Here is a 54898-nt window from a genome sequence, read left to right as displayed (position 1 = left end):
AACCAGCCCTTGTTCATGAGCCAGGCCTGATTTGTGGGGGTCGAGCGGTTCGGCCGACGGCCTTCGAACGGTGCATCGCCATATTGGGTTGACCCCGGCGGTCAATATGGCAGAGAAGGGCGGCGGCCGGGACGGGACGCTGGCGCCTTATCGGGCGCTGTTGGAGCAGGTGCGGATATGGCTGAGCGGATCGCTCTTATCACCGGCATTACAGGACAGGACGGCGCCTATCTCGCCGAATATCTGCTGTCGCTCGGCTATGTCGTGCACGGGATCAAGCGGCGCTCGTCCTCGTTCAACACCGCCCGGGTCGATCATCTCTACCAGGACCCGCATGTCGGCAACGTGCCGTTCCTGATGCACTATGGCGACATGACGGACTCGACCAACCTGATCCGTCTGGTGCAGCAGATCCGGCCGACCGAGATCTACAATCTTGCCGCCCAAAGCCACGTCGCGGTCAGCTTCGAGAGTCCGGAATACACTGCCAACGCCGACGCCATCGGCGTGCTGCGCCTGCTGGAAGCGATCCGCATCCTCGGTATGGAGAAGGAGACGCGGTTCTACCAGGCCTCGACCTCCGAGCTCTACGGCCTCGTGCAGGAGATCCCGCAGAAGGAGACCACGCCGTTCTATCCGCGCTCGCCTTACGGCGTGGCAAAGCTCTACGGCTACTGGATCACGGTGAACTACCGCGAGGCCTATGGCATGTTCGCAAGCAACGGCATCCTGTTCAACCACGAGAGCCCGATCCGCGGCGAGACCTTCGTCACCCGCAAGATCACGCGCGGCGTCGCCCGCATCGAGGTCGGGCTGGAGGAGACGCTCTATCTCGGCAATCTTTCCGCCAAGCGCGACTGGGGCCACGCGCGCGACTATGTCGAGGGCATGCACAAGATCCTGCAGGCCGACAAGCCCGACGACTTCGTGCTCGCCACCGGCGAGGCGCGTTCGGTGCGTGAGATGGTGGAGCTGGCGTTCGCGCATGTCGGCCGCCGCATCGCATGGCGCGGCGAGGGCGTCGACGAGACCGGCGTCGATGAGAAGAGTGGCAAGACCGTCGTGAAGATCGATCCGACCTATTTCCGCCCCACCGAGGTCGATCTCCTCGTCGGCGACGCCAGCAAGGCGCGCGAGGTGCTTGGCTGGAAGCCGAAGCGGAGCTTTGCAGAGCTCGTCGCGGAGATGATGGCGAGCGATCTGGCGGACGCAAAGCGGGATGCGGGCAGTGGCAAACGCACCGTTTGAGCTGACAGGCAAAAGCGTCTACGTCGCCGGCCATCGCGGCATGGTCGGCAGCGCGATTGCGCGCCGGCTCGAACGGGAGGACGTCAGGCTCGTCACCGTGGATCGCCGCGAGGTCGATCTCTGCAACCAGGCAGCGGTGTTCGACTGGTTCGCGAAGACGCGGCCGCAGGTGATCTTCCTCGCCGCGGCAAAGGTCGGCGGCATCGTCGCCAACAACACGCTGCGCGCGGAGTTCATCTACGACAATATCACGATCGCGGCGAACGTGATCCAGGCAGCGCATCAGAACGGCGCCGAGAAGCTGATGTTTCTGGGCTCGTCCTGCATCTACCCGAAGCTGGCACCGCAGCCTCTGCGCGAGGACTCGGTGTTGACCGGCCCGCTCGAGCCGACCAATGAGCCCTATGCCATTGCAAAAATTGCCGGGATCAAGATGGCGGAGGCCTATCGCAGCCAGTACGGATGCGACTTCATCAGCGTGATGCCGACCAATCTCTACGGCCCCGGCGACAATTATCATCCCGAAATGAGCCACGTGGTCGCGGCCCTGATCCGCCGGTTCCACGAGGCGAACGTGTCGGGCGCCAAGAGTGTCGTGGTCTGGGGCACCGGCACGCCGCGGCGCGAGTTCCTTTATGTCGACGACATGGCCGATGCCTGCGTGCACCTGATGAAGACCTATTCGAGTGCCGAATTGGTCAACATCGGCACCGGAGAGGACATCACCATCGCCGAGTTCGCCCGCGTGGTCGCCGAAATCGTCGGTTACAGCGGCGAGATCAGTTTCGACAGCTCGCGGCCCGACGGCACGCCGCGCAAGCTGCTCGACGTCAGCCGCCTCGCAAAACTCGGCTGGCGCGCGACGACATCGCTCGAGGACGGCTTGAAGCGCGCATATGCGGCGTATCTCGCCGCGCGGTCGCTCTCCGAACGTTAGTGTCTCTATTCCGGCTTGGTATCCTTCTCCTCGCGCTCCTTCCGGGCACGATCGACCGCGCCCCCCTGGGGCTGCCCGCTGACCTTCACGCCCGGGAGATGATCGACCTTGTTGTTGGCGGCATCTTCGGCACGCTGCAGTTCGCGATCGATGATGTCGCGTGATCCTTCGGCCGGCTCCTTGTCGAATGGGCTCTTGGTATCGATGCTCATGGCTGATCCTGCTTGTCCCCGCACGTTGATTGCTGAGGCAAGCTCGGCTCGCCTCCATCGTTCCTGTCGGGGCGGCCGCTTTTGTCGACTCTATTCCCTGTGATCGTCGATTTCGGCGGCAACCTGTCCGTAGTTCAGCAGGGCGACGAGGGTCGTTCCGCCCAGAATGTTCCCGAGTAGTGTCGGTACGAAGAAGTCCGAGGCATATTGTGAGAGCGACGCCCGGCCGCTCTGCACCAGAAAGGCGCATTCGACCGAGCCCGCGATGATGTGCGCGAACTCACCGAGTGCGACCACATAGGTCATGATGATGATGATCTGCGCGCGCGATCCCTTCACGGCAGGCAGAAGCCACGCCATCAAGGCGATCAGCCAGCCGGCAAAGATCGCCCGGACGAGGGTGGTCGCGAACGTGCCCTCGATGGTGTGGTGGCTGAGATCGACGAAGGCGTCGACGATGCGCCGTTCGAAGATGCTGGTGTGCGCGAGCACGGATCCGACCGCCCAGGTTCCTGCGATGTTGGAGGCGAGGACCAGGCCCCACAGTTTGATCACGCTCCCCAGCGTGCCGAGATCCCTGTTATGCAACAGCGGCAGTATCGGTGTCAGCGTGTTCTCGGTGAAGAGCTGCTGCCGTCCCAGCACAACGACCAGGAAACCGACCGTGTAGCCGAGCGGAGCGACCAGGCGCCGGGTGGCCTCGTCGGAGATCAGCGCGTGAAACTCGCCCTGGACGATCAGGGACAATCCCATCGAAAGGCCGGCGGCGAGGCCGGACAGCACGATGGCCCACCATCGCCGCTCCAGTTCCTGCTCACCCTCGGCGCGGATCGTCTCGTGGATGAGCGCGGCGTTCGGCCGGCTCTGGGAGTCGATCTGCTCGGTCTGGCGCCGCGAGACGCCGTCGAGCTTCGAGGCTGGATTGAAGGAGGCGCCGTCGCCAGGCTGGTCCACTCCGTAGTCTCCTGAAGGGCTGATCCACGTCAAGGCCGGGAGCCCGAGGCGGTTCCTCGTGAGTGCTCGGACGTCGCAGCACTGTTGAGGCACAGCGGGGCCGTGGTCGGAGCATCAGGAACCTTCGTTGGAAGCGGGTGTTCTCCACCCGGGAGGGGCGCGACCTGACAAGAGGCCAATCGTGCAAGAAGACGTGCGCGTGCGCGCCACGGCGCAAATCGCAGGCCATCCGATTCATCCGATGCTGGTGCCGATACCGATCGCGTGCTTCATCGGAGCGCTGCTGACCGACATAACCTACGTGGTCAGTGCCGAGATCATGTGGGCGGACCTTTCGGCCTGGCTTCTGGTGGTCGGCGTCATCTTCGGCGTGCTGGCGGCGATCGCCGGCTTGACCGATTTCCTCGGCAACCGCCTGGTGCGGGCACAGACGCCGGCCTGGCCCCACCTGATCGGCAATGCTGTGGCGCTGATCCTGGCCACCATCAACGCCCTGATCCACAGCCGTGATGCCTGGACCTCGGTGTGGCCGACGGGGCTTGTGCTTTCGGCGATCACCGTGCTGATCCTGCCCGTGACCGGCTGGCTTGGCTGGGCCATGGTGTATCGCCACGGCGTGGGAGTCGCGCGATGAAATCCTCGATCGCTCGCGCTCTGTTGTGCTCTTCGCTGCTGGCCCTGGCCGCGTGCAATGACGGCAGCGGCGATCCGAAGGCGCAAACCGGCGCCAACCCGAAGCTTCCCGACATCCAGCAATATCTGCTGCCGCCGATACACATCGCTCGCATCATCGGCTGGAAGAAGAACGAGACACCGGCCGTTGCGCAGGGTTTGCAGGCCAAGGCTTTCGCGACGGGCTTGCAGCATCCGCGCTCGATCTATGTGCTGCCCAACGGCGACGTGCTGGTGGTGGAATCCAAGGCGCCGAAGGGCGCTCCGATCAAGCGGCCCAAGGAAATCGTGATGGGATACGTCGAGTCCTGGGCGACATCCGGCGGCGATACCGGCGAGAGCAACCGCATCACGCTGCTGCGCGACAGCAATGGCGACGGCGTGCCCGACACGCAAAGCGTCTTCCTCGACCATCTCAACTCGCCGTTCGGCCTCGCGCTCGTCGGCAACGATCTCTATGTCGCCAACACCGATGCGATCGTCAGATATCCCTACACGGAGGGTGATACCAAGATCACCGCCCCTGGCACGGTGCTGACGCCGCTGCCGGGCGGGCCGATCGACCATCACTGGACCAAGAGCCTGGTCGCGAGCCCCGACGGCTCGAAGCTCTATGCCGGCGTCGGCTCCAACAGCAACATCACCGAGAACGGCATGGAGGCCGAGCACAATCGCGCCGCCATCCTCGAGATCGACCGCGCCAGCGGCCGCTGGCGCATCTTCGCAAGCGGCCTGCGCAATCCCAACGGCCTCAGCTTCGAGCCGCAGACCGGGGCGCTGTGGACGGTGGTGAACGAGCGCGACGAGCTCGGTCCCGATCTCGTGCCCGACTACATGACATCGGTGAAGGACGGCGGCTTCTACGGCTGGCCCTACAGTTATTACGGCCAGCACGTCGATCCCCGCGTCCAGCCGCAGCGGCCCGACCTCGTTGCCAAGGCGATCGTGCCTGACTACGCGTTGAGCTCGCATGTCGCGCCGCTCGGAATGGCCTTCAACACAAGCGCGAGTCTGCCGGCCGCCTATCGCGGCGGCGCGTTCGTCGGCGAGCACGGCAGTTGGAACAGGCAGGTCTTGAACGGCTATAAGGTGGTCTTCGTGCCGTTCACGGATGGCAAGCCGAGCGGCCCGCCGCAGGACGTCGTCACCGGCTTCCTCAACAACGACAACCAGGCGCGCGGGCGTCCCGTCGGCGTCGCCATCGACAAGACCGGCGCGCTGCTGGTTGCCGACGACAGCGGCAACACAGTGTGGCGGGTGATCGCTGCGCACCCGCAGCTCACGCAGCGATAAAGTTGAGAACAGGAGGAATTGGACGATGGGCCTTGCTCAATACACTATCGTGCCGGTGCAGGACGAATGGGGCGTGCTGCACGACGGCGACGTCAGGAACAGGTACACCACCAAGGAAGCCGCCTTCGAGTCGGCGGTTGCCGCAGCATCGCTGGCGCTTCGCGAGGGACACGAAGTCCATGTCAGCGTCCCCGGCCGCGAAGCCGGCGAGAACGCGCTCGGCATTTGATGGAATATTCCGAGCAGAACGATTCAGGAGGCTGCGATGACCAAGCCCCGTGAGCCGAACGGCATTGAGCCCTCCCGCTCCGAAGACGACATTCAGCGCGATCAGCTCGGTCCGCGCGGCGTGCCGGATGCGCCGGATCCCGCCAAGATGACACCCCAACGCGACAAGAAGACGCCGAAGCAGGTCGATCCCGGCCATACAGCCTGACGGCAGCCCCCCGGCTGGCGCGGCCGTGCCATTCGCAACCGCCATTCCCGGTCGTCGCATCCGAGGGTAAGACTGGCGTCACGGGCGTGATCCGCGCCTGGCGGGCAGGCGACGTTGGAATGCGGTTTCTGAAATCTGACAGCAGGCTCATCGGGGTCTTGCTGGTGCTCGCGGTCACCCAGCTTGTTGGGTGGGGTACGATAGGTCTTCCCGCCATCGTCGGACGCGATCTTGCGGCCGATCTCGGCATGAGCCTGCCGGCGGTGTTCGCCGGGACGTCAGTTCTCTATGTGTCGATGGGGCTGTGCGCGCCCTGGCTCGCCAGGTCGTTTGCGCGGCACGGCGCACGAAAGGTCATGATTTCAGGCACGGTCCTCACCGTGCCGGGCTTCATACTGCTGTCCCTCGCGCGCGAGCCGATGCTCTATTTCGCGGCCTGGATCGTCCTCGGCATCGCCGGCAGCGCCACGCTTTCGACCGGCGCCTACATCATGCTGAACGAGGTCGCCGGGCGGCAGGCCAAGCACGCCATCGGCGCGCTCATGCTGGTGACGGGCCTGTCGAGCAGCATCTTCTGGCCGACCACCTCGTTCCTCAGCGGTCAGCTCGGCTGGCGCGCGATGTGCCTCGTCTATGCCGCCATGATGATCGTGATCAACCTTCCGCTCTATGCGTTCCTCGCACCGCGCCGAAAGATTGCCGGGGATGGTGGCGGTGAGCCGGTGAAGATTTCGCCGCCGCCTGCCATACCCAAGAGCACCTTCAGCCTCGTCGTCGCCGCGATCACGCTCAATGCCTTCGTCAATTTTGGCATAGGCGCGATCATGATCGAGTTGTTGAGGGCGGAGGGACTGGCCCCGGCCCAGGCGCTTGCGTTCGGCTCGATGCTGGGTGTGATCCAGGTCAGCGCGCGCGGGCTGGATTTTCTCGGCGGAGGGCGGTGGGACGGAATCACGACCGGGCTCGTCGCCGGCACGGCGCTCCCGGTCGCCATGCTGCTGCTGATGATGAGCGAGGGCGCGACCTGGGCGGTTGCGGCCTTCATCCTGCTCTATGGCGCCGGCAGCGGCGCGATGGCGGTGGCGCGGGCGACGATCCCGCTCGTGTTCTACGATCAGGCCGAGTTCGCCAAGGCGATGTCGATGATCGCGCTGCCGCTCAATCTTGCATCCGCGGTCTCGCCGCCGCTCCTTGTCGGTCTGCTCACCCAGTTCGGCAGCCGCGGCGCACTCGGTCTCACCTTCGTCTGCTCCTGCGCCACGGTCCTGATCCTGGTCCTGCTCGGCCGCCGGCGGCCGCAGGTGGCTGCGGCGGCCGCGACCTGACAATATTCGCACCGCGGAAATTGACCTCGCGGAGCGACCTGCGCTGGCGAGCGGCGGATGGACGTATGCCGCCAGTGCAGTGCTCAGACCGCCAAAATGGTGTATCCGCAGGAAGCCCGGCCGCGATCTCGCCGCCGCGCCAAGATCCAGTTCCCGGAGGAATTCGACATGTCGGCCCTGCCGCTTTCAGGCATCAAGATCCTTGACCTCACCCGCGTGCTCGCCGGGCCCTTGTCGGCCCAGATGCTGGGCGATCTCGGCGCGGAGGTGATCAAGATCGAGCGGCCGGGCACCGGCGACGACGCGCGCGCCTTCGGTCCGCCTTACCTGACCGACCCCGAGGGCAAGGCCAACAACAACAACTCGTTTTACCTCTGCGCCAACCGCAACAAGAAGTCGGTCACGGTCAACATCGCCAAGTCCGAGGGGCAGGCGATCATCCGCGAACTCGCCAAGGACGTCGACGTCTTCATGGAGAACTACAAGGTCGGCGATCTCAAGCGCTACGGCCTCGACTACGAGACGATCAAGGCGATCAATCCCGGCATCGTCTATTGCTCGGTGACCGGTTTCGGCCAGACCGGCCCGTACGCGCCGCGCGCCGGATATGACGCCATCCTGCAGGCGATGGGCGGCCTGATGAGCGTCACGGGTCATATCGACGGCGAGCCCGGCGAAGGCCCGATGAAGGTCGGCCCGTCGATCGTCGACTACATGACCGGCATGAACACCTCGATCGGGATTCTCTCGGCGCTCTACCATCGCGACGCCAATGACGGCGTCGGACAGCACATCGACGTCTGCCTGTTCGACACCGTCATCGCATCGTTGTCGCACTGGCTGCAGATCTACCTCGTCAACGGCAAGACGCCGCCGCGCCGCGGCACCTGGGGCAATGGCGGCATGCCCGCCGGCGTGTTCCGCTGCACCGACGGCGAGCTGATGCTGGTGGTCGGCAATGACGGCCAGTTCCAGCGCACCTGCGCGGTGCTCGGCGAGCCCGAGCTCGCCAGCGACAAGCGCTTCATCAAGAACAACGACCGCGTCGTGCACGGCAAGGAGATCATGGCGATCTTCGCCGGACTGTTCCTGAAGCAGCCGGTGGCCTACTGGCTGGACAAGCTGGCGGAGGCCGGCGTGCCGTCAGGACCGATCAACAATTTCGAGCAGGTGTTTTCCGATCCGCACGTCCAGTCGCGTGGCATGCGGGTGAAGGTCGACCATCCCTTCCAGCCTGATCTTTCGCTGATCCGCAATGCGCTGACGCTCTCGGAAACCCCGATCAAGGATTACCGCGCCCCGCCGCTGCTGGGTGAGCACACCCAGGAGGTGCTCGGCGGCAAGCTTGGCTATGATGCCGGCAAGATCGAGGCGCTGAAGCAGCAGGGTATTATCTAGCTGGCTCGTAGACGAGCAAGGGACGGCACGCATGACCCCCACCAAAACCATCGTCACCTGCGCCATCACGGGCAACCTCACAAAGCCCGAGCAGTCGCCCTATCTGCCGATCACGCCCGAGCAGATCGCGACGTCGGCGCTGGAAGCGGCCGAAGCCGGCGCCGCCATCGCCCATATCCACGTCCGCGATCCCGCGACGGGGCGACCTTCGATGTCGATCGACCTCTATCGCGAGGTGGTGGAGTTGATCCGCGCCCGCAACAGCAGCCTGGTCATCAACCTGACGACCGGCCCCGGCGGACGGTTTGTTCCTTCCATCGAGGATCCCCGCGTCGCCGGGCCCGGCACCACGCTGCTTCCGCCCGAAAAGCGCGTCGAGCATATCGAGCTGCTCAAGCCCGACATCTGCACGCTCGACCTCAACACCATGAATTCCGGCGGCGAGGTCGTGATCAACACCCCGCGCAACGTCCGCATCATGGCCGAGCGGATGAAGGCGGCCGGCGTGCTGCCGGAGATCGAGCTGTTCGATTCCGGCGACTGCCATCTCGCCCGCGACCTCCTCGCCGACGGCACGTTGAAGGGACCGGGCCTGTTCTCGCTCGTGCTCGGCGTTAAATACGGCTTCTCCGCCACGCCCGAGACGATGTTCTATGCCCGCAGCCTGTTGCCGCCGGGTGCGATCTGGTCCGGCTTCGGTATCGGCCGCGCCGAATTTCCGATGGTGGCGCAGGCCTATGTGCTCGGCGGCCACGTCCGCGTCGGCATGGAGGACAATCTCTATATGTCCAAAGGCGTGCTGGCGAAGACCAATGCCGAGCTGGTCGCGCATGCCGCCGGCATCCTGAAGAGCCTGGGGGCGAACGTCGCGACTGCCAGCGAAGCACGCGCGATGCTGGGGCTGGCGTGAGGCTTGCAGGCAATCCCCAGATAATCCCGGTCCGTACTCACACAGGCTTCCGCTTCGGGCGCGACTCAGATTCGATCCGTCCACTCAGTCCGGGAGGGAACGAATGTCCTACACGATCGGGTTTCAGGCCAAGAACCAGAAGGCAATCCTGGCGACCGAGGCAGCAACGGCCAATCAGGCTGTCGCGATCATTGCCGCGCTGCGGCAAAGCGCCGACGAAATAAAGTTCATCCGCTCGCCTCAGGAAGGCGACATGGGCATCGAGATGCTGCTTCTGCTCGCCAAGGAAGAGGCCGAGGAGATGCCGCAGCACGCCTAGGCGGTTCGGCGGGCAAACTTCGATCAGAAGCGAAGCATGACGGCTGCAAGATGATGTAGCAAGCCGTCATCTCGCTTGAACCGAAGGTGGCCGCTCCATGAGACGCGAAATGAAACGCGAAGCGCTCCGCGTCGAACCGATCTCGACATTCCTCGATCGCTGGAAGGCGCCGGTCTCGCCGGTCACGCGCGCCGGCAGCATGATCTTCGTCGCCGGCCTGCCGCCGTTCGACCCGGAGACGGGCGAGATCGCGGGAGTGCCGATCGAGCGGCAGAGCGAGCTGGTCATGGAGCAGATGAAGCTATGCCTTCAGACGGCGGGCGCGAGCCTCGACAATGTCATGAAGTGCAATGTCTACTGTACCTCGACAAAACACTTCGCTGCGTTCAACGCCGTCTATGCGCGCTATTTCCCGCAGGATCCTCCGGCGCGGATCTTCGTCTGCACGCCGGAATGGTTCGGCCCCTTCGACGTCGAGATCGACTGCATCGCGATGATGTGAGGTTTCAGCGCGCCGCCACCCTGGACGGCGCCTTCGTCGCCGGCCGTCCCGCCGTCAGCGCCATCGTCGCTACGCTGACGACGCGCGCGACCACGTCTTCGACGTCGTCGAGGTCGCATTTGCCTTCCGACAGCTTCGTCAGCCGCTCGCTCTCGCGGATGGTGTGGTGCGCCATCGCGAGTGCGAAATTCAGGCCCCAATAGATATCGACGTCGCTGCGGTCGGGCAGGGCGCGGCGCATCGCGCCGGCGAATTTCCGCAAATGGTCGATCTCGCGGTTCTTGATGCGGCGGATCGGCGGCACGGATTCGATCGAGGCGCGGATCATGAAGCGCGCCGCAGTGGAGCGCTGGTTCTCGGGGCCAAGGCAACCGCGCAGCGTCGGGCCGACCAGCGCATGCAGGATCACCTCGATCGGCGCGCGGCCACCACCTTGCTCCTCCGCCGCTTTCAGTTCGCGCAAACGCTCGCGGTTGGTGGCGATCGAGCGTGTCACGAACAGCTCCGCGATCAGTTCGTCCTTCGAGCCGAAATGATAGTTCACCGCCGCCAGATTGACATTGGCCTCCGCGACGATGTCGCGCAGCGTGACGTCGCCGAACCCGCGATCGGCATAGAGCCGTTCGGCGGCGGCGAGAATGGCAGTCCGGGTATGATCGCTGGCCATGGGAGCCCCTCGGGGAGGGAGTTGCAATTCAAACAGTTGTATGAAACTATCGTTTGACGGCCGGGAAAGTCAATCCGCAATCGGGACTCGTTCGCAAGCTTGCCGACCTGGTTCCGAAGCGTCCGCAAGCCGCGCATTCGCGCTTGCGGGGTCGCGTGCAGCGGGAGGACAGTCCGGCGCAAAACAGGCTTTCAACAGAGACCGAGGAGCGTCCCATGGATTTCGATCTGTCACCGAAGCAGAAGGAATGGCTCGACCGCGTGCAGTCGTTCATGACCAAGCACGTGCGCCCGGCGGTCCCGGTCTATGATGAGCAGGACAAGGCCGGCGAGCGCTGGAAGGTCATTCCGATCTTGGAAGACCTCAAGAAGAAGGCGAAGGCCGAAGGCCTCTGGAACATGTTCATGCCGCCCAACGAGCATGAGGACGACGAATTCCGCGGTGCGGGACTGACCAATCTGGAGTACGCGCTGCTCTCCGAGCAGATGGGCCACATCTCCTGGGCTTCGGAAGTCTTCAACTGTTCCGCGCCCGACACCGGCAACATGGAAGTGTTCATGCGCTACGGCTCCAAGGAGCAAAAGCGCAAATGGCTGCGCCCGTTGATGGACGGCGAAATCCGCTCCGCCTTCCTGATGACGGAACCGGCGGTGGCCTCGTCTGATGCCACCAATATCGAAACCAGCATCGTGAAAGACGGCGACCATTACGTCATCAACGGCCGCAAATGGTGGTCGTCCGGCGTCGGCGATCCCCGCTGCAAGATCGCGATCCTGATGGGCAAGACCGATTTCAAGGCGGCCAAGCACCAGCAGCAGTCGCAGATCCTGGTGCCGCTCGACACCCCCGGCATCAAGGTCGAGAAGATGCTGCCGGTGTTCGGCTTCGATGACGCGCCCCATGGTCACGCCCAGGTGCTGCTCGAGAACGTCCGCGTGCCCAAGGAGAACATCCTGCTCGGCGAAGGCCGCGGCTTCGAGATCGCGCAGGGCCGCCTCGGTCCCGGCCGTATCCATCACTGCATGCGAACCATCGGCAAGGCCGAGGAGGCGCTGGAGAAAATGGTGAAGCGGCTCACCTCGCGCACCGCCTTCGGCAAGCGGATCGTCGAGCATTCGGTGTGGGAGCAGCGCATCGGCGAGGCCCGCACCAATATCGAGATGACGCGGCTCTTGTGCCTCAAGGCCGCGGACATGATGGACAAGGTCGGCAACAAGACCGCGCAGGCCGAGATCGCCATGATCAAGGTTGCAGCGCCCAACATGGCACTGAAGATCATCGACGAGGCCATCCAGGCGTTCGGTGGTGCAGGCGTGTCCGACGAAGCTGGCCTTGCCAAGGATTACGCCCACATCCGCACGCTGCGTCTCGCAGACGGCCCGGACGAGGTGCACAACCGCGCCATTGCCAGGATTGAAGTTCGGAAGTATGCAAACTCTTCCAGTCACTAGGAGGGAGAGCCGCGCGGCGCTCCCGACTTGAAGAAACGACAGGGCATGATCCGCTTTCGGTGACCGCTTGACGCAAGTGCGTCAGTGGTTACCGATTAGGATCGTGCTCGACCTGAAATGGTCAGGGCTGAAGAGGGAGCGTCACCGTGGCTGACGGCGTCAGGAAAGACGAAGAATTCTCGGGCACCAAGCCGGTCGAGGAGCGTCATCGTATCGACGAGATGCGGCTCGAAGCCTGGATGCGCGACAACGTCGAGGGCTATGAGGGACCGCTGGTCGTCCTGCAATTCAAGGGTGGCCAGTCCAATCCGACGTACCGGCTCGACACGCCGAACCGCTCCTACGTGATGCGCCGAAAACCGTTCGGCAAATTGTTGCCGTCGGCGCACGCGGTCGACCGCGAATACCGGGTGATCGCGGCGCTGGGAAAACAGGGCTTTCCGGTCGCGAAGGCCTATGCGCTGTGCCAGGACGACAGCATCATCGGTTCGGCCTTCTACATCATGTCGATGGAAGACGGCCGGGTGTTCTGGGACCCGACGCTGCCGAGCCAGACGCCAGAAGATCGTCGAAAGATCTTCACCAGCAAGATCGAGACGCTGGCAAAACTCCATATGTTCGATCCGACCGCGATCGGCCTTGGCGATTTCGGCAAGCCCGGCAATTATTTCGCGCGCCAGATCGATCGCTGGACCAAGCAGTACCGCGCGTCCGAGACCCAGACCATTCCGGAATTCGAGAAGGTCGCCGAATGGCTGCCGAAGACCGTGCCGGAGCAGGCGCGCATCTCGATCGTCCACGGCGACTATCGCCTCGACAATATGATTTTCCACGCGACGGAACCGCGCGTGCAGGCCGTGCTCGATTGGGAATTGTCGACGCTCGGCGATCCCATGGCCGACTTCACCTATCTGTTGATGCAGTGGGTCATGCCGGGCCTGGACGGCGCCGACCTCAAGGCGCTCAACATTCCGAGCGTGGAAGAGGCCGCGCAGATCTATTGCAACGTCACCAAGATGACGGTGCCCGACCTCAACTGGTATTTTGCCTACAACCTGTTCCGTCTCGCTGGCATCACCCAGGGCATCGCCGGCCGCGTCCGCGACGGCACCGCGGCGAATGCCAAGGCGCTGGAGTCCGCCAAGCGCACCGTGCCACTGTCGAAGGCATCTTGGGAATACGCGCAGAAGGCGGGGGCGGTTTAGGGATTACGAAGGCGCGGCCGTTGGCCGCGCCTTTTTGCTTGCGTTCCTCTCGTGTTCAGACACGGGACAGAATGACGAGAGAGATGACCGCATGATCGACTACACCACGCTCATCACCTACGTCCTCATCGTTCTCGGCTTTGTCTTCATTCCCGGACCGGCGACGCTCCTCACCGTGGCGCGCGCCGCGAGCTCTGGAACGAAGGTCGGTATCGCGACGGGCGCGGGAGTTGCGGCCGGCGACGTGGTCCACACCACCATGGCGATCGTCGGCCTCTCTGCGATCGTCGCAACTTCCGCGCTCCTGTTCAGCGTCGTCAAGTACGCAGGTGCGGGTTTCCTGATCTATCTCGGCATTCGCGCCATGCTCGACAAAACGCCGCTTCAGGTGAATGGCGGCGCGACCGCTATCAGCGCAGTGCCCGCATTCCGGCAGGCCATGCTGACCGAGGTGCTTAATCCGAAGACCGCGCTGTTCTTCCTTGCGTTCTTGCCGCAGTTCGTCCGGCCGGAACACGGCTCGACGACGCTGCAGCTCGCGCTCCTCGGCGCCGTCTTCGTGCTGCTTGGCCTCGTCAGCACGGTAGTGTTCGCCGTCGGCGCTGGCCGTCTCGGCAATTTGCTGCGCCGCCATCCAGCGGTCGTGAAATGGCAGGCCAAGGTGGTCGGGACCATCTACTGCGCGATTGGCGTGCGGCTGGCGTTGCAGGAGCGCTGAGGCGCACCGCTCATCCGTAGCCCGGATGCGGCACTGATGTTCGGGGCTGCAGGCCCGCACGTTGCTTCGCTCACGCGGGCCACGGGTGTCTCCGCATACCCCGTCATTGCGAGCGAAGCGAAGCAAATCCAGAGTGTCTCCGCGGTACGGTCTGGATTGCTTCGTCGCAAGAGCTCCTCGCAATGACGAGAAGGCGCTACGTCTTCACGCAATGCGCGATCAGCTTCTCCACGAACCCCGCGCATTTCTCCAGCTCCGCCATTTCAACGAACTCGTCCGGCGTATGCGCCTGCGCGATCGAGCCGGGGCCGATCACTACTGAGGGGATATCGGCCATGCTGGCGAACAGGCTCGCCTCGGTGCCGAAGGCGACCTTGGCGTGGTCATTGCGCCCCGCGAGGCTCTTGGCGAGCGTGACGATTGTCGCGTCGGCCTTGGTATCGAGCGCCGGATAGTCGAGGATCTCCTCGAAACCGATGCCGCATTCCGGATGCTGTTTCTTCATCGCGGGCTCGAGCTCGGCCTTCGCCCAGGCGACGATCGCATCCGTGACCTCGCGCGACTCGGTGATGCCGATGCCGCGGCATTCGAAATCCACCGTACAGTGATCGGGCACGATGTTCAGCGCGGCGCCACCATGCACGATGCTGGTGAGCAGCGTCGAGTGCGGGACGTCGTAGAGGCTGTCGTTTGATCGCGCGGCCGCGAGCTTCACAGCGCGGCGGCGGATCTCAGTGATCAGCTCGGCAGCGTATTCGATCGCATTGACGCCATCGGGCGCGATCGAGGAGTGGCGCGCGAGCCCCTTGAAGGTCGCGCGCACGCCGTGCTTGCCCTTGTGCCCGATGATGACCTTCATCTCGGTCGGCTCGCCGACAAAACAGCCGAGCGGCTTCACGCGTTTCTTCGCGACCTCGCCGAGCATCGGCCGCACGCCGACGCAGCCGATCTCCTCGTCATAGGAGATCGCCAAATGGATCGGGGTTGCGAGCTTCGCCTCCAGCATCTCCGGCACCATGGCAAGGCACACCGCGACAAAGCCCTTCATGTCGGTGGTGCCGCGGCCGTAGAGCTTGCCGTCGCGCTCGATCAGCTTGAACGGATCGTGGCTCCAGTCCTGGCCGATCACAGGCACGACGTCGGTATGTCCTGACAGCACAAGGCCGGGACGGTCCTCGGGACCGATCGTGACCCACAGGGAGGCCTTCTGTCCGGTCTCGTCGAGGATGCGCTCGCCCTTGACGCCGAGCGCGGCGAGATAGCTCTCGATATACGCGATCAGGGGCAGGTTGGAGCGATCGCTGATCGTGTCGAAGCCGACGAGGTCGGCGAGCAGCTTGCGGATACGGTCGGGTCTTGAACTTGGCATTTTTACGTTCTTGTCAGGAGGTGGGAAGCTGACGCAGCTTGCATGAACCATACCAATGTTGCGGGTGCCAGGGCAAACCAGCATAAGTCCAGCCGGGCTACGAGATCTTGCGTTGCCCGTCGGGCAAAACACCCAAATTGTCGGTCAACGCACACCATAAAAAATATTCCGCTTTACCGAAATTCGGAAACGGCGTATGTGTCGCCGCAACCCGGCCCAAGGAAGAGGGGCGTATCGCGATCGTCACGAACGCGGGCCGGACGGCGGTGGACGTGGGTCACATCGGCGCGAATGGTTTCGCAGGGCGGAGAGCCGTGAGCGAAGGCGTCGCGCGCACGACCGGTGTGATCGGCGTACGGCGAAATCGTGTGGTCCTGGCGCCCGGGGTCCGTGCGCCAAGTGTTGCGGTGATGTGGCGGCCCGACCGGGCACGCGCATCAGCCATCCGCAAGGCGACGGGGGCAATAGTGCATCGCTCCCCGGGGAGAGCACGACATAAGTCGTAAAACCACTGCGCAGGGAAGGCCGGATGTTGGGCTTCACCTGTATGCCGCTGTGCAATTTTGTTACGACAACTTCGCACAGTGGACCGCGGGTGCCAGCCGGCACCCGGTCTTCCCTGCGCCCTCTTTCAATTTCGAGGGTGAGACGACGAAGCAAAGCTCGGGCGAAGGCCGCGAGAGGGCGAAGCTGCGTCAGTGATAGAGATGCAAATTGAAACGCGACGCTGCGACCCACACACTCCGTCATTGCGAGCGCAGCGAAGCAATCCAGACTGCTCCCGCGGAAAGATTCTGGATTGCTTCGCTACGCTCGCAATGACGATGTTGATGCAGGTGCACGCTATCTCCCTAACCTCGTCCCGCCGGGCCGACACTGAGGGCGTAGCGGTGCAACCAAAGGCGGAAGCACTGTTGCTAAACCGGCTTCCCCGTATACGGCATCGACGCCGTCAATCCGCCGTCCACCGGGAATGCCTGGCCGTTAACATACGACGCCTCGTCGCTGGCCAAGAACAATCCCATCGCCGCGAGCTCGTGCGGCTGGCCCGGGCGCTTGAGCGGATTGAGCTGACCGATCTTGTCTTGGGTGCCGCGCTCCTTGGCGCGGTCGAAGATCGGTTTTGTCATTCCCGTTTCGATCAGGCCGGGGCACACCGCGTTGATGCGCACGCCGGTGCCGGTGAGCGAATAGGCGGTGGTCTGCACCAGGGAGATGACGCCGGCCTTGCTCGCGGCATAGGGATGACCACCGGCGCCGGCCTTGAGACCGGCGACGGACGCGGTCAGCACGATTGCGCCGGACTGCTGCTTCACCATGTGCGGCATCGCATGCTTTACCGAGAGAAACGGCCCGATCAGGTTGATCCGCAAAACCTCCTGCCATTGCTCGACGGTCTGCTCGCCGAGCGGAACGAGTCCGCCAGAGACGCCGGCATTGGCCCAGATCACGTCGAGCCGGCCGTGCGTCTTCACCGCCTTGTCGATCACGGCGATGACGTCCTTTTCGGAGCCCGCGTCCGCCATCATGGCTTCCGCGACACCGCCGGCCTGCTTCACTTCATCGACCGTCTCCTTCACCGCCTCGGTGCGATCGACCGCGATCAGCTTGGCGCCTTCCCTGGTGAACAGCAGCGCTGCCGCGCGGCCGATGCCGCTGCCGGCACCGGTGATGATGACGGATTTGCCTTGCAGACGGCCCATGCGTTTTCTCCCTTGGTTCGCACGCGACGCTTGCCGCGCGACGGAATTTCAAACAAGATTTGAAACGGTAAAGTGTCTTGAGACACGTTCGCTACTGACGTACAGCGACATCAAACGGGATGGAAGGGTTTCGATGGCAGGTGCAGACAAGCCCAAGGTGGTCACGACACGCTGGTGGTGGGTTCGTCACGCGCCCGTGCGGAATGACGGCGGCAATATCTACGGTCAGTCCGATATCGCCTGCGACACCGGCGATACCTACGTCTTCAGTGCTGTTGCCAAGGTGCTGCCACGCAAGGCGGTCTGGTATTCGAGCAATCTGATGCGCACGCACCAGACCGCCGAAGCGATCTGGGCGGCGGGCTTCCCGAGGCCTGCAGCGATGAAATGGGAGGCGGACCTCGCCGAACAAAACCTCGGCCGCTGGCAGGGCATGAACCGCGCCGAGTTCATCGCCAGCCGTCCCGTCGGCTCGAGCTGGTTTGCCGACATCAACGAGCCTGCGCCCGGCGGCGAAAGCTTCATGGATCTCTACAACCGCACCCGCCGCACCATCGAGCGGATCAACCTCGAGGCAGCCGGGCAGGACGTGATCGCGGTCGCCCATGGCGGCACCATCAAGGCCGCGCTCGGGCTGGCGCTGGACAATCAGCCGGAGCGGGGGCTCGCGTTCGATATCGACAATTGCTCGGTGACGCGACTGGATTATTTCGCAAGCCCTGAACGCAATGTCTGGCGGCTGCCGATGGTGAATCAGCAGCCGTGGATCGCGGACGACGCGCATGCGGCGATGCATCAGCCGGCGGGACCAGAAGTCAAGAAGCTCGCCTGAGTCGTTGCCCGCTGGCGCGAACGCAGCGTAAGCTCCAGGCCAATTCAAATCATAACTCTTGGGAGAGAAACATGACCTTGTTCGACATGAAGGGGAAAGTCGCCGTCATCACCGGCTCGACGCGCGGTATCGGGCTTGCGATCGCCGAGCGCATGGCCGAGCACGGCGCCAAGGTGGTGATCTCCTCGCGCAAGGCCGATGTTTGCGACCAGGTCGCGAAGTCCATCAACGACAAGTTCGGCAAGGGCACGGCGGTCGCGATCGCCGCCAACATCTCGTCGAAGGAAAACCTGCAAAACCTCATCGACGAGAGCAATCGCGCCTTCGGCAAGATCGACGTGCTGGTCTGCAACGCCGCATCGAACCCGTATTACGGTCCGCTCGCCGGCATCTCCGACGATCAGTTCAGGAAGATCCTGGACAACAACATCGTCGCCAACAACTGGCTAATCTCGATGGTGGTGCCGCAGATGATCGAGCGCAAGGACGGCTCGATCATCATCGTCTCCTCGATCGGCGGATTGAAAGGCTCGACTATCCTCGGCGCCTACGCGATCTCCAAGGCTGCCGACATGCAGCTCGCGCGCAATTTGGCCTGCGAATACGGCCCGCACAACATCCGCGTGAACTGCATCGCGCCCGGCCTGATCAAGACCGACTTTGCGAAAGCGCTGTGGGACAATCCGGAAAATTTGAAGGCTTCGACCGCACGCTCGCCACTGCTGCGCATCGGCATCCCCGACGAGATCGCGGGCGCAGCCGTGTTCCTGGGCTCGAAGGCCGGCGACTTCATGACCGGCCAGACCATGGTGATCGACGGGGGCGCGACGATCAGTTGAAGGTGCTCTCGTGTTCCGGCTCTGCGGTGCAGCACGAAGTGCTGCTCCGCAGAGGCGGGACCCAGAATGTCGCGAAGATCGAGATCGCCGAGGCATGGGCCCCGGCTCTGCGCAGCAACGCTAAGGGCGTTGCAGCGCGTCCGGGGCACGAAGTCTAATCCACGGCCGCGTACACCAGATCCCGCACCAGAGTCCGCGTATAATCGCGCTGTCCCGGGCCCTGGCTCATGAACACGACGAACAGATCCTCCTTCGGATCGATCCAGAAGAACGTCCCCGCAATGCCGCTCCAGAAATACTGGCCGACGCTGCCGGGGAAGGGCGCGATGCCGGCCTCGCGGCGCACCGCGAAGCCGAGGCCGAAGCCGTGTCCCAGCGAGAGCAGGGTACCGTTGGTCACGACGTTCGGCCCGAGATGATCGGAGGCCATCAGCTCCAGCGTCTTGCGGCCGATGATCCTGTTGCCGTCGAGGGTGCCGCCGTTGCGCAGCATCAGCGCGAAGCGGGCATAGTCCATGGTGGTGGAGACGAGGCCTCCGCCGCCGGATTCCATGATCGGCTGCTCGAGCATGTTGAACAGCGCGACCTTGTCGCCGGTCCAGGGATCGGCCGCGAACGGCTCGGCCAGCCGGCCGACATTGGCCTCGGCGGTCGAGAAACCGGTCTCGGCCATCTGCAAGGGCGCCAGAATGCGCTCGGAGAGGTACGCGCCGAGCGGCTTGCCGCTGACGATTTCGATGATGCGGCCGAGGATGTCTGTGGAGCGGCTGTAGTTGAACTCGTCGCCGGGATGGCAGACCAGCGGGAAGCTCGCCACCAGGGCTGCGTGCTCGGCATTGGTGATCTTGCGGCTGCGCACCCGCGAGTCCTGGTAGATCTTGTGCACGGGGCCGTCGCCCTGGTGCTCGTAGGTCAGGCCGGAGGTGTGGCGGAGCAGGTCCTGGACCGTCATCGGGCGTTTCGGCGGAACAAGCTCCAGCTTGCCGCCGCTGACCACGGCGACCTTCTGGTCGGCGAACTCCGGGATGAATTTCGCGACGGGATCGGCCAGGAGAAGGCGGCCGTCCTCGACCAGCGCCATGATGCCGACCGACACGATCGGCTTGGTCATCGAGAAGATGCGGAAGATCGAATCATGCGCCATCGGCGCCGCGCCCGTCGGGCTCTGCCTACCGAGCGCCTCGAACCAGCCGACCTGGCCGTGCCGTGCCACCAGCACGGTGACGCCCGGAATGGTTCCCTTGTCGATCTCGCGCTGGAAGGCGTCCGACATGGCCTGGAGGCGGGGGCGCGAGAGCCCGAGCGTCTCGGGGCGGGATTCCGGCAGAGGCGGGGTTTTCGGCGAATTTGACGGGCGATAGGTGGCTGTCGCAGAGGCTGTCGCAGTCATGGGCACTCCCGGTTGCTTATTATTGTTCGGAGCGGACTGTGGCCCAGAAGGCGCGGCACAAACAAGCGAGGCCAGCGCGCTTCACCGTTGCAATCCGGCCTTGCAATCCGGCCGCCCCCTGTGCTTCAAAGCGGCCTGATCCGCGCGGCGACGCAGGGTCCGTAGGAGTGTAGCTCAATTGGTAGAGCACCGGTCTCCAAAACCGGGGGTCGCAGGTTCGAGCCCTGCCACTCCTGCCAGATAATTCAGTGGCTTAAGCGGCTCCTTACTCGAACAGACGCCGAACTTGGACCCAATCGGGACCCAAACGGCTCAGGACCCGAAAATCCCGGCAGAGATAGAGTTGATCACGGACGCGACTGACGTGTCGGCCGTCTGCTTGCGCTTGCGCTTGGCGTAGTTCCTCAGCAGCACCGCCGGGTCGTCGCCGATCCGCTCGGCCACCGTGTGCACCGGCACGCCCTTGTCCAGGAGCAGGGTGGCGTGTGTGCCGCGCAGGTGGTGAAACTCGAACCCGACGAAGCCGAGCGGATCCGCGCCGCGGCGGAATTGCTTCGAGAAGGCGCTCGGGTCGCAGGGGTTGGCAAAGTCGAAGTCCCGGCCGGCCGCTGGGGAGGCTGGGAAGATCAGGGCGTCATCTGGCAGCCGGACGAGGCTCAGATCGACGACTGCGCCATCGGGGATGCCGGCCAAGACGCGCTGATGCTTCTCCCGTTCGTCCAGCAGGAGAGCGACCGTTCCATCGTCCAGGGCGATCGTACGCTTTCCTCGCCACGTCTTGGGCGATTTGTAGCGAACCCCGAACTTCTTGGTCACCTCCAGGGCACGTTCGACCCTCAGTGTCTTTGCGACGGGATCAAAGTCTGTCCAACGGAAAGCCAGCAATTCGTTGCGCCGGACGCCGGTGGAGGCGTCCACTGCGACCGGGACATACAGCGTCGCTGATTGCTTGAAGCCGTTCACCAGCGTTTTGAGATCGGGCTCGTCGAGGGCCAGGCCGTGATCGCTCTCGCCAGCCGACGGCAACTGCTCGATCCGAGTCATGGGATTGCTCGCCAGCATGCCCTTGCGCTCGGCCGTGGACAGCGACGAGTTGAAGCAGCGATGCACATGATTGACCGTCATCGGTGCGAGCTTCTGCTCGAGCTCGCCATAGGGCTTATCGATCTCCGTCGCCTTGAGCTTCTGCAGAAGCTTATCCCCAAGTTTCGGCTTCACGTGGACCCGCAGCAGTTCCTCGTAACGTTCGAGCGTGCGCTGTCCGACCTTCTGTTTTTTCCGCCCAGGCGCGCCGGCGGCGAGCCACTGATCAATCCATTGGCCGACCGTGATCTTGCTCGGGTCGACGTGCTCGCCGGTGTCCACCGCGGTGGTAAGCGCTCTCAATTCTTTCCGTGCCTCGGCTTTCGTGCCGCGGAAAGTCTTCGTGTGCCGCTTGCCGTTAGCGCGCCAGCGCAGCCGGAAGATGTTCTCGCCGCGCTCATCGATGCCGCCTTCGCCGTGCCCCCGCTTAGTCATTGCCTTCAACTCCTCTGCTTTTTTGTAACTTCACAATTTCCTTCAAGGTCTGCTCCTGCGCCTCGCGAACTTTGCCGCGACTCGCGTCATCAGGCGTGGTGAGAACCATGTCGGCGAGCGCGATACCGAGTTGATCGGCATCGTTGATCGGCTGCGAAGCGTGCGCGCGCACATTGAACGGCGTCACAGGTACTTCTGTCATCAGATTGTCGTTGTACCCAGAAGGACGCCATTTCGAGAGAGCGCGGACAAACATCCTGCGAAACACTCGATGGGCGCCGCCGTCGTCGTGCCACTTCGCGCCGAGCTCCGTCTCGGCTTCTGCTGCCAGCTTGGGAATGAGAGACGCGAGCTCGCGGGTTTGCTCGTCAAAGACGTCGGCGTCGAGAGAACGCTCCAGGCGCTCCCTGATCTCTTCCGACATAGGTCGCCCCGATTTCGTGCTGGCCGCTTCAAGCTTGGCCCGGAGATCGTCACCCAGTGTGATTTTGTATTGTTGTCGCATTTTTCCACAGATCCTCCATGTCCCTTGACCTGAGACCTCAAATCATATCCGACTGAGGCCTCATACTTAATGGTATCTGACCTAACAAAGCTTACGGGTTAGGTCAACAGGACCGGACAGGACATGACGAAGGATCTTGCGGAAGCGGCGGGTCAGGGGCCGATCTACAATTTAGACCTAGCCGGCCGAAGCACGCTGACGATTGAGGAAGCGGGCGTGCGAGTGCTCGGCTTGTCCCGAGACGCATCTTACAAGGCGGCAAAAAGCGGGGACCTTCCGACCATTCGGGTGGGTCGGCGTCTCCTCGTGCCGCGAGCTGCCCTCGAAAAGCTCTTGGCTTCAGCCTGAGGCGCTGCCGTGGCAAAGCACCCCGAGCTCGCCGAGCCGGTCGTCGTCGACCGCTTCTTTTCAAATCGTCGCAAGGACGTGATCACCACGACCCTGCAGACGTTCAAGGGCCATGTGCTCGTTGATCTCAGGAAGCATGTTCACGACAAAGAAGGGAAGATCCATCCAACCACCAAGGGCATCACCATGAAGGTGACGCGGTTGCTGGATTTACAAAACGCCATCAACAAGGCGCTGGCAAAAGCCCAGGAGCTCGGCCTCCTTGACGGGGGCGATACCGAATGACCGCTCCGGCACCAATCAATATCCTAACAGCCTGCGCTGAGAAGTACGCCCTGTGCTGCGTGTCGGGCGAAATGGAAATCCAGTGGTCCGTCGATGTACTTCAAGCTTTCGCCGAGCAACGCGGCCTCGTCGTCGAGCTTGGGCAGGACAAAATCCAAGATGTCATCGCGGCCGCTTTCATCTGGGCGCGAGCGCTGGCCGCTACGGACGAAGCGGAGGCCGCGGATTCACCGTCGGACTATGCCAATCAGCTTTTGATGCAGTGGGAGCTGGACGATCCGCGCGACCGCTGGCGGTGGACAGGCGAACTGCCGCCGGTGCAGCAGACGGTGGTCGTCCAGAGGCCCGTGCACCGCCTGCCCCAGGCAACGGTGGACGCCTTCCAATTCGTGCTGAGCCTCGGCGATCCGGATCGGCTTACGGCTTGGCTGCGGAATCACCCGGATGATGCGACCGCGCTGCTTGACACGGTGGAGGCTGCTTGATGTTCACCGCCGCAAACCGGGAGATGGCCCTTCGGGTTTTTGAGGATCTCGGGATTAGAAGCCCGTCGTCGCCACCAGATGACGAGCCGCCACCCGTCGAGTCGTTTGACGCGTACGAGACCACCGCATTAGTTGAACACGCCGTGGAAGCCTTGCCCCAGGAGCAAAAGCCCGCAGCGAAGCTGCCATGGCTCAATATGTCCGAGTGGGATGGCAGGCCTATCCCCGAGCGTCAGTGGGCAATCCGTGACCGGGTGCCCTTGAAGCAGGCCGGCCTGTTTTCCGGTGAAGGCGGCACCGGCAAGAGCATCATCGAGCTCATGAAGAATGTGGCTCATGTCACCGCTAAGGACTGGCTGGGAACAGTTCCTGAGCCGGGTCCAGCGTTCTACCTCGGCGCTGAGGACGATAAGGATGAGATCCACATCCGCCTCGCCGCGATCGCCCAGCACTACGGCGTCACCTTCAAGGACCTGATCGGCGGCGGGCTGCATGTACTCCCGCTGCTCGGGCAAGACGCAACGCTCGTCGCCGCGACCAAGGGCGGCACGGTGGAGGTCACCGGCCTCTATCGCCAGCTCTTCGAGGCAGCCGGCGACATCAAGCCCAAGAACATCTCGATCGACACGCTCTCGCGCGCCTTCTCCGGCAACGAGATCGACCGCGTCCAGGTCTACGCCTTCGCAATGCACATGCAGGCTCTCGCGAAGGTCGCCGACGGCTCCGTGACCGTTCTCAGCCATCCCAGTCTCCAGGGGATAAATTCAGGCTCTGGGCTGTCGGGCTCCACGGCCTGGCACGGAGCCTTTCGGTTCCGACAGTACCTCAAGGCGGCGAAGAGCGACGACGGCGAGCAGGTGAACAACGACCTCCGGGAGCTCGAATTCAAGAAAAACCAGTACGGCCCCCGCGGCGAGACCATCGTGCTGCGCTATCAGCGCGGGCTGTTCCTCCCGGAGGGTGGCGTTTCGAGCCTCGACAAGCTGGCGCGCGAAGCCAAGGTCAACGAGACGTTCCTCGAGCTGCTCCATCGGTTCGCCGGCCAAGGCCGCAACGTGAGCGCAACACCGACCGCGCCCAACTATGCACCCACGGCGTTCGCCGACGACCCCGACGCCAAGCGACACGGCTTCCGCAAGGCCGACATGAAGGACGCCATGGCGCGCCTGTTCAGCGCCGGCAAGGTCCACATCGAGAACTACGGCCGCCCATCTCGCCCCGCTTCGCGACTGACGGTGAAGCCATGATCCGCGCCGTGCAGCTACCGTGTTGCTCGGGTGTAGCTATGTGCAGCTACCCGTGTAGCCCACTCCTCTGCCTAGCCATAGGCAAGCTGCACGCCTGCACGCGTGCTGCACGCTCGCCTCACGGCATAGGCAGTTGCAGGACGAGAAAAGCACCTCGTTATCGGCATGCATGTCGTAACGCCGAGATCAAGGTCGCTCGACGGTGCATTATGCGCTCGCCTGGCTGCGCGAGTAACTCGTTACGGAGCGTGTCTGGGTCCAACGTTGGGTCCAACAGCTTCGTTCGACTGGATAGCATCGAACAAAATCAGCAGCTTGAAAGCATCACGTCACCGGTTTTGCACTTCGGGGAAGGGTTTTCGCGCGCGCTCTCTCATGAACTTAAGCACTCTTGGAAGCAGACGCGCGCGCGATGGTGCCGGCCGATCGCCTGTCAGATCCCCATGGTTTGGCTCAATGAAATCCAGAATCGTGGGGGTGGGAGGAAGAATGCGCTCGCGTTCCCAATTTTATGTGCTCGCTCTCTTTCGCGCCGCCCTCCAAAAAATTCGGCGGCCAGCTTTCGCAAACCTCGTTGAGCATTGTCTGACATGAAGCCCCGGATGATTGCTGACCGCGAGCAACTGCTGCAGGTCGTGCGCGATCGGCGCGACGAGCTCAACCTAAGCCATGAGACGCTGGACGCCATCAGCGGCCTTCAAAATGGCTACGTAAGCAAGCTCATGGCCGACCCGCCGATGAGGGGATTCGGAGAAATGTCTCTCCAGGCTCTTCTGGACGCGCTCGGGCTGCGCATCGCCTTTGCGGTGATCATGGAGGACCCTGACCGGGCGGAGCGCGTACAGGCGCGCTGGCGGCCTCGGAAGCGGCGACCGACGAACGCGAAGACAGCCACACCGACCCAGCCTCCGGAAACATTGTGGTGCGTTGCTAGCGATCCGCAAATCACCCCGAATGCTGAGAGCACGAACCCGACAGAGGCCAACGATGGCAAACAACACGAAGATAATCGGCGCCCGGGTCAAGCCTGACCTCGAAACACGCATGAAGGAATTGGCGGCGCGAGAGCGGCGCACGGTTTCGGACTGGATCCGCTGCCGGCTCGAGGACGCGGTCGCCGCGGCTTCACAGCCGGACCAGCATCGCAACGAAGCCGCGTGAGGATTTTGACCATGTTCCGCAGGAAGTCCGGCGAAGACGCCGCAGAGCATCCGCTGCCGCAACCCGAAACATCGGCGCGGCGCGCGCCTGCCGTCCAGGAGAAACTGGATTGCGCCTTGGGGGCACTGGCCGAGCTCGATGAGCAGGTGGCGGAATACGCACTCGAAGCCGCCGAGCGGAAGCCCGGGGCGGCGGACAAGCTGGCCGGGCATCGCGCCAAGATCGAGGCGGCCAAGACGGCTGCGGACGAGCTGGCCGCGGCCTTGCGGCTCGCCGAGCGGCTTGATCGCCAGACTCTCGCCGCCGGCGCCGCGCAGATGCGCGCCGAACAGCTTGCGGTTTTTGAGAAGGCAACAGCGTCCCGAATTGATTCCATGTCGGAAGTGCTGGCGCTGATCGGCAAGGCCTCGGCAGTCTATGCCCGCTATGTGAACGCATCCGCGGAAATGGCGGCGGCGCTTCCTACCGGAACCCATCTGCCTGCGATGCACTTCGAGGGCTATAGCGGGCACTTCCTGGGCAACGGCGAAGCGCTGATCGGCCGCGAGGCATTCCGACTTGCGAGCCATGGCGCCAAGCCGCCGTTTGCCAAATTGCCTTCACTATCGGCCGGCGACAACGTCGCAGCGTTGCGTCCCGGCGTCGAGATTTTGCGCGAGGCTCACACCGCGGTTCTGAACAGCGTCAAAGCCCAGGTTGAACGGCTCGACGCGGCAGCGCTCGACCGGGCCACACGGACGGAGGCCGCATGACCGATCTTTCAGGAATTTCCAAGACCGATTGCCCGTCATCCTGCAACGGGCAGGGCTGCACGATCACCGGCGGAGGTATCTGCGCGCACCCGTGCAAGTCAGGCGTTCAGTATGCCGACAAGAAGCCCGAGACGCTCGCCCGATATGCGGAGGCCTGTCAGATTCTCGGCGTTCACAACCAGCACGAGGTTTCACAATGAACGATATTGTAACACCACCCGCACCACCCGCCGTGACCGCCACCGACGCGCAAAATCATTTGAACGCACTCACTGCGGACAAGTCGTGGCGGGACAGCTTTCTCGGTGGTGACGTCGCCGCCGTGAAGGAATTCAAAACCCTCACGGGCGCGATCGTTGATGGCGGCACAGCCGATGACGTCGTGACGTCGGTCATGGGCGGCAAGGCATCTGAGTTCGGCAACAGCGACCAGCGGCATATGGCCGGGTACGTCGACTACGCGCGCGAGATGGGCCTCGCCGACGGCGTTACAAAACAGTTCTTGTCCGGCGAGAAAGTGACGCCGCAGGAATATGAGGCCGTTTCGAACTTAAAGCGCGAACTGATGGGCAGCGCTGAATTCTCGAAGGCCTATCTCGCCGGGGATGAAGGCAAAGCAGCGCATGACGACGATCAACCAAGTACTGCAGAACGGCGTCAAGGTGAACGCAGCATGATGTACGAAGTGCGCCTGGTGAACCCGCGAACGAACGAAGAGCGCAAGATCACCGTGTCGGCCGAACCGCCGGCGGCAGGCATCTGCCTGCAAATGCATATCCAGGCGATCGCGCGTCCGGAGATTCCCGACGGCTTCATGCCCATCGGCAACGGCGTGCGCCCGCATAGGCTGCAATAGGAGAAACACCAACATGATGATTCAGCATTCGAACCCAGCGCATCAGGCAACGTGCGTTTTAGCCGAAGGCACGCGGCAACAAGCAATAGCGGCCGCCTATGCAGCCGGCGGCGGCAGCGCGGCAATCGCCGCAGCGATAAAGACCAGTGAAATCTCATTTTATCGGTCGGTGATCGCTTCCTGCGTGGCCAACGGTCAACCGTATTCCAATTTTACGGTTGCGCTGCTCGCCCTCTGTACCGGCGGCGCGTGAAATTGTGACCTCCAGGGCTAAGCGTGAGAGCCCTTCATCCGAGCCGCCCGGCGCTCGGGGAGAAAGCCGGGTAACTCTTTCAGAAGGTCGCCATGAGTGACAAAGAAACATCTGCCATTCTTGGTCTCAAGCGCGAATTGAAGACGACGCGCGATAAGGCCCGAGCGGCCCAGGATGAAGCTGGCAGATGGCGACGCATCGCGAACACCTTGCGGGGAATCGCGGGGTTGGATGACGGCCAGTTCGGCAACCTGATTAGGTCGGAAGGGTTGTCGGCGGAGTAGAGTAGGCCGCGCTCGCCTCACGAGCGTTTCGGATTGGGCTTCCGCACAGCCCCGCCTCTGAGACATCGGCGCAAAACCGTCTCTTCGGAAGCTTCACCGAGTGGGAGCGCTCACGAAGAGACGCTCCCATGTTCATATGCGCCGCGCGCCGACTCCTGGCCGCATTGCTGCTCCTCCTGCTGCCGGCAGTTGCTGCAGCTCAAACCTTCCCGACGGTCCCTCCGAACACTGTAATCGGCCGAACCGGTTTCGGCAGCGGGCCAGCGTCGGCTATCCCGTTCTCAACGATCACCGCCACTCTGTGCAACCTCGTCACCCCAACGGTTAAGGGCTGCGTCCCGCCGCCGGTAACGACGACGGGAAGGTATTTCGGGGACGACCTGTCCTGGCATGCCGTGTCATCGCAGCAGGTTGTCGCGGGCACCGGCGTGACCTTGGGCGGCACCTGCGCCGGCACCTCGCTGAACTGCACGGTGAATGCTACTGCGGCAACGCAGCTGGTTGTTTCGTCCCGTGCGGATGCGATCACGCGAAACCTTTCCTTGCTGTCGGCCGTCCGGACGCTTGGCTACGCGACCACCGGCGACGGTGGAGGCGCGACATTCCAGAAGATCACGAGCGGAAATTTCACCGATAGCTTCGTCACCAGCACCACGACGACGTCAGTCGGGGTTGGCTGCACGAATGGAACATACAACGGCGTCTTTCTGACTGGCGGCAACGGAACGGGCCTCTACGGCATTGTCACGATCGCTGGCAACGTGATGACCAGCTTCGCCATCAGCGGTCCCGGTGGCAATGCATATGTTATCGGCGATGTGCTCACCATCCCGGCGCCGGGCGGCGGAGTTTATGGAGCAGTGACGTGCACGACGCAGCCGACCGTCACGGTCGCGGCAGTCACCGCACCATCTGGATCGTTTACCGATGTCGCGGGCACCAAATTCCAATACGTTCCTGATGGTGCCATCAACGTGAGGCAGTTCGGCGCGGTCGGCGACTACAACGGGACGCTCGTCACCAACGATGCCGCCGCGATCCAGCGGGCGATTAACTTTGCAAGCCGACGCGGCGCGCTCAACATCGATGCGGGCGGCTACGGCGGCGACGTGGTCTATGTCCCGAAGGGCGCCTATACCGTCTGCGGAGGTCTGTCGGTCTACGGCTCCGTTGCTCTCACCGGCGCAGGCAAGGGCAATACCGTTCTCAAGCAATGTGACACTGACGGCGCGTCGCAACGCTTCATCACGCTCGGCGATCCCAATCTGCACTTCGCGTGCTTCTACACCAGCGTCCGCGAGATGCTGCTCTATGGAGCGCTAGCGTCGGCGAACTCCGGCATTTCGATGATCTATTCGAATTGCCAGCAACAGGGCGTCGCCGTCCTGAATGTCGCTGTCTATACCTACCTGCGCGAATGCGTCGATATCGACACTGGCTATGGCGGTGCATCCGACTTCACCATGATCGGACTGTTCTGTTCGATTAACAACAGCTCGACCAATCCCGGAGTTAAGCTGGCCTACAGCGCCGCGGTCCAAACCATTCGAGATTTCATCATCGAGAGCTCAAGTTGGACCATCGCGAAAATCGCCTCGACGCCTTGGTGCTGCCCGAACCTGTGAGGTGTCTATAGGAGGTCGAATTTTTTGGGTCAATGATCAATTGGGCGCCGGTGATCCGGCTCTTGCGGCGGCCAAACGGGCGTGCGAACTATTTTCGCCAATGCCGTCTCTGACCCATCTCAGCACATCCACAATGCGTCGCGCGACAGCCGTTCTGCTGGCGCTGTTGCTGGCCGCGCATGCGCCGATGCTTTTGAACGACGGCCTCTTCATGGACGACTGGCTGGTGCTCAAGCCGCGTCCGGACTTCATGATCGACATCGATTTCCTCCTGCGCGGTGCGGGCCATCCGATCTTCTACAGCTACGACACGTTCGCCAACTGGACCGGCTCGCCGATTGCCGTGATGGTGTCGCTGGCGTTCGCCGGAATTTTCCTCGGTGCGATCTCGCTCGCGCTGACCGCAACGCGACTCGATCTGCTCGACCGCGCCGAGGCGGTCGGTTTCGCCCTGATCGTCTGGACCTATCCGGGCTATCAGCTCTGGGCGGGCAAGGCGAACGCGGTCTACGTGCTCAGCTTCGGGCTGCTGTTCTTCGGTGCCTGGCTGTTGATGCTGGCCTATGGCGCGCACGGCATGCGGTGCGCGCTGCTCCGTCTGGCCTGCGCGCTCGTATTCATGCTCGGCTTCGCGCTCAACTCGACGATCGTGCTGTACGCTTTCGTGATGCTCGGTCTCTTCATTGCAGTGTGGCGCGGCCGCGACGCGGCGCAGGGGCTGATCCAGCGTACATGGTGGGCTGCCTGGCATTGTGTGACCCGTTATCCGGAACTGGCGGTGCTTCCCCTGGTCTATTGGGGCGCGCTCAACATCTGGTTCAAACGCACCGGTGTCTATGCGCAACACTACAATGCCCATTTCCCGACGCTGAGCGAACTGGCGATGGGCTGGCAGGTATTTTTCGTCACCAGCTATTGGGACGTTGTGGCCACCGCGTTCCAGCTGGCGACCGCTGCAAGCGCGCCGCTCCTCACCGCCGTGCTGCTCGTCGGCACCGCCTTGTTCCTGTTGCGCTCCGAGGCAGAGCCGACTGCCGCCAGATATGGGATCGCCGCGCCGCTCTCGCTCGCCGTTGTCCTGTTTCTGGCATTGTCGTTCCCCTATCTGGTCGCCGGGTTGCGGCCCTCGGCCGTGCATTTCTATGAGAGCCGCCATCTGCTGATGTTCGGCCTCCCGTCGGCATTGACCCTGCTCGCGCTCAAGCGTTGGGCCGAACGTGCGGTCGGTCCGAAGGCAGCCGTCATGGTCGTGTTCGGGGTCGGATCAGTGCTGTCGATTGGCGTGCTGTGGAACGACTACATCTTCATGCAGGCGAGAACGCTGAAGCAGGAGGCCCTCGCGCAGGATCTCGCGAGCCGGGCGCAGCCGGCAGCAACGGTGTTTGCGCTCGAAGACGGTTTCGTCGATTACCCGTCACGCCACGTGCCGTTCGGCTTCGCCGAGGTCACCGGCATGCTCCGCCTTGCCTGGGGCAATCAGCCCTTTGTTGGATTTGCCTTGCGCGCCGAGCGGCCGAGCGTCCTGCAGGAATTGGAAGTGGCCCGAACTGCGCCGAGCAGCGCGTTTTCTCATCTCGATCCAGCGGGCCCGCAGGCGACGATTTCGCTCAAGCCGGGTCCTGGCGCGGCGCCGAACCAGGTTCTGGTGCGGAAGTACTACGCATGCCGGCTGCTGGCGCGCTGCGAGGTTTCGCAGTTCCTCGGTCAGATCGCGCAGGTTACCATCAAGGTGGGGCCCATCGCCGGGATTCTGCCGCTCGATGGCCCGAAGCCCTAGCCGTTGACCTGCCGTTTCCAGATCGCCTCCGCGAGCGCGATGTCGGCCACGGAATCCTGGCCGGACGCCAGCGGCGTCCTCTGTTCGACGACATCGGCGACGAATGCGTCGGCCTGACGCCGAAACGCCCAACTCTTGCCGCGCGACAATTGCGTCCGTTGTCCTTGCTGATCGAGCATGACCTCAGCCTCCTGCTCGGCAAAAGGCGGGGGCAATTCGATGGTCAGTGCGCCGCGCTCGAACTCGATACTCAGACCTTCGCGCCAGACGCCTTCGGACCCATTCGCGAGTTGCAACGCGCAGGCGACGCCGTCGAAATCGAGTGTCACGGTGCCCGCGCCCGAGGTCTCGACGGTGCTTTCGGCGACTGCCGGTGACGATCCGAGCAGGTAGCGTGCGAGATTGATGATATGGCTGAACACATTCAGAAAATTGTCGTAGCCGGGTCGCATCGCGCCCGGCATCCAGTCGGGCCCATCCTGCCAGAGCTCGAGCCCGTCCGGCCGCGCTTCGCCGGTCATGACGAAGTTGTCCTGCGACCAGCCAGTGCTGCCGCCGTAGCACCAGCCTCGCGCGCCGATAATGCGTCCAAGCGAATGATCTGCTCGAATGCGCGTCAACTCGGCTATCGCGCGCGCCACCCCGGCGTCGTGACGCTTCATATAGCCGATGCTGTAGACGAGGTTTTGCCGCCGCGCCGCCTCGGCCAGTGAAACGGCCTGAGCCGTGGTGTAGGCCATCGGCTTTTCCGACAGTACGTGGCGGCCGCTGTTCAACGCATCCAGCACGATCGGACCGGTGGCGCGACGCTTCGTCACCACGACGACGGCGGACACCTCGCTGTCCGCCAGTAGTTCCCGGTGCGTGCCGTAGATCCGCGCGACGTCGAATTTTTGCGCCGCTGCGGCGGCGAGATCAGGCCGGAGATCGGCGATCGCGACAACGCGGCAGGTGGGATTGGCGACGAAATTGGCGAGGTGGCACATCTGGCCGACCATGCCCGTTCCGATGATGCCAATGCCTGGCCTCACGTGCTAGAATCCCTCGAAGCGCTTCCGGATGACGAGAAAATGCGCCGGCTGTCCCCAGGTGTTGATGAACGCCTGGTCGGATTGGGTGAGAGCGGTGACTGTGGACGCATCCCGTCGCCCGATCGCGCCAAAGATACGATGGAAACTGTCAAGGGTCGCAATGACGGCGTCGATGTCGGAAGCATTGTCGGCGAGAATTTCTGTCGTCCGTATCGTCTCGCGAAGCGACGCGAGGCTCGCGATCACACGGGGCAGGCTGTCGCCGAAGGGATTGTCGATCATCGCATCGACATCGAGAACGAGGGTCTCGATCGAAGCCGAGATCGCCTCGACCGCTTCGGTCCGTCCCGCCAGATAGAGCTTCCGTCCACCGAGGAAGCTCAGACGGCTGCGGCTGAGGTGGCGCGTCGCGCGCCGCAGCTTCTCGTCGTCGGAGAGGACCTTCTTGTGCCAGTAGACGTCCAGGCTGTCGCGATAAGCCGGCCACGCCGAATGGATGTCGAACCCCTGCTCATGCGCCGCCGTGCACAAGGCTCCCGCGTCGAGGAAGTAGCGGTGCCGGACGAAAGGATTTTCGAGCACGTCCATCAGCCAGGATTCGAAGCTGCGCGTGTGCGGAATGCTGTTCCATTTCGCGTCGAACAGCAGCTTCGCCGTTTCGAGCCCGGAACGGCCCGTCAGCACCTTGCCGGCCGCATAAATCGCCTTGAGCGCGAGCTCGAAGAAACCGCCGTAGCGCTCGTAATAGGAAACGACGGCATATCCGTCCGGATTGAGCAGCCGGTGAAAGATGCCCAGCCAATTTTCAGTCGGCTGCACCGTGTAAATGAATCCCTCGGCATCGATGATGTCGAAACGACGATCGCTGCGAAATCCTTCGAGATCGGACGATACGAGTTCGCGGAGACGCTGGGCTTGGCTGAAATGCGCGAAGTAAGCCTGGATCTTCGCGTGCGCATGCCGGTTCGGCTCGGCGAGCGTCATGTTCGCGCCCCAGCCCGCGAACACCAGCGCGTTTTCGCCGGAATCAGGGCCGAATTCAAGCACGTCGGCGTCGCGGAACAATCGCGGCGGCAGCACGAGCTTGTCCGAAAACAACTCGCGCCGCAGGCCGGCATAGGCTTCGAGTTCGGCGGCGGATTTGAAATTCCCGAACGTCGGCAGGACGTCCTGACGTTCGTAGTAGTTGAAGAGCTTGTCCTCAGCCATGCCGCGACCCTGCGGCCGCCTCGAGGCGATCGAGTTCGCTCCAGATGTCAGAGGGCGCGAAGATCGAAACGATGTGGAGCGGACGCTTCACGTTTTCGCGCAGCCGGACGCTGACCTTGTCTTCGTTCTCCTGGTTCACGGCCAGAAGACAGACGAGCGAATCCGACTTGTGGGCGAGGTCCTCCGGCGGGCGGATCGGAATGCCGGTGCCAGGCAGGAACAACCCTTGGCGCTCCTTCTGATCGTCGACCGAGAGGTCGACGAGATCCGCGAGTCCGTGGGCATTGGTGAAGGTGCATGCGCGGCAGCCGGCGCCATAGATGGCGATCTCGGCGCCATTGGCGCGGGCCTTGGCGAGGACCGGGCGGAGCCGCGCGCCATACTCCCTTGCGCGCTGGCCGAACCTCTCGCCGACGCCGGCAGGGGCGGGCGGTGGCGTCACGTCGTGCGCGGCGCGGCGCGCCGCGATCGCGAGGCTGCCGCCGCTGAAATTGTATTTCTTCACCGACATCGCCTCGAAGCCGTGGCGCGCCAGCAGCGCGAGCAGCGTCGGTTCGGTGAAGTAGCTGACGTGCTCCTCCCACAGGACCGAGAGGTCGCCCGCCGTCGAGCCGGGTGCGAAATCAGGCACGTCGATGAACAGCAGCCCGTCGTCGCGCAGCGCGATCTTCACGCAGTCGAAAAAGTTCTCGAAATCGACGATGTGCTCCAGCACCTGACGCGAGACGACGAGGTCGAACTTGCCGGCCTCGGCGACCGCGTCGTGACACAGCGCCGGGCTGATCATGTCGGCATAGACCTTGATGCCGCGCTCGCGGGCGATCTCGCCCGACACTGGGTTGGGCTCGACGCCGACCAGAACCTTCGCCCCCCGTTCGCGGAGCCTGTCCATGAACAGGCCGTCATTGCATCCGATCTCGAACACGGACTGGTGGCTCGAGAATTTCGCGATGGTATCGAGCTCGTCGACCTGGTGCGGCTCCGGCTTCCAGCTGCTGAAATTGTAGTTGAACTGCCGGTACAGAATGTCGGGATCGATCGGCTTGACGATCTGGGGCAGGCCGCATTCGCCGCAGGCGAGCACCTCGAACGGATACCGTTCTTCCTGTTCGTCGCGGCTGTGCCGAAGCCGATGCGCAATCGGCATCTGTCCGAGGTCGACGACCGGGCGCAAATTGGTTGAATGGCAGAGGCGGCAATGATCGGTCACGGGTTTGGCTCTGTGCGGGAAAAGCAGGGGAACATCGGTGCGCCAGGCGATACGCGACGCCGTTGAAGCCTATATCGCGCCACAGGTCGTGCCACAATTCTTAAGTTGCCGTGGCGGGGCGTCAATTCGTCGTTTTCGAACTTGGCGCCAGAAGCAATCCGGGTCACCCTGGGCAGGAACGTCGCCATCAACAGATGCAGCCTGTCTCAGTGGCCGACCTCGAACCGGAGAAGATGGGAAGCCAGATCACAGCATTTGCCGATGGGCGCAAACTCGTTCGGGCAAAGCCCATTCCTGTCATGGTTGGATCGGTGTAGCGTCTGCCCGTTCGGCGACGGCCCGGGCCTGGCCTGCGCTGAAATGGGCGCGCTCCGGTGCGAGCAACCACACCAGGCCGCCGAACAGTCCCACGATCAGGCCGCCGAGGCCGAGGAAAACCGATATCGCGAGCGCCTTGTCGGATGCGATCCCCGCCAGGCCAAGCGCGGCAACCATCGCGCCTTCTCGCACTCCCCATCCTCCGATCGAGACCGGAACCGCGGACGACAGGATGACGAGCGGGACAAGAACGAATGCATCGAGCGCGGAGATTGGTGCGTCGAGGCCGATCGCGAGGACATAACAGGCTGCAACCGTGATCAAGTGGATGAAGACGGCGGACGCGATCAGCGTGCCGCGCCCTTCGGCCGCCAGCAACGGAGCCCTGACCAGCATCGCGAATTGCACGATCCTGGCCGGCAGGATACCGATCATGCCAGGCGGCCAATGATCCAGCGTGGCCAGAGCGATTGCGCCAAGGCATGCAACGGCGAGAATGGTGACGATGGCGAAGAGGAGCGAGCCATCGCTTATCCGCGGGAGCAGGAACGGCATTCCTGCGAATATGATAGCACCGAGGGCAAGCAGCGCGACCAAGTGATCGGCCACGATGCTGCTGATGGTCCGCGACCATTGCTCGCCACGACGCCGCAACATCCAGATCCGGACCGCATCGCCGCCGGCGGGCAGCACCTGATTGAAAAACGTGCTGACGATGACAATGCGCCACCCTGCCGGCCAATCAAGCGGCACATGCATGGCTTGGAGGATCAGGATCCAGCGGTGACAGAGCACGAAAGTCTGGGCGAACAGCAGCAGCACCGCAAGCGCCAGCATGTCCAATTTGACGGCGAGAAGGTCGGCTTTCAGGGACGACAAGTCCTGGCCGCGCAACAGCAATACGAGAATCCCGATCGAGACAACGAACTTGACCAGAGTAACCAGTGCTTTTGCAGGCGGCCTCATCGGCTGGTCTCGTCCTCGATCATTCACGGCGGGGATAGTCGAGCAGCGGTAGAGGTCGATGTCGATGTTCTCGCCAGATGTTCCGTGGCAAGCGCGCCAACCTTTGTGACGTAATCCTGGACCTCGGCGGAATCGCTGCCGTCGGGAGCCCAGTCGGGAAATGCCGTGCGGGAGGGATCGAACGGGCCGGCGGTGGTTTCGTGAAACACCAGCCACTCCGAGGTGATCAGGATCGAGTGAAACACCTGCTCGGGCATGCGGTAATAGCAAAGGGCGCCCCGGCCGTACGGCGCCATCCCGAGCACGTCGCGAATGCGGCCGTCGTCCTCGAAGATCACGACCTGCGCGGTGCCCTCGATCAGGTGAAACGATTCAGGTTTGCCAAAATGCTTGTGAGGCCGCACATAGGCCTCGCGATGATGCACGATCAGCATCTCATGCAGGCCGGACGAGGGATCGGGATGCGTGCACAGCCGGCTGCGCAGACGCGGATTGCCCGCGGCGATGCGCTTCAGTTCCGCGATCGTGGCGTCGTCCGCCGTGACGATGGCGTCGTCCGAATAATACACCTCGGGATTCTGCGCACGCAGCGAGGTCGGCCGGCGCAGGCCCGTTGCTTCATTCGAAGAAGATGAACCCATGGTCGCCCCGGTACCCGCAGTTGTCGTAGATCCAGGCCCACGTTTCCGGACCGTGGAAACTCAGGCAGGTGAGCTGCCAGTAGAGCAGGTTCGCCTTCTCGCGCTCGTTGCGAAAGGATTCGACCATTAGATATTTCGATGCGCCGCGCCCGACGCGTTCGATCTCAGGCACCGCGCGGAAGACGTCCTCGAGCGGAAGATTGTGGAGCACGCCGAGCGATACCACGAGATCGAAACTGTGGTCGGGGTAGGGCAGCTCGACGGCGCTGCCGACCTTCAATTGCGCTCGCACCTCCTCCTTCGCGTTGGCGATGCCGTAGTCGGAGATGTCGATGCCGGCGATCGTGAGGCCGGGGACGAGCTGGGTGAACTCGTAGAGCAAATAGCCCTTGCCGCAGCCGACATCGAGCACGCTCATCCCGGGCTTGATGCCGTAGCGGTCGATCAGGGTCTGGGCGAGCGGGCGCCACCGTCCGTCGTAGTGGTAGCCGCCGTAACCATAGCGGCGGTCGCCGTCCCAGTAGTCATGTCCCCATTGCCGGGCCACGGTGGCGGATTCCGCCTTGTCGTGCTCGACGACCCGCTGAACGTAGTTCCGCTTGGTCGATGCGTGCATCGGCTGGAGCAGGTTGATCTCGGTCATTGTCTCCAACCGGTTCGCGGCATCGTCACAGGATGGTGGCGAATTTGTTGACGAGCAGGATGTCCTCGACGGTCTGGATGTTGCTGCGCGAGGACAGCGTGATCTCCTCGACGGCCGCGTGCAGGTCGCAGCCCTCGCTCAGCACGCGGTCGTAGATCTCCCGTCGCCGGGCCTCGACGGGCGGCAACATGAAGATGCTGTAGAGGATCAGCCCCTTCAAGCGGGGCAACTCGTCCAGGATGTCCTCAAGCACCATGTAGCTGCCGGGCATGATGTGCTCGACGGCGCTGAGCAGAAATTGCAGGTTTTTCCGCCGCGCGTAGTCGCGGATCACGATGTTCTGGACGTGCTGCGGGGTGCGACTGCCGTTCAGCGGCCGCGCGCCGATGTAGCCGCGATGGCCGGCTCGCTCAGCCATGGAAGCCTCCCGGCAGCTTGTATTGCATGCCGACCCGCGTTGCCGGGCGCAGCAGGATCGGCTCGAAGAACTCGCCGAAGCGCTTGTCCGCGTAGGGCGACATGATGCTCTTGAAGCGGCAGTTCATGCTCCAGCGCGTGCCGGGCTCCTCGTTGACGCGATTACCGTGCATCAGGGTCTGATTGAACAGCATCACGTGACCGTAGGGAATCTCGATGAAGGTCGCGTGCGGCTTGATGGTCTTGTAGAGTTCCTCGGCGCTGCGCAGGCTTGCCATCCGGTCCTGCATGTCGCCGTTCAGCGACGGCGGGAGCAGATACATCGCCTTAGTGCTGTGGACGTCGACCAGCGGCACCCACACCACGACTTCGAACGGCGAGTCGCCCGACCAGACGTCGGAATGGGTGGCGAGCAGCGAGGAATCGTCGCCGGGCATCTGGATGCTGAGATTGACGCGGCGCTGCATGCAGAGCTCGTTGCCGACGATGGTCTCGATCGTCGAGCGCGCCAGACGGAAATAGGTCGGCCGGAACCAGGGCTCGGCGTTGAGGCCGTTGAACACGTGCAGCCGCAGGCCGTTGAGATCATCCACGCTCACCCGCGTGTGGATGGTGTCGAGCATCGCATAGGGGTCGTTGCCGTGCGGCAGCTTCAGATAGTCCGCCGCGAGCTCGGCCGCGCGCCGCTGGATGCGATCGAGCCCGGCGCGGTCGTCGGCCGGCGTGGTGACGAAGCCGTCGTCGATGAAGCGCTGCGCCAGCGCCTGCTCGTCGGCCTGAAGGAAGTCCGTATCCATCATGCAAAATACTCCCGGGCGGTCGCGCAGATATAGCTAATATCGGCGGCCGACAGGAACTGGTTGATCGGAAGCGTGAGGATCTGGTCCGCCTGTCGTTCCGCCGCCGGGAACGCGCCGCGGCCGTGACCCAGATGCGCCGCCGCCTCCTGGAGGTGGATCGGGACCGGATAGTGGATCGCGGTCTCGATACCCTTGTCGGCAAGATATTTCTGGAAATCGTCGCGACGGTCCGTCTGCACGACGAAGGTGTGGAAGGTGTTGAACTCGATGTTGCGGCAGTTCGGGATGAACAGGGGAAGGCCGGCGAGCTCAGTGCGGTATTGCGCGGCGTTGCGACGCCGGCGTTCGATGACAGAGGGCAGGTGACGCAGGCGAATGCGAAGCACTTCGGCCTGGACCGTGTCGAGGCGTGACACGATGCCCCACTCCTGGGCGTCACTGCGATTGATCAGGCCGTGATTGCGCAGGCGGCGAATTCTCGCGGCAAGCTCGGCGTCGGCGGTGACGACGAAGCCGGCGTCGCCCGCGGCATTGAGATTCTTCAGCGGGTGGGCGGAGAAGCAGCCGAACGTTCCGATGGTCCCGCTCATCCGCCCGTCATAGGTCGAACCGACGGCCTGCGCGCTGTCCTCGATCACGGCGAGCGCGTGCTTGGCCGCGATCGCCATGAGCGGGTTCATGTCGGCCATGCGTCCGGTCAGGTGCACCGGCATGATCGCCCTGGTCCGCGTGGTGACGACGGCCTCCACCGCGGCGGGATCGATGTTCTGGTCCGGCAGCACGTCCGCAAACACCGGCGTGGCGCCGACGGCGATGATGGCGGCGGTCGATGCCACAAACGAATTCGGCGGGGTGATCACCTCGTCCCCGGGACCGATGTTGAGCGCCCTCAAGGACAGGATCAGCGCATCGGTGCCGGAATTCAGCGTCACCACATGCGGCGAGCCGAGATAGGTAGTGAGTTCCTCTTCGAGCTTCGCAACGGCCGCGCCGCCGATGAAATCGCCGCGGCGGAACACGCCCTCGACCGCCTGCATGATCTCAGCGCGCTCTTCCTCGAATTGCGCGGGAAGATTGACGTAACCGATGCGCCGGCGGCCGGTGTCAGCGTCCATGGCAGAACTTTCGGACGGTCTCGATGACGCGGTCCTGTTGCGCTCGCGTCAGATGCTGGTCGACGGGGAAGCTGATGACTTCCCGGGCATGGCGGTCGGTGATCGGGAAGTCGCCCGGCGCGTAGCCGAGGTGCTTGAGGCCTTCCTGCTGATACAGCGGGATCGGATAGTGGATCTTCGCTTCAATGCCGTTGTCCAGGCAGTATTTGTAGAGCTCGTCGCGACGCTCGGCGAACACCATGTAGAGATGGTAGACGTGCTTCACGTTGGGCCGGCGCGGCGGGACGCGCAGGCCAGGCAGGCCGACAAGGCCCGCATCGTAATAGGCTGCGTTCTCGATCCGGCGCCGCGTGATCTCGCTGGTCTGGCCGATCAGCCAGTTGCCGACCACGGCCTGCAGAGAATCCAGCCGCGAATTGCAGCCGAGGATCGCGATCTCGTCGCGGTTCTTCATGCCGTGGTTGCGGATCAGACGAAGCCGCTCGTTCATCCCGTCATCATTGGTGACGACGACACCGGCATCGCCCCAGACATTGAGGTTCTTGAGCGGATGCAGGGAGAAGCCGGCTGCGATGCCGTGGGTGCCGGACCGTTTTCCCCCGAACTCCGACAGGATGCCCTGGCAGGAATCCTCGACGACGGGGATGTTGTGACGCTGGGCGATCGCCATCAGCTTGCCCATGTCGGTGACCTCGCCGGTCAACTGAACCGGCATGATCGCCTTGGTCTTCCCCGTGATCGCCGCTTCGACGTAGTCGACGTTCATGCAGAAGGAATCGTCGCAGTCGACCAGCACCGGCGTCGCCCCGGTTTCCGCGATGGCGCCGACGGTGGCGATGAAGGTGTTGGCGGCGGTGATGACCTCGTCGCCATGGCCGATGCCGAGCGCCTTGAGCGGCAGCTTGAGCGCATCGGTGCCCGATCCGACGCCGATGGCGTGACGTACGCCGATCAGCTCGGCAAAGCGCCGCTCGAATTCGGCGACAGGCTTGCCCAGGGTGAAGTCACCGGTCGCCACCAGTCGGCCGATCTCGGCCAGGATCGGGGCAGGATCGGAGAATTGCTCGAGCAGATAGGAATATCGAACGTCGTGCATGGGGCCCGTCAGGTGGAATGAAGTTGAGGGGAGGAGGTGTGAGAGGCGGCGAGTGCGCGCTCGATCGACGTCGCAATGGCGCCGGCGGAAAGGCCGTGCTTCTTCAGCAGCGAGTCCTGCGATCCATAATTGTGCATGAACCGGTCCGGCAGCGACAACCGCAGCATCGCGGGCAAGCCGAAGCCGAGCTTGTCGATCAGCGCCTCCGCGACCGCGCTGCCGAGGCCGCCGGAGGGCACGTGTTCCTCCAGCGTCGCCACGAGCTTGGTGCCCTGGATCGCTTGCAGCAGCGTCTCGGCGTCGAGCGGCTTGACCGTGTGCATGTGCAGGACGCCGGCGCGAATGCCCTGCGCGGCCAGCAGGTCGGCCGCAGCGAGTGCGCGCTGGAGCATAATGCCTGTCGTGACCATGACGACGTCGCCCGGTGGCCGCATCAGGATGGCCTTGCCGATCTCAAAGCCGTGCTCGGCCTTGGAGACGACGGCGTCGCCACCCTTGCCGAGCCGGATGTAGATCGGCCCGGTCCAGTCGAGCGTCTGATCCATCAGGCGCGCCGCCTCGTCGGCGTCGCACGGGCAGACCACCGTCATGTTCGGCAGCGCCCGCATGATGGCGATGTCCTCGATCGCCTGGTGGGTGGGGCCGAGCGGCGCGTAAACGAGCCCGCCGCCATTGGCGATCAGCCGCACCGGCAGATTGTGCAGGCAGAGATCGACGGCGACCTGTTCGTAGCATCGGCGGGTGAGGAAGGTCGCGATGGTGTTGACGTAGGGCACGAAGCCTTCCATCGCGAGGCCGGCCGACATGCCGATGATGTGCGCTTCTGAAATGCCTTCGATTAGATGCCGCTTCGGAAACTCCTTGCTCATCGCGCGCAAGGTGCCCGCGCCGGGATCTGAGCCGATGTAGAGCACACGCTCGTCGCGCGTGGCGAGCTTGTGGACCATGTTCATCGCGGTGTTGCGCATGGGGAGCCGATCAAAAATCGCCGACGGCGACGCGGATGGCGTCGAGCTCGCTGTCGGTCAGCTTGTTTTTGTGATGCCAATCGGCGTTGGATTCCGCCGCCGGCAGACCCTTGCCCTTCACGGTATGGCAGATGATCGCGGTTGGCTTTCCCGGAACGGCCGGGATCTGCTTCAGGACGGTGCGCAGGGCGCCGACGTCGTGGCCGTTAAGCTCCTGCACGGCAAAGCCGAAGCTGCGCCATTTGTCCGCGAGCGGCTCCAGCGGCAGGACGTAGTCGGTGGGGCCGTAGCTCTGCAGCTTGTTGTAGTCGATCAGCGCGACCAGATTGTCGAGCCCGTGCTTGGCCGCGCCCATGGCGGCTTCCCACACCGATCCCTCGTTGATCTCGCCATCGCCGAGCAGGACGAAGGTGCGGTAGGTGCGCTCGCGCATGCGCGCGGCGAGCGCAAGTCCGACACCGATCGACAGGCCGTGTCCTAGCGCGCCGGTCGACGCCTCGACCCCAGGCACCATTCCGTACTCTGGATGTCCGCCCAAAATACTGTCGGGGCCGCAGAAGCTGTCCAGCTCCGACAGCGGAAAGAAGCCGCGATCGGCCAAGAGCGCATAGAGCGCCAGACACCCGTGTCCCTTGCTGAGGATGGCGCGGTCGCGGGCTGGATCGCGCGGGTTGTTCGGATCGATCCGCAACACGTCGTCGTAGAGTACACGGACCATCTCGATCAGCGACAATGCCGGACCGACATGTCCGCGTCCTGCGGAGCGGACAGAGCCGAGGACCAGGCGGCGCAAATAAAGGCTGCGCTCGTCCAGCGTGCAGGCGAGGGCAGCTTCAGCGTGGGGTGAGATCTGGATCACGTCTGCGAATCGTTTGGGTAAATCGTTTGGTGGAGCCGTCGGGCTTTGTCGAGCTGACCGGCAAGGCGGACCGTCAGATCGCCACCTTGCGCAGCCATGGCGCGCCGGGAGCGGCTTTCCGGCAAATAGGCATTCAGGACAATCAGGCACCAAATCGCCACGAACACAGGATACAGCACGTCACGGCGGATCGCAAACGCGTCATCCCGGGCCTCGAAGGTACGCGACAGCCGTTCGATCAAGCGATTCGCGCTCGCCTCGGGCAGATCGCTGCCGGGGTGAATTGCGGTGTCGGACACGAGCTTGACCGGATCGTCCCAGCCAAAATATTCGAAGTCGATGAATCGCAAGCTCCCGTCTTCGGCGCGCAGCGCGTTGTGCAGTCCGAAATCTGACGGACTTAGCGCACGATGGACGGGCGCAAGGTCCGCCGCCGGATCCCGCCCCAGTTCCGCATAGCGTCGGCGGAGCTGCCGAATCGCGACGACAGTGCTGGGAACCAGGCTGCCCTCCATGAACGCGCGAAGGTCGGGATGATCATCCGAGGCCCGCCTCAGTCTGTCCAGGCGCTGCTCGTACTGGGCGATGGCTGCCTCGGGCGAAAAGACGCTGGCCGAGGCGTTCCGCAAATTCTGCGCGCCTTCGGCGTCGCGCAGTTTCTGCAACTCGATCAGGAAATCGGCGAGCTGATCGGCATCGTCGCCTTGAGGGCGCAGCACCGCGGCCTCGCCGTCGAACCATTGGTATAGCGCGCAGAACGCATCCGCGTCCTTGGCGACCGGTCGCGGCGTCGACATGATGCCGTGGCGCGACAGAAACGAGAGTGCGTCATATTCCTGCCCCAGGCGATCGCGTCCGTCGGACGGATAATGCTTGAGGGCAAGGGGCGCTCCCTCTGCCATCTCCAGTCGAAATACCCTGTTGTTGCCGCCGGACCGTGCCGGCTGGGCGGCAGCAACCCGCGCACAGGCCAGGCGGCTGCCGATCGCCATCGCATCCGGCGCGGTGATGTCGGTCTCGCTCATGCCGCAAACACCTCGCGGCGGATATCGGCCCATGTCGCGATCGGCTTGCAATGTTCGGGGTGGGGAGGCTGCGACCGCGTGAACAGGATCGATCGCGTGGTCTTCGGAAAATGCGGTTGCTCGAAGACATCAACGAGATCGTCGATGAAGATATCGAGCTCCAGGCTCGCAAGTCTCTCGACCTTGGCGGCCAGCGTGTCCTCGAAATAGACGTCGCCGATGTCCAGCGCCGCATCCGCAGCGTCGATCAGGTTGGCGCCCCGTAGCCAGCTGCGCGCGGCGGCGCGCAGGTCGGTGCGGTCGGGGTCCTGATGACCGAATCGGGTCTTGTGGCTGACGATGGAGACCTTCGAGCCGGCCTGCTTGCACATTGCCAGGAATTCCCGCACCCCCGGATAGATTTCGGCGCCGCCAATTCCCTTGCCGTAGGCGAAGCCTTGCAGTCCTTGCCAAGCGAGTTCGCCGCCCTCGCGGGACCGGAGATGATCCCGCACATCGGTCTTGAGCCCCTCCCACCCCTCCGGGACCAGCCCACGCTGACGGGCGACGGCGGCGAAGACCTTGTCGTAGCAGATGATCGTGTTGTCGAAATCGATGCCGATCCGCACGCCGCTCACTTCAGGCTGATGTTCTGCATCATCTTGATATTGAAGTACCGGGGGTCGTTGAGCGAGTTCGGCAGGCGGCCGGCCTTGAAGGCGTTCACGAGGCCGGACACGGCGTTCTCGATCGTGTGGGTCGGCGCAAAGCCGAGCTCGCGGCGGATCTTCTCCGAAGAGACGTGGTACGAGCGGAGATCGTCGGTCGGCTCGACGACGACGTCGACATTGCTGCCGACCACCGACTTTACGATGTCGGCGATCTTCATCAGCGAGTGGTTCTCGTAGCCTATATTGTAGGTCTTGCCGTCGATCTTTGCGTCATCCTGCTGGAGCAGGAACAGATAGGCGGCGGACATGTCCTCGATGTGCAGGTTGGGCCGGCGCTGCGTTCCGCCGAACACGCGGATGCGGCCGGTGTTGACCGCGAGATTGGTCAGGATGTTGACGACGACGTCGAGCCGCTGCCGCGGTGCGTAGCCGCAGACGGTGGCGGGACGAACCGTGCAGGCGACGAAACCGGACGCGGCCTCGTCGGCAAGGTCGGTCTCGCACATCGCCTTGAACTTCGAGTAGTCCGTGAGCGGCTCGCAGGACAGGTCCTCGGTCACCTCGGCCTCGTCCTTGATGCCGTAGACACTGGACGAGGAGGCGTAGATGAAGCGCTTGATGCCCGCCTTCTTGGCGGCGCGTACCATCGGCCGGAAGCAGTCGTAGTTGATGGACTTGCCGAGCCCCGGATCCAGCTCGAATGACGGGTCGTTGGAGATGCAGGCGAGGTGGATCACGGCGTTGTTGCCGCGCAGCGCCTCGTTGATCGCGGCTTCATCGCGGATGTCGCCCTTGATCAGGCGCAAATTGGAGTTGGTGCGGACGGCATCGAAGACGTCCTCGCCATACATGAACAGGTCGAGCACGGTGACCTTATGGCCGGCGGCGAGCAACTGCGGAACCAGCACGCTGCCGACATAGCCGGCACCACCGGTGACCATCACATTCCATGTTTGATCAATCACTGTCGTTCTCCAGTATCTGCCGTTCGCGTTACTTCAACAACGCGGTGACGAATTTGACCAGCGGCACCTTCTCGACCGAGCTACGGTGGCCGACGATCCCGACCTTGATCGCGCCGGCGGCGTTGCCGATGAAGGCGACGTCCTCGATATGGCCGCCGGCGGCGACCAGCGGCGCGGTGATCGTCAGGAACGCGTCCCCCGCGCCGACGGTGTCGACGACGGTTTTGGTGAAGGCGGGAACGCGCGTGACGCCGGTTTTGGACGAGAACGGGTAGCAGCCGAAAGAGCCGTGCGTGATAATCATGTTGTTGCAGTCGATCTTGCGGTGCAGGCCGACCTCGATCACGGAGGCGATGTCGCTGAACTTGTCCGTTGCCGCCAGACGCGCTTCCGGTGCGTCGATGCAAATGTAGTCGGCCCGCGGGTACTTCGTGATCAGATTGTAGCCGTGATTGCCGCTGTTGCTCTGGGCGTTGACCGCCAGGAACCTGGAGTTGGCGATCAAAGTGTCGATCGTGCTCGACGCGATCATGCCGTGACCGAAATCGGTGACGATCACCACGTCCGCGCCGCGCACGCGCTCGGCGGTGATGCGGTCGATCTCCTTCCGGTCAGCCTCATCGAGCGGCGTGTCGTCCATGGTGTAGACTTCGAACAGCTTGTGAAGGTATCCCAGCTCGACGAACCGCGATTTGCGGGTCGTCGGACGGCCCTGAATGCGGATCGGCGTCAGCGTGACATTCGGGCGGATATGCGCGCGGATGAACTCCTCGGGATAGTCGTTGCCGCCCAGCGTCGTGACGATCTCGACCGACTTGCAGAAGCTCGCGACATGGTTCGCCGCGGCAATGACGCCGCCGGCAAATTGCTCGCCGTTCTTGAATAGCGTGGCGACGATGTTTTCCTTCGAGGCCTTCCCGAGCGCCGTGACGTATTGGTACTCGTCGACGATCGTGTCGCCGACCAGCACGACGTGCATGTCCTGCACCTTGTCGATCAGCTTCAGCAGGCGATCGGCGCCGTCACCTTCACGGACCTTTTGCAGATAGTCACGGAGTGGAGGATCGTAGATGTCGAAATACCGGTTCACGAGCGATGAGGAGCTGAACGTCACGTCGCGCGTGAACACGATGCGTCCGCCGTGACGCTCGACGGCGTCGCGCTCCGTCCGGATCTTGCCGGTCACGTCGTCTTCGGGGTTCTCGTAGTCGGAACCCTTCACGTAGATGTCCGGCCGCACCGTATCCAGGATCGGTTCGGCGCTGGAGGTGTGATTGATGCCGACCCAATCGACGTTTGCGAGCGAGGCCAGCATCTCGGCCCGCATGCTTTCGGGGAAGATCGGCCGACCCGGTCCCTTGTTGACGTAGCGGTCCGCCGTGATCGTCACCATGACGACGTCGCCTTCGTTGCGCGCCGCCTGGATGTGCCTGATATGGCCGAGATGCACGAGGTCGAAGACGCCGTGGCAGAGTGCAACCGTCCGTCCCTGCGCTTGCGCGGATCGCGCGATCTCGCCCAGTTCCTCGATTGTCTTGATCTTTTCGTGCGTCGCCAGTTGGTCGTTCGACGCGGGATTGTCGGTCGGATTACCCATCTTGATCATCCCAAAGCGCCGGCCGGTCTCAGGCGGCGAGTCTCCAATTGGTCGGTCGACGGCAAGGGCGTTGAGGTCGAGACGAGTCTGCTCAACGGCTTGTCTTCTGCGGCGTGCTGGACGCCGTGTCGTTGTCGCCGCCAAGATACTTGAACCAGTCCTTCGTGGCGTCCGCGATCTTGTCCACTGTCCAGAGCGGCGCGTCCTTGTACTGATCCATCGACTTCAGCATCGTCGCGACGCCGTCCTCGAATTTCACCTTCGGCGTCCATTTCAGGATGCGCTTGATCTTGGTGATATCGGCATAGGTGCAATCGGGCTCGCCGGGACGCTTGGGAATGTGGACCTTGTCGCCGCCGAGAAGCTCGATCAGTCGGTTGACGCTGTAGGTGTTGTCGGAGCCGACGTTGAAAATTTCGTTCGAGACCTCGGAGCGCGCCGCGGTCACGAAGGCGTCGGCGACATCGCTGACGAAGGTGAAGTCGCGGGTCTGCTCGCCATCGCCGACCACCGTGAAGGGCTTGCCGGCGAGCTTCTGCGCCATGAACACGCCGAACACGGCGCCGTAAGTGCCCGTGGTGCGATGGCGCGGCCCGTACACGTTGAACAGGCGCAGCGCGACCGCGGGCAGCTTGTAGACCTGGCACCAGTGCATGACGCACTGTTCGCCGAGATTCTTGGTGAGCGCATAGGGATACATCGGCCGGATCTCGGCGCTCTCCGGCGTCGGATAGGCGTCGGGAATTCCGTAGCAGGATGACGACGCGGCATAAACGAAGCGGCTGACGCCCGCCTGCCGTGCAGCCTCGAGAACGTTGACCGTGCCGTCGACATTGGCGCGATGATACGGGATCGGGGACTCGATCGAGGGAACGATGTCGGCCAGCGCCGCGAGATGGAAGACCCAGTCGATGCCGTCGAAATGCGGCTTGATCGATTCGAGTTCGGTGACGTCGGCCCGCACGATCTTCAGCCGGCTCGAATCGGCGCGCGACGCCAGATTTTCAGGACGTCCGATCACGAAATTATCGAGCGCGATGACGTCGTGGCCGTCGTCGAGGAGGCGATCGACGAGGTGACTGCCGATGAAGCCGGCGCCACCAGTTACGATGCATTTCATGGGGAACATCCGTGATGCGAATGCCCAGCGAAACAGGCCCGCCAATTTGAGTCGAACTCTCAAGCCGACTAACAGTCGCTCGCACCTTTTGCAAGTATTATCCCTTTGCAATCCCTAGTAATAGCCGGTATCAGGGCGCCATGTTGCAGTCGAGCCGCGAGCCCATGCCCGCCGAGTCCGTCGATCCCGATCACAAGGCTTTCCTCGACGATTACGTGGGGCGCCTCCATCGTGCGACGGCGGTTGACGACGGCGTTTTCGCGAGGATCTCCGCCACCCGCGCAACCTGGTTGCGCGCGCGCGAGCAGGGCGGTCGCGTCATCTTCATCGGCAACGGCGGCTCGGCCGGCATCGCTTCGCATCTCGCGATCGATCTGGCGAAGAACGCATCGGTGCCCGCACACTGCTTCAGCGACGCCAGCATGATGTCGTGCCTTGCCAATGATTACGGTTTCGAGGACTGGCTCGCGCATGCGGTGCGGCTGAGCGCCCGCGCCGGCGACTGCCTCGTCGCGATCAGCTCGTCGGGGCGCTCGAAGAACATTCTCAATGCGGTCGCGCAGGCGCGGACGATGAAGCTCGACGTGATCACGTTGTCGGGCATGAATGCGGACAATCCGCTGCGCAGTCTCGGCGACGTCAATTTTTACGTCGATAGCCGCAGCTACAACATTGTGGAGACCACGCACCAGTTCTGGATGATGGCCGCGATCGACCTCGTCATCGGTCGCGCGGAATATCCGGCGTCCTGAGGCGGGGATCCGATGCAGTCGCGGTTCAAGCAGGCGGCTCTGTTTTCGGTGAAGCTGCTGCTGTCGATCGCGGTGCCGGTTTACATCGCGCGCGGGCTCGACCTGCAGCAGTTGCGGACCCATCTCGTCTCCGTCGATCCCTTCCTGTTCGTCCTCGCCCTGGCGCTGATCTTCGTTCAGACATTCGTGCTCAACGGTCGGTGGAGGCTGATCATGCGCGCGCTCGGCGTGTCGCTGGATTGGCTCGCCGGCTGGCGGATCCTCATGATCAGCCTCTGGTTCAACCAGGTGCTGCCGTCGTCGGTCGGCGGCGACGCGGTGCGGATGTGGCTGCTGCGGCAGCGTGGCGTGCAGTGGCCGGACGCAGTCAAGGGCGTTGCGGCAGACCGTTTCACCGCGTTGATCGGGCTGATCGTGCTGATGGTGGCGGGATTGCCGTTCCTGATGTCACGCGTGTCCAATCAGGCCGCGATCCTGGCCATCGGCGGGCTGACGCTAGCCGGCGTCGCCGGCACCGTGGTCCTGTTGACGCTCGATCGTCTGCCGAAGCGACTCACCGCGCTTCCCGCGATCGCAAGCTTCGTGCGGTTCGGAACGCTCGTCAGGTTTCTTCTCCTGCAATGCGAACGCCGCGGTTTGCTGTTCGGATCGGCGCTCCTCATCCATCTCGTGACGGCAGTGGCCTGCTACGCCTTGGCGCGCGGCGTGGGAGCGCAGCTCTCCCTGCTGGACGCCGGCATCCTGATTCCGCCGGTGGTGCTGTTAACGGCTGTTCCGATCTCGATCAGCGGCTGGGGCGTTCGTGAGGGGGCGATGGTCGCCTGTCTTGGCCTCGCAGGCGTTCCTTCCGAGGAGGCGCTCTCGGTCTCGCTCCTGCTGGGTGCCATCAGCGTGATTGTCGGCCTCGCAGGGGGCGTGATCTGGCTGGTTAGGTCCGGAGCGCGGCTCGTATTCAGCAGACAATGCGGCGAAGGCTGCGAGTGATTCGCCGAACTACGGGTTGGCGAAGGCCGAGGAGGTATCGAGCCACCCTTGACCCTCTTGACCATTGCCGTCGATCTGATCACCACGGGGTGAGATTGCCTCACCCGCTTGCATGTCTCCGTTTTCCGGTTCCATGATGAAAAACCTGTTTTACGTCCGCCATACCTGCCGCCTCTGTCATTCGGACAAGCAAGAGCTGGTCGTCCCGATGGCAGGCATGCCCATTGGCACGCCGAACTTCCAAGTGCCGAACGCGAGCCTCGATGATCCCGTCTTTCGCGCCGCGGTGCCGATGGCGTTGCATCTGTGCGCAGATTGCGGCCACCTGCAGATTCTCCAGGTCGGCAATCCGGAGATCCAGTACCGCAACTACGTCTACACCACCTCGCTCTCGCTTGGCCTGCGGGAGCATTTCGCAGGCTATGCCAACGACGTCGTCAGCCGGTTCGCCATCGCGCCGGGCTCGCTGGTCGTCGAGCTCGGCAGCAACGACGGATCGCTGCTCGGCTTCTTCAGGGAGCGTGGCATGCGGGTGCTGGGTGTTGATCCCGCCGTCGAGATCGCGCGGCGCGCGACGGAAGCGGGGATCGAGACCATCGGCGATTTCTTCACCGATGCCATCGGTCGCCGCATCCTGCAAAGCCACGGCGCGGCCAGCGTCGTGATCGCCAACAACATGATCGCCAATGTCGACAATCTCGATCCGCTGGTAATCGGGGTTCGCGACGTGCTTGCGCCGGACGGCCTGTTCGTTTTCGAAACGCAGTACGGCGTCGATGTCACCGAGAAGAACCTTCTCGACACCGTCTATCACGAGCATCTGTCGTATTTTAACATCAAGCCGCTGACGCGCTTCTTCGGCCGGCTCGGCATGGAAGTGATCGACGTCCAGCACATCGAAACCAAGGGCGGTTCGATCCGCGTGACCGTGCAGCGTGCCGGCGGCGCGAAGAAGCCGTCCGCGGAGGTCGCGCGCTTCATCGCCGAGGAAGATCGGCTCGGCGTCGACCAGCCGGCCTACTATGCGCCCTATGCGAAGAGGATCGCCGCCATCCGCGACGATTTGGTCGCGATGGCCGATGCCGCCCATGCGCGCGGTCAAGTCGTGGCCGGCTACGGCGTCTCTGTCGGTACCACGACCCTGCTGCCGCAGTTCGGCCTGGAGAACAAGATCGACTTCCTGGTGGACGATGATCCCAAGAAGGGGAACGTGATGGCCGGCCCGGGCTACGACATCCCGATCTTGCCGCCCGCCGCCCTTTACGAGCGCAAGCCGGCGTTCGTCGTCGTCTTCGCCTGGCGCTATGTGGACCCGATCCGGGCCAAGCATGCCCGCTATTTCGCCGAGGGCGGAAAATTCGTTGTGCCGTTGCCGGGCATTTCGACGATCGACCGGGCCGACTGACCGTGCAGGGTCGCTAAAGGGACGGCTGGTGGGGCGCGCCCCGGTGGTGTGGTCCTGCTAGGAACCGGCTGAGGTCTTGGGAGCGGCTTTGCAGGCGGCGGATAAGCCCTTGATCGGTCTGATCTCTGCTGGGTCGGCGGCGGAGGTCGGTTTACCCGGGCGAGCCCTCGCTATCTTGACCTTTGGTCCCATCCGCAGTAGATACCGCGCACTCGCAGCCGGCCCGTTAGACGCGGATCTCCGGCGCGGCTTTGAAATCCCCGAACAATCGAGCCCGGTTTCCGGCTCATCCTTCGAGACAGAGGGCTGGGCCAACGGCGGCTGTTCGGATCCCTGAAATTCATTCGCGTCTGTCGACGGACGTTGGACATCAAGCGATGGCAGTCAGCCCGTTCAAGTTCTTGCAGGAAGTGCGCTCGGAGACCGCCAAGGTCACCTGGCCGACCCGCCGGGAGACCACGATCACCACCATCATGGTGTTCGTCATGGTCGCCGTGGCCTCGATCTTCTTCTTCGCCGCCGACCAGGTTATCCGCGTCCTCATCACCTTCCTTCTGGGCATCCACTGATGGCAACAGCAACGGCTCAATTGTCTGACAAGCGCTGGTACATCGTCCACGCCTATTCGAACTTCGAGAAGAAGGTCGCCGAATCGATCCGCGAGCAGGCCAAGCAGCGCGGGCTCGAGGAGCTGTTCGAGCTGGTGCTGGTTCCGACCGAGAAGGTCACGGAAGTACGCCGCGGCCGCAAGATCGACGCCGAGCGCAAGTTCTTCCCGGGCTACGTGCTGGTGAAGATGAAGCTGACCGACGAGGCGTTTCATCTGATCAAGAACACGCCGAAGGTCACCGGCTTCCTCGGCGCCGAGAACAAGCCGATGCCGATCTCGGAAGCCGAGGCCATGCGCATCCTGCACCAGGTGCAGGAGGGCGTGGAACGGCCGAAGGCGTCGGTGTCGTTCGAGATCGGCGAGAACGTGCGCGTGGCCGATGGCCCGTTCGCCTCGTTCTCGGGTGTCGTCGAGGAAATCGACGAGGCGCGCTCGCGCGTGAAGGTCGCGGTATCGATCTTCGGCCGCGCCACGCCGGTCGAACTGGAATTCGGTCAGGTCGAGAAGGTCTGATCGGGTAGGCGTGAGACTTCGGTCTCACGCAGCAAGAGGCCGTGGGAGGGAGAGGGCGGTTGCCAGCCGCATCCGACCCAGACCACGAACCTGAAACCGCCGGCCCAAGCCGGCCCAACAGGAGTGATACATGGCAAAGAAAGTGACCGGATACCTGAAGCTTCAGGTCCCGGCCGGTGCGGCGAATCCTTCGCCCCCGATCGGTCCCGCGCTTGGTCAGCGCGGTCTCAACATCATGGAGTTCTGCAAGGCGTTCAACGCCCAGACCCAGAAGGAAGAGAAGAACACCCCGATCCCGGTGGTCATCACCATTTATGCGGACCGTTCCTTCACCTTCGAGATGAAGACGCCGCCGATGTCCTTCTTCCTCAAGCAGGCTGCCAAGATCCAGTCCGGCTCCAAGGCTCCGGGCCGTGACAAGGCCGGCGCGGTGACCAAGGCGCAGGTGCGCGAGATCGCCGAGAAGAAGATGAAGGATCTCAATTGCGATTCCATCGAATCGGCCATGAAGATGGTCGAGGGCTCCGCCCGCTCGATGGGCCTGGAAGTGGCGGGGTAAACGGACATGGCAATCGGAAAGCGTTTGAAAAAAGCCCGCGAAGGTGTTGATCGCGAAAAGCTTTACCCGCTCGCGGACGCCATCAAGATGGTCAAGGAACGCGCGAAAGCGAAGTTCGACGAGACCATCGAGGTCGCGATCAATCTCGGCGTCGATCCGCGTCACGCCGACCAGATGGTCCGCGGTGTCGTGACCCTGCCGAACGGCACCGGCCGTACGCTCCGCGTCGGCGTGTTCGCCCGCGGTGCCAAGGCCGATGAAGCCAAGGCTGCAGGTGCCGATGTCGTCGGCGCCGAGGACCTGGTCGAGAAGGTGCAGAACGGCACGATCGATTTCGACCGCTGCATCGCCACCCCCGACATGATGCCGCTGGTCGGTCGCCTCGGTAAGGTGCTCGGCCCGCGCGGCCTGATGCCAAACCCGAAGATCGGCACCGTGACCATGGACGTCACCGGTGCGGTGAAGGGTGCCAAGGGCGGCTCGGTCGAGTTCCGCGTCGAAAAGGCCGGCATTCTGCAGGCCGGCGTCGGCAAGGCCTCGTTCACCGAGGAAAAACTGGTCGAGAACATCAAGGCTTTGGCTGACGCCGTCTCCAAGGCCAAGCCGGCCGGTTCCAAGGGCACCTACATCCAGCGCGTTGCGGTGTCCTCGTCGATGGGCCCCGGCGTGAAGGTCGAGCCGGGCACCATTCTCGGCTGAGATTTGGAAATCGCATGAGGCGAGGGGCGGAATTGGGCAACCGATTCCGCCCCTCGTCGTTTGTGACGGCGTTCACTGGAAGCAAGAACAATGACTGACAAGGTCCTGATCTACTCGCGTTTTCCAAAGTCGATGATGACCCGTTTCGCCGAGCGGTTCGAACTGCTCGACACCGGCGGCAAGCTCGCAGGCGAGGTGTTCTCGGCCGACGAACTCGGCGGCATCCGCGCGGTGCTCACGGCGGGCGGCACGCCGCTCGGCGCGGAGGCGATGGACCTGTTTCCGAAGCTGGGCGCGATCGTCTGCTACGGTACCGGCTATGACGGCGTCGACCTGAAGGCGGCTGCGGCCCGCGGCATCGCCGTCGGCCATAGCCCCGGGGCCAATGCCGCCTCGGTCGCCGACATCGCGATGACCTTGATGCTGGCGACGACGCGGCGGATCCTGGTTGCCGACCAATATGTCCGCAGCGGCGACTGGGCCGCGTCAAAACCCTCGCCGATGATGCGGCCCCAGGCGGGCATGCCCGGCCGCCGCATCGGCGTCTACGGCATGGGTGAGATCGGCCGCAAAATCGCGGCGCGCTGCGCCGCATTCGAGAGCGAGGTCGGCTATTTCAGCCGCAGCAAATACGATCTGCCCTATCGATATTTCCCGACGCTGGAAGCGCTCGCCGACTGGTGCAGCGTGCTGATGATCGCGGTCCGGGCGGGGGCCGATACCCAGCATGCCGTCAGCGCCGATATCCTCAAGCGCCTCGGGGTGGACGGCTATGTCGTCAACATCTCCCGCGGCTCGGTGATCGACCAGAAGGCCCTGGTGGCGGCGCTCGCCGAGGAGACCATCGCCGGCGCCGGTCTCGACGTCTACGACAAGGAACCGCACGCCCCGGACGCGCTGACGGCGCTGCCCAATGTCGTGTTCGCTCCCCATCTCGGCGGCCACACCTTGGAATCGCACATCGCCATGCAGAACTGCGTGCTGGCGAACCTGACCGCGTTTTTCGACGGCAAGCCGCTGCCTTACGGGGTCAAATAGCCTGAATCGGCCTGTGACGGCCCGGGTCAAGCGCCCGCGGCAACGGATTGGAACTGGTGTGAATTTTGCTCTTGGCAAGCAGGCCCCGAGCGGTTAAAGAACCGCTTCCGGACGTGCCGGCCTCGGCTGGCGCGTTCGTGCACGCATTCCGAAAACAAGCGATGGAGATCATTCCTTTTCAGGGCGTCCGTGAGGATTTGCCGGAAAAGGAGGGAAATTCGTCGGGTGTGGG

60 protein-coding genes and 1 tRNA gene are annotated in these 54898 nt (G+C 63.4%); 36 read left to right on the top strand and 25 right to left on the bottom strand.

The features are described from left to right. Positions 1-177: 177 nt before the first annotated feature. Positions 178-1248 (top strand): GDP-mannose 4,6-dehydratase, encoded by a 1071-nt coding sequence (gmd, locus tag IVA88_RS12675; RefSeq protein ID WP_247497591.1) that lies wholly within the window; start codon positions 178-180, stop codon positions 1246-1248. After that, positions 1220-2185 (top strand): GDP-L-fucose synthase, encoded by a 966-nt coding sequence (locus IVA88_RS12670; protein ID WP_276577891.1) that lies wholly within the window; start codon positions 1220-1222, stop codon positions 2183-2185. Before gmd ends, IVA88_RS12670 begins: the two co-directional genes overlap by 29 nt. Before the next feature lie 5 nt (positions 2186-2190). Here the strand turns inward: IVA88_RS12670 and IVA88_RS12665 are convergent, their stop codons facing one another. Together IVA88_RS12665 and IVA88_RS12660 are read right to left on the bottom strand one after the other, a co-directional pair. Beyond that, on the bottom strand, positions 2191-2397 hold the full coding sequence (locus tag IVA88_RS12665; protein WP_247497590.1) for a hypothetical protein: 207 nt from the start codon (positions 2395-2397) through the stop codon (positions 2191-2193). A gap of 90 nt (positions 2398-2487) precedes the next feature. After that, complete coding sequence (locus IVA88_RS12660; RefSeq protein WP_247497589.1) at positions 2488-3351, bottom strand: formate/nitrite transporter family protein; 864 nt, start codon at positions 3349-3351, stop codon at positions 2488-2490. Positions 3352-3532: 181 nt separating this feature from the next. Between IVA88_RS12660 and IVA88_RS12655 the strand changes: the two genes are divergently transcribed. The 9 genes from IVA88_RS12655 to IVA88_RS12615 all read left to right on the top strand — a co-directional run bounded on the left by IVA88_RS12655 (position 3533) and on the right by IVA88_RS12615 (position 10206). After that, positions 3533-3985 (top strand): DUF2231 domain-containing protein, encoded by a 453-nt coding sequence (locus IVA88_RS12655; RefSeq protein ID WP_247497588.1) that lies wholly within the window; start codon positions 3533-3535, stop codon positions 3983-3985. Then, positions 3982-5316: a sorbosone dehydrogenase family protein gene (locus IVA88_RS12650; protein WP_247497587.1), complete on the top strand. Its 1335-nt coding sequence runs from the start codon at positions 3982-3984 to the stop codon at positions 5314-5316. The genes IVA88_RS12655 and IVA88_RS12650 overlap by 4 nt, the downstream gene beginning before the upstream one ends. A 25-nt stretch (positions 5317-5341) precedes the next feature. Next, positions 5342-5545 (top strand): hypothetical protein, encoded by a 204-nt coding sequence (locus IVA88_RS12645; protein ID WP_247497586.1) that lies wholly within the window; start codon positions 5342-5344, stop codon positions 5543-5545. 36 nt (positions 5546-5581) lie between these two features. Next, complete coding sequence (locus tag IVA88_RS12640) at positions 5582-5752, top strand: hypothetical protein (protein ID WP_247497585.1); 171 nt, start codon at positions 5582-5584, stop codon at positions 5750-5752. Between the two features lie 119 nt (positions 5753-5871). Then, positions 5872-7077, top strand: coding sequence for an MFS transporter (locus tag IVA88_RS12635; protein WP_247497584.1), 1206 nt, complete (start codon positions 5872-5874; stop codon positions 7075-7077). 168 nt (positions 7078-7245) lie between these two features. Next, a complete protein-coding gene (locus tag IVA88_RS12630) occupies positions 7246-8475 on the top strand; it encodes a CaiB/BaiF CoA-transferase family protein (protein WP_247497583.1) in 1230 nt (409 codons plus the stop codon). Between the two features lie 31 nt (positions 8476-8506). Further along, complete coding sequence (locus IVA88_RS12625) at positions 8507-9385, top strand: 3-keto-5-aminohexanoate cleavage protein (protein ID WP_247497582.1); 879 nt, start codon at positions 8507-8509, stop codon at positions 9383-9385. A gap of 103 nt (positions 9386-9488) precedes the next feature. After that, a complete protein-coding gene (locus IVA88_RS12620) occupies positions 9489-9704 on the top strand; it encodes a hypothetical protein (protein ID WP_018457601.1) in 216 nt (71 codons plus the stop codon). Positions 9705-9813: 109 nt separating this feature from the next. Then, positions 9814-10206 carry a RidA family protein gene (locus tag IVA88_RS12615; RefSeq protein ID WP_247497581.1) on the top strand — a complete coding sequence of 131 codons (393 nt, stop codon included), beginning with the start codon at positions 9814-9816 and terminating at the stop codon, positions 10204-10206. 4 nt (positions 10207-10210) lie between these two features. On the opposite strand, the gene IVA88_RS12610 is transcribed toward IVA88_RS12615, so the two are convergent. Beyond that, positions 10211-10873, bottom strand: a complete 663-nt coding sequence (locus IVA88_RS12610; RefSeq protein ID WP_247497580.1) for a TetR/AcrR family transcriptional regulator — start codon at positions 10871-10873, stop codon at positions 10211-10213. 215 nt (positions 10874-11088) lie between these two features. On the opposite strand from IVA88_RS12610, the gene IVA88_RS12605 reads away from it, so the two are divergent. From IVA88_RS12605 to IVA88_RS12595, 3 genes are all read left to right on the top strand, one after another. After that, on the top strand, positions 11089-12324 hold the full coding sequence (locus IVA88_RS12605) for an acyl-CoA dehydrogenase family protein (RefSeq protein ID WP_247497579.1): 1236 nt from the start codon (positions 11089-11091) through the stop codon (positions 12322-12324). A gap of 146 nt (positions 12325-12470) precedes the next feature. Continuing rightward, positions 12471-13529, top strand: a complete 1059-nt coding sequence (locus IVA88_RS12600) for a phosphotransferase family protein (protein ID WP_247497578.1) — start codon at positions 12471-12473, stop codon at positions 13527-13529. 91 nt (positions 13530-13620) lie between these two features. Then, on the top strand, positions 13621-14247 hold the full coding sequence (locus tag IVA88_RS12595; RefSeq protein WP_247497577.1) for a LysE family translocator: 627 nt from the start codon (positions 13621-13623) through the stop codon (positions 14245-14247). A gap of 196 nt (positions 14248-14443) precedes the next feature. Here the strand turns inward: IVA88_RS12595 and argE are convergent, their stop codons facing one another. Together argE and IVA88_RS12585 are read right to left on the bottom strand one after the other, a co-directional pair. Beyond that, positions 14444-15616, bottom strand: coding sequence for an acetylornithine deacetylase (argE, locus tag IVA88_RS12590; protein WP_247497576.1), 1173 nt, complete (start codon positions 15614-15616; stop codon positions 14444-14446). Positions 15617-16533: 917 nt separating this feature from the next. After that, on the bottom strand, positions 16534-17319 hold the full coding sequence (locus IVA88_RS12585) for an SDR family oxidoreductase (RefSeq protein ID WP_247497575.1): 786 nt from the start codon (positions 17317-17319) through the stop codon (positions 16534-16536). Between the two features lie 133 nt (positions 17320-17452). On the opposite strand from IVA88_RS12585, the gene IVA88_RS12580 reads away from it, so the two are divergent. Further along, positions 17453-18151 carry a histidine phosphatase family protein gene (locus IVA88_RS12580; protein WP_247497574.1) on the top strand — a complete coding sequence of 233 codons (699 nt, stop codon included), beginning with the start codon at positions 17453-17455 and terminating at the stop codon, positions 18149-18151. Between the two features lie 71 nt (positions 18152-18222). Next, complete coding sequence (locus IVA88_RS12575; protein WP_085395575.1) at positions 18223-18990, top strand: SDR family oxidoreductase; 768 nt, start codon at positions 18223-18225, stop codon at positions 18988-18990. A gap of 154 nt (positions 18991-19144) precedes the next feature. Here the strand turns inward: IVA88_RS12575 and IVA88_RS12570 are convergent, their stop codons facing one another. Beyond that, positions 19145-20380, bottom strand: coding sequence for a serine hydrolase domain-containing protein (locus tag IVA88_RS12570; protein WP_247497573.1), 1236 nt, complete (start codon positions 20378-20380; stop codon positions 19145-19147). Between the two features lie 163 nt (positions 20381-20543). Between IVA88_RS12570 and IVA88_RS12565 the strand changes: the two genes are divergently transcribed. Then, a tRNA-Trp gene (locus IVA88_RS12565) sits at positions 20544-20619 on the top strand. A 73-nt stretch (positions 20620-20692) separates the two neighbouring features. Here the strand turns inward: IVA88_RS12565 and IVA88_RS12560 are convergent. Then, positions 20693-21898 (bottom strand): site-specific integrase, encoded by a 1206-nt coding sequence (locus IVA88_RS12560; RefSeq protein WP_247497572.1) that lies wholly within the window; start codon positions 21896-21898, stop codon positions 20693-20695. Next, a complete protein-coding gene (locus IVA88_RS12555) occupies positions 21891-22403 on the bottom strand; it encodes a hypothetical protein (RefSeq protein WP_247497571.1) in 513 nt (170 codons plus the stop codon). The genes IVA88_RS12560 and IVA88_RS12555 overlap by 8 nt, the downstream gene beginning before the upstream one ends. A gap of 357 nt (positions 22404-22760) precedes the next feature. Here IVA88_RS12555 and IVA88_RS12550 point away from each other — a divergent pair, with 357 nt between their 5' ends. The 11 genes from IVA88_RS12550 (at position 22761) to IVA88_RS12500 (ending at position 31476) form a co-directional block, all read left to right on the top strand. Then, entirely contained in the window at positions 22761-23036 is a 276-nt protein-coding gene (locus tag IVA88_RS12550) for a transcriptional coactivator p15/PC4 family protein (protein WP_247497570.1), read from the top strand. Next, on the top strand, positions 23033-23521 hold the full coding sequence (locus IVA88_RS12545; RefSeq protein WP_247497569.1) for a hypothetical protein: 489 nt from the start codon (positions 23033-23035) through the stop codon (positions 23519-23521). The genes IVA88_RS12550 and IVA88_RS12545 overlap by 4 nt, the downstream gene beginning before the upstream one ends. After that, positions 23521-24768 carry an AAA family ATPase gene (locus tag IVA88_RS12540; RefSeq protein ID WP_247497568.1) on the top strand — a complete coding sequence of 416 codons (1248 nt, stop codon included), beginning with the start codon at positions 23521-23523 and terminating at the stop codon, positions 24766-24768. Before IVA88_RS12545 ends, IVA88_RS12540 begins: the two co-directional genes overlap by 1 nt. 602 nt (positions 24769-25370) lie before the next feature. Next, entirely contained in the window at positions 25371-25799 is a 429-nt protein-coding gene (locus IVA88_RS12535; protein ID WP_247497567.1) for a hypothetical protein, read from the top strand. Positions 25800-25940: 141 nt separating this feature from the next. Then, the gene (locus IVA88_RS12530; protein ID WP_247497566.1) at positions 25941-26681 is read left to right on the top strand and encodes a hypothetical protein; all 741 of its coding nucleotides are present in this window, start codon (positions 25941-25943) and stop codon (positions 26679-26681) included. Continuing rightward, the gene (locus IVA88_RS12525) at positions 26678-26881 is read left to right on the top strand and encodes a hypothetical protein (protein WP_247497565.1); all 204 of its coding nucleotides are present in this window, start codon (positions 26678-26680) and stop codon (positions 26879-26881) included. Before IVA88_RS12530 ends, IVA88_RS12525 begins: the two co-directional genes overlap by 4 nt. Continuing rightward, complete coding sequence (locus tag IVA88_RS12520; protein ID WP_247497564.1) at positions 26878-27537, top strand: hypothetical protein; 660 nt, start codon at positions 26878-26880, stop codon at positions 27535-27537. The genes IVA88_RS12525 and IVA88_RS12520 overlap by 4 nt, the downstream gene beginning before the upstream one ends. 13 nt (positions 27538-27550) lie before the next feature. Continuing rightward, a complete protein-coding gene (locus IVA88_RS12515) occupies positions 27551-27790 on the top strand; it encodes a hypothetical protein (RefSeq protein WP_247497563.1) in 240 nt (79 codons plus the stop codon). 92 nt (positions 27791-27882) lie between these two features. Beyond that, the gene (locus IVA88_RS12510) at positions 27883-28074 is read left to right on the top strand and encodes a hypothetical protein (RefSeq protein ID WP_247497562.1); all 192 of its coding nucleotides are present in this window, start codon (positions 27883-27885) and stop codon (positions 28072-28074) included. A 128-nt stretch (positions 28075-28202) separates the two neighbouring features. Further along, positions 28203-29699, top strand: coding sequence for a glycoside hydrolase family 55 protein (locus IVA88_RS12505; RefSeq protein ID WP_247497561.1), 1497 nt, complete (start codon positions 28203-28205; stop codon positions 29697-29699). A 133-nt stretch (positions 29700-29832) separates the two neighbouring features. Continuing rightward, entirely contained in the window at positions 29833-31476 is a 1644-nt protein-coding gene (locus tag IVA88_RS12500) for a hypothetical protein (protein WP_247497560.1), read from the top strand. Here IVA88_RS12500 and IVA88_RS12495 read toward each other — a convergent pair. The 17 genes from IVA88_RS12495 to IVA88_RS12415 form a co-directional block, all read right to left on the bottom strand. Further along, positions 31473-32507: a Gfo/Idh/MocA family oxidoreductase gene (locus IVA88_RS12495; RefSeq protein WP_247497559.1), complete on the bottom strand. Its 1035-nt coding sequence runs from the start codon at positions 32505-32507 to the stop codon at positions 31473-31475. The two genes, IVA88_RS12500 and IVA88_RS12495, sit on opposite strands and share 4 nt — an antisense overlap. 3 nt (positions 32508-32510) lie before the next feature. Next, positions 32511-33716 carry a class I SAM-dependent methyltransferase gene (locus IVA88_RS12490; RefSeq protein ID WP_247497558.1) on the bottom strand — a complete coding sequence of 402 codons (1206 nt, stop codon included), beginning with the start codon at positions 33714-33716 and terminating at the stop codon, positions 32511-32513. Then, positions 33709-34926 carry a class I SAM-dependent methyltransferase gene (locus IVA88_RS12485; RefSeq protein WP_247497557.1) on the bottom strand — a complete coding sequence of 406 codons (1218 nt, stop codon included), beginning with the start codon at positions 34924-34926 and terminating at the stop codon, positions 33709-33711. The genes IVA88_RS12490 and IVA88_RS12485 overlap by 8 nt, the downstream gene beginning before the upstream one ends. A 297-nt stretch (positions 34927-35223) precedes the next feature. After that, entirely contained in the window at positions 35224-36210 is a 987-nt protein-coding gene (locus tag IVA88_RS12480) for a lysylphosphatidylglycerol synthase transmembrane domain-containing protein (RefSeq protein ID WP_256466794.1), read from the bottom strand. Positions 36211-36233: 23 nt separating this feature from the next. Next, entirely contained in the window at positions 36234-36851 is a 618-nt protein-coding gene (locus IVA88_RS12475) for a WbuC family cupin fold metalloprotein (protein ID WP_247497555.1), read from the bottom strand. Further along, on the bottom strand, positions 36829-37494 hold the full coding sequence (locus tag IVA88_RS12470; RefSeq protein WP_247497554.1) for a class I SAM-dependent methyltransferase: 666 nt from the start codon (positions 37492-37494) through the stop codon (positions 36829-36831). Before IVA88_RS12470 ends, IVA88_RS12475 begins: the two co-directional genes overlap by 23 nt. Positions 37495-37519: 25 nt before the next feature. Beyond that, positions 37520-37912, bottom strand: coding sequence for an LIC12192 family sporadic carbohydrate cluster protein (locus tag IVA88_RS12465; protein WP_247497553.1), 393 nt, complete (start codon positions 37910-37912; stop codon positions 37520-37522). After that, positions 37905-38711 carry a sporadic carbohydrate cluster 2OG-Fe(II) oxygenase gene (locus IVA88_RS12460; protein ID WP_247497552.1) on the bottom strand — a complete coding sequence of 269 codons (807 nt, stop codon included), beginning with the start codon at positions 38709-38711 and terminating at the stop codon, positions 37905-37907. The genes IVA88_RS12465 and IVA88_RS12460 overlap by 8 nt, the downstream gene beginning before the upstream one ends. Continuing rightward, positions 38708-39826: a DegT/DnrJ/EryC1/StrS family aminotransferase gene (locus tag IVA88_RS12455; protein WP_247497551.1), complete on the bottom strand. Its 1119-nt coding sequence runs from the start codon at positions 39824-39826 to the stop codon at positions 38708-38710. Before IVA88_RS12455 ends, IVA88_RS12460 begins: the two co-directional genes overlap by 4 nt. Next, positions 39816-40922, bottom strand: a complete 1107-nt coding sequence (locus tag IVA88_RS12450; protein WP_247497550.1) for a DegT/DnrJ/EryC1/StrS family aminotransferase — start codon at positions 40920-40922, stop codon at positions 39816-39818. Before IVA88_RS12450 ends, IVA88_RS12455 begins: the two co-directional genes overlap by 11 nt. 8 nt (positions 40923-40930) lie before the next feature. Next, complete coding sequence (locus tag IVA88_RS12445; RefSeq protein WP_247497549.1) at positions 40931-41890, bottom strand: transketolase C-terminal domain-containing protein; 960 nt, start codon at positions 41888-41890, stop codon at positions 40931-40933. 10 nt (positions 41891-41900) lie between these two features. After that, complete coding sequence (locus tag IVA88_RS12440) at positions 41901-42749, bottom strand: transketolase (protein WP_247497548.1); 849 nt, start codon at positions 42747-42749, stop codon at positions 41901-41903. After that, positions 42746-43774, bottom strand: a complete 1029-nt coding sequence (locus IVA88_RS12435; protein ID WP_247497547.1) for an aminoglycoside phosphotransferase family protein — start codon at positions 43772-43774, stop codon at positions 42746-42748. Before IVA88_RS12435 ends, IVA88_RS12440 begins: the two co-directional genes overlap by 4 nt. Beyond that, positions 43771-44382 carry a hypothetical protein gene (locus tag IVA88_RS12430; protein WP_247497546.1) on the bottom strand — a complete coding sequence of 204 codons (612 nt, stop codon included), beginning with the start codon at positions 44380-44382 and terminating at the stop codon, positions 43771-43773. The genes IVA88_RS12435 and IVA88_RS12430 overlap by 4 nt, the downstream gene beginning before the upstream one ends. Before the next feature lie 5 nt (positions 44383-44387). After that, on the bottom strand, positions 44388-45389 hold the full coding sequence (locus IVA88_RS12425; RefSeq protein ID WP_247497545.1) for an SDR family oxidoreductase: 1002 nt from the start codon (positions 45387-45389) through the stop codon (positions 44388-44390). 28 nt (positions 45390-45417) lie between these two features. Continuing rightward, positions 45418-46986, bottom strand: a complete 1569-nt coding sequence (locus IVA88_RS12420; protein WP_247497544.1) for a PfkB family carbohydrate kinase — start codon at positions 46984-46986, stop codon at positions 45418-45420. Between the two features lie 91 nt (positions 46987-47077). Further along, a complete protein-coding gene (locus IVA88_RS12415; RefSeq protein WP_247497543.1) occupies positions 47078-48106 on the bottom strand; it encodes an SDR family oxidoreductase in 1029 nt (342 codons plus the stop codon). A gap of 164 nt (positions 48107-48270) precedes the next feature. Here IVA88_RS12415 and IVA88_RS12410 point away from each other — a divergent pair, with 164 nt between their 5' ends. From IVA88_RS12410 to IVA88_RS12375, 8 genes are all read left to right on the top strand, one after another. Next, positions 48271-48858 (top strand): SIS domain-containing protein, encoded by a 588-nt coding sequence (locus IVA88_RS12410; RefSeq protein ID WP_247497542.1) that lies wholly within the window; start codon positions 48271-48273, stop codon positions 48856-48858. 12 nt (positions 48859-48870) lie between these two features. Further along, positions 48871-49842, top strand: coding sequence for a lysylphosphatidylglycerol synthase transmembrane domain-containing protein (locus tag IVA88_RS12405; protein WP_247497541.1), 972 nt, complete (start codon positions 48871-48873; stop codon positions 49840-49842). A gap of 112 nt (positions 49843-49954) precedes the next feature. Beyond that, on the top strand, positions 49955-51247 hold the full coding sequence (locus IVA88_RS12400) for a class I SAM-dependent methyltransferase (RefSeq protein ID WP_346657587.1): 1293 nt from the start codon (positions 49955-49957) through the stop codon (positions 51245-51247). Between the two features lie 377 nt (positions 51248-51624). Continuing rightward, positions 51625-51816 (top strand): preprotein translocase subunit SecE, encoded by a 192-nt coding sequence (gene secE, locus IVA88_RS12395; RefSeq protein ID WP_135166019.1) that lies wholly within the window; start codon positions 51625-51627, stop codon positions 51814-51816. Further along, a complete protein-coding gene (gene nusG / locus IVA88_RS12390) occupies positions 51816-52370 on the top strand; it encodes a transcription termination/antitermination protein NusG (RefSeq protein ID WP_007602985.1) in 555 nt (184 codons plus the stop codon). The genes secE and nusG overlap by 1 nt, the downstream gene beginning before the upstream one ends. 130 nt (positions 52371-52500) lie before the next feature. Next, entirely contained in the window at positions 52501-52929 is a 429-nt protein-coding gene (gene rplK / locus IVA88_RS12385) for a 50S ribosomal protein L11 (protein WP_007602986.1), read from the top strand. A gap of 6 nt (positions 52930-52935) precedes the next feature. Continuing rightward, positions 52936-53628, top strand: a complete 693-nt coding sequence (gene rplA, locus IVA88_RS12380; protein WP_247497539.1) for a 50S ribosomal protein L1 — start codon at positions 52936-52938, stop codon at positions 53626-53628. A 90-nt stretch (positions 53629-53718) separates the two neighbouring features. Next, positions 53719-54666, top strand: a complete 948-nt coding sequence (locus tag IVA88_RS12375) for a 2-hydroxyacid dehydrogenase (protein WP_247497538.1) — start codon at positions 53719-53721, stop codon at positions 54664-54666. The last annotated feature ends 232 nt before the right edge of the window (positions 54667-54898 follow it).

Source organism: Bradyrhizobium sp. 149, assembly GCF_023073915.1.
GTDB lineage: Bacteria > Pseudomonadota > Alphaproteobacteria > Rhizobiales > Xanthobacteraceae > Bradyrhizobium.
The sequence above is the reverse complement of the archived record's forward strand: the minus strand, read 5'-3'. Positions and strand labels throughout refer to the sequence as shown.

Bases quoted from the DNA above. Each gene is read 5' to 3' on its own strand.
- gmd (WP_247497591.1), top strand. From the start codon at position 178: ATGGCTGAGCGGATCGCTCTTATCACCGGCATTACAGGACAGGACGGC.
- IVA88_RS12670 (WP_276577891.1), top strand. From the start codon at position 1,220: ATGCGGGCAGTGGCAAACGCACCGTTTGAGCTGACAGGCAAAAGCGTC.
- IVA88_RS12665 (WP_247497590.1), bottom strand. From the start codon at position 2,397: ATGAGCATCGATACCAAGAGCCCATTCGACAAGGAGCCGGCCGAAGGA.
- IVA88_RS12650 (WP_247497587.1), top strand. From the start codon at position 3,982: ATGAAATCCTCGATCGCTCGCGCTCTGTTGTGCTCTTCGCTGCTGGCC.
- IVA88_RS12645 (WP_247497586.1), top strand. From the start codon at position 5,342: ATGGGCCTTGCTCAATACACTATCGTGCCGGTGCAGGACGAATGGGGC.
- IVA88_RS12640 (WP_247497585.1), top strand. From the start codon at position 5,582: ATGACCAAGCCCCGTGAGCCGAACGGCATTGAGCCCTCCCGCTCCGAA.
- IVA88_RS12635 (WP_247497584.1), top strand. From the start codon at position 5,872: ATGCGGTTTCTGAAATCTGACAGCAGGCTCATCGGGGTCTTGCTGGTG.
- IVA88_RS12630 (WP_247497583.1), top strand. From the start codon at position 7,246: ATGTCGGCCCTGCCGCTTTCAGGCATCAAGATCCTTGACCTCACCCGC.
- IVA88_RS12625 (WP_247497582.1), top strand. From the start codon at position 8,507: ATGACCCCCACCAAAACCATCGTCACCTGCGCCATCACGGGCAACCTC.
- IVA88_RS12620 (WP_018457601.1), top strand. From the start codon at position 9,489: ATGTCCTACACGATCGGGTTTCAGGCCAAGAACCAGAAGGCAATCCTG.
- IVA88_RS12615 (WP_247497581.1), top strand. From the start codon at position 9,814: ATGAAACGCGAAGCGCTCCGCGTCGAACCGATCTCGACATTCCTCGAT.
- IVA88_RS12610 (WP_247497580.1), bottom strand. From the start codon at position 10,873: ATGGCCAGCGATCATACCCGGACTGCCATTCTCGCCGCCGCCGAACGG.
- IVA88_RS12605 (WP_247497579.1), top strand. From the start codon at position 11,089: ATGGATTTCGATCTGTCACCGAAGCAGAAGGAATGGCTCGACCGCGTG.
- IVA88_RS12595 (WP_247497577.1), top strand. From the start codon at position 13,621: ATGATCGACTACACCACGCTCATCACCTACGTCCTCATCGTTCTCGGC.
- argE (WP_247497576.1), bottom strand. From the start codon at position 15,616: ATGCCAAGTTCAAGACCCGACCGTATCCGCAAGCTGCTCGCCGACCTC.
- IVA88_RS12585 (WP_247497575.1), bottom strand. From the start codon at position 17,319: ATGGGCCGTCTGCAAGGCAAATCCGTCATCATCACCGGTGCCGGCAGC.
- IVA88_RS12580 (WP_247497574.1), top strand. From the start codon at position 17,453: ATGGCAGGTGCAGACAAGCCCAAGGTGGTCACGACACGCTGGTGGTGG.
- IVA88_RS12575 (WP_085395575.1), top strand. From the start codon at position 18,223: ATGACCTTGTTCGACATGAAGGGGAAAGTCGCCGTCATCACCGGCTCG.
- IVA88_RS12570 (WP_247497573.1), bottom strand. From the start codon at position 20,380: ATGACTGCGACAGCCTCTGCGACAGCCACCTATCGCCCGTCAAATTCG.
- IVA88_RS12560 (WP_247497572.1), bottom strand. From the start codon at position 21,898: ATGACTAAGCGGGGGCACGGCGAAGGCGGCATCGATGAGCGCGGCGAG.
- IVA88_RS12555 (WP_247497571.1), bottom strand. From the start codon at position 22,403: ATGCGACAACAATACAAAATCACACTGGGTGACGATCTCCGGGCCAAG.
- IVA88_RS12545 (WP_247497569.1), top strand. From the start codon at position 23,033: ATGACCGCTCCGGCACCAATCAATATCCTAACAGCCTGCGCTGAGAAG.
- IVA88_RS12540 (WP_247497568.1), top strand. From the start codon at position 23,521: ATGTTCACCGCCGCAAACCGGGAGATGGCCCTTCGGGTTTTTGAGGAT.
- IVA88_RS12535 (WP_247497567.1), top strand. From the start codon at position 25,371: ATGATTGCTGACCGCGAGCAACTGCTGCAGGTCGTGCGCGATCGGCGC.
- IVA88_RS12530 (WP_247497566.1), top strand. From the start codon at position 25,941: ATGTTCCGCAGGAAGTCCGGCGAAGACGCCGCAGAGCATCCGCTGCCG.
- IVA88_RS12525 (WP_247497565.1), top strand. From the start codon at position 26,678: ATGACCGATCTTTCAGGAATTTCCAAGACCGATTGCCCGTCATCCTGC.
- IVA88_RS12520 (WP_247497564.1), top strand. From the start codon at position 26,878: ATGAACGATATTGTAACACCACCCGCACCACCCGCCGTGACCGCCACC.
- IVA88_RS12515 (WP_247497563.1), top strand. From the start codon at position 27,551: ATGATGATTCAGCATTCGAACCCAGCGCATCAGGCAACGTGCGTTTTA.
- IVA88_RS12510 (WP_247497562.1), top strand. From the start codon at position 27,883: ATGAGTGACAAAGAAACATCTGCCATTCTTGGTCTCAAGCGCGAATTG.
- IVA88_RS12505 (WP_247497561.1), top strand. From the start codon at position 28,203: ATGTTCATATGCGCCGCGCGCCGACTCCTGGCCGCATTGCTGCTCCTC.
- IVA88_RS12500 (WP_247497560.1), top strand. From the start codon at position 29,833: ATGCGTCGCGCGACAGCCGTTCTGCTGGCGCTGTTGCTGGCCGCGCAT.
- IVA88_RS12490 (WP_247497558.1), bottom strand. From the start codon at position 33,716: ATGGCTGAGGACAAGCTCTTCAACTACTACGAACGTCAGGACGTCCTG.
- IVA88_RS12480 (WP_256466794.1), bottom strand. From the start codon at position 36,210: ATGAGGCCGCCTGCAAAAGCACTGGTTACTCTGGTCAAGTTCGTTGTC.
- IVA88_RS12475 (WP_247497555.1), bottom strand. From the start codon at position 36,851: ATGGGTTCATCTTCTTCGAATGAAGCAACGGGCCTGCGCCGGCCGACC.
- IVA88_RS12470 (WP_247497554.1), bottom strand. From the start codon at position 37,494: ATGACCGAGATCAACCTGCTCCAGCCGATGCACGCATCGACCAAGCGG.
- IVA88_RS12465 (WP_247497553.1), bottom strand. From the start codon at position 37,912: ATGGCTGAGCGAGCCGGCCATCGCGGCTACATCGGCGCGCGGCCGCTG.
- IVA88_RS12460 (WP_247497552.1), bottom strand. From the start codon at position 38,711: ATGATGGATACGGACTTCCTTCAGGCCGACGAGCAGGCGCTGGCGCAG.
- IVA88_RS12455 (WP_247497551.1), bottom strand. From the start codon at position 39,826: ATGGACGCTGACACCGGCCGCCGGCGCATCGGTTACGTCAATCTTCCC.
- IVA88_RS12450 (WP_247497550.1), bottom strand. From the start codon at position 40,922: ATGCACGACGTTCGATATTCCTATCTGCTCGAGCAATTCTCCGATCCT.
- IVA88_RS12445 (WP_247497549.1), bottom strand. From the start codon at position 41,890: ATGCGCAACACCGCGATGAACATGGTCCACAAGCTCGCCACGCGCGAC.
- IVA88_RS12435 (WP_247497547.1), bottom strand. From the start codon at position 43,774: ATGAGCGAGACCGACATCACCGCGCCGGATGCGATGGCGATCGGCAGC.
- IVA88_RS12420 (WP_247497544.1), bottom strand. From the start codon at position 46,986: ATGGGTAATCCGACCGACAATCCCGCGTCGAACGACCAACTGGCGACG.
- IVA88_RS12415 (WP_247497543.1), bottom strand. From the start codon at position 48,106: ATGAAATGCATCGTAACTGGTGGCGCCGGCTTCATCGGCAGTCACCTC.
- IVA88_RS12410 (WP_247497542.1), top strand. From the start codon at position 48,271: ATGCCCGCCGAGTCCGTCGATCCCGATCACAAGGCTTTCCTCGACGAT.
- IVA88_RS12405 (WP_247497541.1), top strand. From the start codon at position 48,871: ATGCAGTCGCGGTTCAAGCAGGCGGCTCTGTTTTCGGTGAAGCTGCTG.
- IVA88_RS12400 (WP_346657587.1), top strand. From the start codon at position 49,955: ATGTCTCCGTTTTCCGGTTCCATGATGAAAAACCTGTTTTACGTCCGC.
- secE (WP_135166019.1), top strand. From the start codon at position 51,625: ATGGCAGTCAGCCCGTTCAAGTTCTTGCAGGAAGTGCGCTCGGAGACC.
- nusG (WP_007602985.1), top strand. From the start codon at position 51,816: ATGGCAACAGCAACGGCTCAATTGTCTGACAAGCGCTGGTACATCGTC.
- rplK (WP_007602986.1), top strand. From the start codon at position 52,501: ATGGCAAAGAAAGTGACCGGATACCTGAAGCTTCAGGTCCCGGCCGGT.
- rplA (WP_247497539.1), top strand. From the start codon at position 52,936: ATGGCAATCGGAAAGCGTTTGAAAAAAGCCCGCGAAGGTGTTGATCGC.
- IVA88_RS12375 (WP_247497538.1), top strand. From the start codon at position 53,719: ATGACTGACAAGGTCCTGATCTACTCGCGTTTTCCAAAGTCGATGATG.